Below are 55,510 nucleotides of genomic sequence, written 5' to 3' on the forward strand. Positions count from 1 at the left end.
ACATTCATCTCATACGCCGGGGCATGCTCCCGGCCGAAGCAACCGCTAACAGGAGCACAACATGCCCAGACAATTCAAGGTCACGGTCAACGGACGCGAATACGACGTCAGCGTACTGGAACTCACTGCCGGCCAACCGGCACCATCAGCAGCACCGGCGACCGCGGCTGCCGCCGCACCCCGGGCCGGGGGTAGCGCACCTTCGGCGGCTGCCGCCGCGCCCGCCGCAGCCGCCGGCGCTCCTGCCGGCGACGGCGATGTCGTTGCCGGAATGGGTGGTACCGTCGTCGAAGTCAACGTCAAGGTCGGTCAGGCCGTGGCCGTTGGCGATCGCCTGATAGTCATGGAGGCGATGAAGATGAAAACCCCGGTGATCGCTACCCGCGCCGGCCAGGTTACCCGAGTTCTGGTCGCCGCCGGAGATCCCGTCGAGGGCGGACAGCCCCTGTTGACAATCGCGTGAGCGGATATCAGCCGAAACCCGGCACCCATCAACCAGTCCGCGAGTCGGTTTTCAAGCCGATGCGCCGATGGATGGGTGCTGCGGCCAGGTGCGAGGACTGAAGCGCATGGAAAGCATAAATTTTCTCGATCTGTTCCAGGGTATCGCCACTCTGGTGGCCGCCGAGCCGCAGATCATGATGGGACGCATCTTCCTGATGCTGCTGGGCTTCCTGCTCATCTATCTGGGCTCAAGGAACGTCCTGGAACCACTGCTGATGATCCCGATGGGCATGGGCATGTCCTCGGTAAACGCGGCGGTCATGTTCCTCGAAGGGGGCAAACCGGGAACGCTCTTCGTCGATCCCTTGATCACCGACCCGCTCCAGCTGATCAACATTCTGCAAATCGACTGGCTGCAGCCGATATACACGCTCACCTTCAGCAACGGCCTGATCGCCTGTCTGGTGTTCATGGGTATCGGCGTTCTTCTCGACGTCGGTTACGTCATGGCACGCCCGTTCCAGAGCATGTTCATAGCCCTGTTCGCTGAACTCGGAACCTTCGTTGTCTTCCCGTTTGCCATTGCCCTCGGCCTCACCGAACCCGAAGCGGCTTCCGTCGCCACCATCGGCGGCGCCGACGGACCGATGGTGCTGTTCACCTCGCTGGTTCTTGCCAAGCATCTTTTCGTGTCGATCACCGTCGTTGGCTATCTCTACCTCGGCCTGACCTACGGTGTCTATCCGTACATGATCAAGTGGCTGGTACCGAAGCACATCCGCGGCATCAGCATGATCAGCGACCAGGGACCGAGGATCAGCCGGTCGCAGAAGCTGATCTTTGCGGTCGTCGCCTGCACCCTTCTGTGCCTGCTCTTCCCGGTGGCTGCGCCTTTGTTCTTCTCTCTCTTCGTTGGTGTTGCCGTTCGCGAAAGCGGCCTCGAGAACTTCGCCAAACTGCTCGGCGAAACCTTCCTTTACGGGGCCACCTTCTTCCTCGGCCTGACCCTCGGCGTTCTTTGCGAGGCCAACACGCTGCTCGACCCAACGGTCTTGAAGCTCCTGCTTCTGGGCATGCTGGCTCTCGGGGTCTCTGCGCTTGGTGGCCTGCTGGGCGGTTACATCCTGTACTTCTGGACCGGCGGCAAGTTCAACCCGATCGTCGGAATTGCTGGCGTGAGTTGCGTGCCAACCACCGCCAAGATCGTCCAGAAGGTTGCTACCGCAGCAAACCCGGGAGCTATCGTCATGCCGCAGGCACTGGGAGCCAGTATCAGCGGCGTGATAACCTCGGCGATCATCGCCGCGGTCTTTATCTCGATCTTGCGCTAGCAGAAGCACCCTGCTCACGAAATCGCGCCTGGCTACGGCAACAACAGTAGCCAGGCGCGATTTTTCGTCACCGCCGGTTGCGCGGTGAGCCCTTCCACGACACGAAACGACCCCTTTACTTCTCGGAGTCGTGCGGCTGCTTGGAGGAATCGGCAGGAAAACCGGGCAGCGGGATGCCGTTGAACAGCGTCCGGGTCTGCGTTTTCAGCTGATCCTGCATCTGATGGAGCATCTTTCTGCTTTGCTCCATATAGGTGCTCATCATCGTCTGCATCGCCGGTCCCTGAAAATTCATGAACTGCGACCACATGTCGTTCTGCATCTGGCTATTGGTTTCCCCATAAAGGGATTGCGACTGCTCCTGCAACTTCTTCTGGAAATCGACGAATGACTTGATGTTCGTCTCCAGGTACTTGCCGAGCATGCCCTGCATCGCGTGACCGTAAAAGCGGATCATTTGCGCCAGCAGATCGGCTGTAAACAGCGGCACGCCTGACGCCTCCTCTTCAAGAATGATCTGCAGCAGGATCGCGCGGGAGATGTCTTCGCCGGTCTTGGCGTCCACAACGTTGAAGGTTTCGCGAGCCAGGACAAGATCCTTTACATCAGTCAAGGTGATGTAGGCGCTGGTCTTGGTATCGTAAAGGCGACGGTTCGGGTATTTCTTGATCAGTCGCAGCTGCTCGGGCATGACGACGCTTCCTCCATGTGCAGATGACTCGACAAGCGCTATCCAGCGCTCTGTGGTGCGGTGCAACACAATTATACCCCAGCAAAAAAAAACAGGCCCCTATCGGGGCCTGTCGTGATGGCATGAAACCAGGAAATGTGCTTACTGGTAGTACAGACCACCGCTGATGTTCAGCGTGGAGCCGGTCATGAAGCCAGCAAGTTCCGATGCGAGATAGACGCAGGCGCCGCCAATCTCTTCCGGCTTGCACAGACGTTTCATGGGCACCCCATCGACGATGGTCTGCAGGATCTCCGGCTTGATGGCCATGACCATCTGCGTCGCCACGTAACCCGGGCAGATGACGTTCACGGTCACATTCTTGGCGGCCAGTTCGGCGGCAAGTGCCTTGCTGAAGCCGATCACACCCGCTTTTGCAGCCGAGTAGTTGGTCTGGCCAGCCTGACCGCGCAGCCCGTTGACCGACGAGATGTTGATGATCCGCCCCCAGCCCCGCTCGGCCATCTTGGCCGAAACCTGTTTGGTCATGTTGAACAGGCTATTCAGGTTGGTGGCAATGACCGCATTCCACTGCGCCACTTCCATCCGGGCAAACATCTTGTCGCGGGTAATGCCGGCGTTGTTGACCAGAATGTCGACCGGCCCTGCCTTGGCTTCCGCCTCGGCGACCATGGCTACGCAAGACTCGAAGTCCGAGACGTCACCGGCAACACAGATGAAGTCGGTGAAACCGGCCTCGGCCATGGCCTTGTTCCACTCGTCCGGCTTGTCGAACTCCGGATGGTAGGCAGCAACCACCTTGTGACCGGCCTTGGCCAACTCCTGGCAGATAGCGGTACCAAGTCCACCCATGGCCCCTGTAACCAAAGCAACACGTTGCGTCATAACTCTTCCTTTCCTGTTGACGAATGAAACAACTGGCGGCAATCCACCACCACGATTACAACATCTGCTGACCGACCCAGGCGGGGATTCCACCGCGGTTGGCCGAGAGCCCTTCGATCCGGGGCCGACAACAGCTCGCGAGCGGCCATTTTCCAGACCTTCCCGAGCCGCCGACGCAAACGTCAGCCGGCATTCTCCCACGACGCCCCCTCGTTGACGAGGCCCAGGGCGTTGAAGTTGGTCAATTCGCGCTCAACGCCCGACTGGACCGTACGGAAAACGCACGCACAGAGCGCGCTTGGCGGCGATAACCGACCGGCCCTCGACGCCAACGCTGCGACTCTCGTGCGTCGCCGGCCCGGCAGCGAAATCAGGAAGATGGTCGTGATGCCAACGCCAGCCTCAAGACCGTCGTCGATTCTGCATTGCAGCATCGACGCTGTCAATTGCTCGACCCTTCGCCGTCCTCTTTGCCTCGCAGGCCCCCTATAATGCCGTCATGTACATCATCGTGATCGGCTGGCTCTACGTCACCGTGCTCATGGCACTGACCGAAAGCAGCGTCGTCGCCGGGCTACTGAGCCTGACTTTCTACGGCATTCTGCCGACGGCACTGCTGGTGTGGCTTTTCGGCGGTCCAACGCGCCGTCGCCGCGCCGCTCGAATGGCCAGTGACGCCAGCGAGGCCAGCGGCGGCAGCGCCAAAGGCCCGCCGCACGATCGCTGACTAATCGTCGGCCAGCCAGATCAGTGACGCCATCCGCCCGGTCGCACGGTCTCGCCGATAGGAAAAGTAGCGCTTCGCTTCACGCAGCGTACAGCCGCTGCCGCCGAAGACGGCATTGACGCCCGCGCGCCGCAGACCTTGCCGGGCCAACAGGTAGATGTCGGCCAGCCATTTTCCCGCCGGCTGCCCCCCCCCTAGCTCGCTCGCCGCGGCAACGCCTTCGTCCGGCGAAGGCGACTGAGGCGCCGGCAGGAATGCCGCAGCCGCCTCCTGGTGTACGGCGACGAACGCACTGCGTACCTCGTTGCCGACCTCGAAGGCCTGCGCGCCGATGGCCGGCCCGAGAAAGACCAGAAGCCGCTCTCCGGGCACCGCCATGGCCGCCACCGCACGTTCCAGTATGCCCGCCTGCAGGCCGCGCCAACCCGCATGCACCGCAGCCACCACGCTGCCTGACTGATCGCAGAGCAAGACCGGTAGACAGTCGGCGGTCATTACTGCACAGACGACGCCGGGAACGCGCGAGAACGCCCCGTCGGCCACCGGCACCTCCGCCCGACCAACGCCGGCAGCGTCAACCAGCGTCGTGCCGTGCACCTGCTCCAGCCAGCAAGGCGACGCCGGCAGATGGCCGGCGAGGCGAAGGCGGTTCTCGGCAACGGCGAGCGGATCGTCACCCACGTGGGCAGCAAGGTTGAGACTGTCGTACGGCGCAACGCTCACTCCACCCTCGCGCCCGGTGATCAGGCTGCGCACCCGCGTCGGCGCCGGCCAGTCGGGAAGCTGCCAGTCCCTACTGCTCACCCAGATCCTCGTCGTCGGAATCGTCTTCATTGTCACCGCCGATGACGATGACTTCCGGACCGTCGCCGTCATCATCCCAGTCGTCTTCCAGTTCCTCGTCGTCGCCACCTTCACCCGCGCGTGCAGCGAATGCCTCCAGCCGCACGTTCTCGATCAGAGTCGCCATGTCGTCAGGCAAGGCGGAGCGCCAGAGCATCGCCTTGCCGGTCCCCGGATGACGTAGCGACAAACGACAGGCGTGCAGCGCCTGGCGCGGAAATTCTGCAGCGCGCGGCACACGGCTGGCTCCCCCGCCGTAGGTCGGGTCGCCGACCAGCGGATGTCCAATTGACGTCATATGCACGCGAATCTGGTGCGTTCGGCCCGTTTCCAGCGCGCACTCGACCAGCGTGCAGGCGAGAAACTGCTCGAGAACGCGGTAGTGCGTACGTGCCGGTTTGCCGGTGCGCACGACCGCCATGCTCGTGCGCAGCGTTGGATGCCGGCCGATCGGCGCGTCGACACTGCCCGCACCCTCGACGATGCCCCGCACCAGCGCCTGGTAGCAGCGCTTTACTGACCTTGCCTGCAGCTGCCTGACCAGATCGGTCTGCGCCTCGAGCGTCTTGGCGACCACCATCAGGCCGCTGGTATCCTTGTCCAGCCGATGCACGATACCCGCCCGCGGCACCTTGTCGAGCTGTGGAGCGTGGTGCAACAGGCCATTGAGCAAAGTTCCGCTCCAGTTGCCGTTGCCCGGATGAACCACCAATCCGACCGGTTTGTCGAGGACGATCAGGCACTCGTCCTCGTACACTACCTGCAAGGGGATATCCTCCGGGGCCGACGATTCGGCTCGCTCGTCAGGTGCTGCGGCAACCTCGACGATTTCGCCAGCCCACAGTTTTTGCCGAGGCTCGACGACGCGCATACCGCCAACCGTCACCCTGCCCTCACGTATCCAGTTCTGCAGGCGGCTGCGCGAATGCTGCGCGAGCAGCCGTGCAAGAATCTGGTCGACACGCTGGCCGCTGCAATCACCGGGTACGCTCAGGCCAATTCGCGGGTTTGCGCTATAATCCGCAAGCTCGCCTTTCGGGGTTGACGCCTCCGCCAGTGCTTCTTTCTTCTGTGGGTTTTTCATCATGCGTAGTTTAGCGGTTATCGCAGCGCTTTTCGTCGCCTCTCTGGTCGCTGGCTGCGGGCTCCTTCCGGACACCAAGGATGAGACCGTCGGCTGGTCGGCCAACAAGCTCTATTCGGAAGCGAAGGATGCGCTCAACGAAGGCTCCTACACCAAGGCCATCAAGTACTTCGAGAAGCTCGAGGCGCGTTACCCCTACGGCCGCTATGCTCAGCAGGCGCAGATCGACATTGCCTACGCCTACTGGAAGGATCTCGAACCAGCGTCGGCGATCGCGGCCTGCGACCGCTTCATAAAGCTGCATCCGAACAACCCGAATGTCGACTACGTGTATTACCTGCGCGGCCTGATCAACTTCAACGAAGACCTGGGTCTGCTCGGTTCGATCAGCAATCAGGACATGACCGAGCGCGACCCCAAGGGGGCACGTGAGTCCTTCGATTCCTTCAAAGAACTGGTCACCCGCTTTCCGGCCAGCAAGTACACGCCCGATGCGCTGCTGCGCATGAAGTACCTGGTCAACGCTCTGGCACAGCTCGAACTGCACGTGGGACGCTATTACATGAAACGTGGCGCCTATCTGGCAGCCGCGAATCGAGCGCAGTTCGCGATGATCAACTATCCCGACACGCCGTCGAGCGAAGAAGCGCTGTTCATCATGGTCAAGGCCTACGACGCCCTCGGCCTCAACGATCTGCGCGACGATGCCGAGCGCGTAATGCGCAAGAACTACCCGAACAGCGAATACTACGTGCGCGGCCTCAATCGCCCGGAACCGTGGTGGAAGCTCTGGTAAGCCATGGCCACTCGCAGCACCGCCGCACCCCGTTCAGATTGACTGCTTGATGGCCAGTACGGCCTGATTGCGCAACGTTCGCAGCAAGGACAACTCGGCCTTGGCGATGACAATCTCCCCGGCCCGCTGGCGATCGGCGTAGATCATGGCCACCGCGTTGCCGCGCACGCAGAGCGGGAAGACGACGAAGGTTTCGGCAGTCACCGCCCGGCGAAACCACGCCGGGATACGTGGCGCTATCTTCGCATCACGAGTGTCGCTGATCAGGATATCCGCCCCGTTGGCCAGGGCCGCGTGGAATATGTCGGCGCTGAACACCAGCGAAAACCTGAACCGTCTGGCAATCTCCGGAGCCTCCGGACCAAAACCGAAACGCCCGAGCATGGCGTTGCTGCGCCCGTCGCGGACGCACAGGATGACGTTCTTGAAGCCCTTCGCCCGGTAGATCGTTTCCAGGATGATGCGCAGCACGTCATTGAGCTTGAAGTCACTGATCAGGGCGTTGCTGACGTCCTGAATCCCGGCCATCAGAATGACTTCGCTGCTCACCGGCGCGCCGGTGGCAGTTGACCTGGCGCCGTCGGCCGCCGGCTCATCGCCGGCCAGACCCTCCGCGGCGACATCGGAAAGCACCGTACCCGCGAGACCGTCCTCCTGAGTCGGAAGGTCGACGGCAAGGGCTCGCCCGCCCGCTGCGCCGCCCCAGGCCCTGATCTGCTTGCCGAAATTCGTCTGCTGCAGATTAAGGCGCAAGACGCCGGCAAACTGCGACACGTGCTCGAAGGATTTGCGCAGAGTTCTCTGCAGATCCTGCTCGTCGAGGTCGATCACCTCGCCGAAGCGGGCGACGATCCGACGCAGCTCCTTCGCCTGCTGTTCGACTCCGGCGTCGGCAACCATACTGCACAGGTCGTTGGACAATGCCGCCAGCACGCGCAGGCGATCGTCCATGTTCGCCGGGCGGCGAACACTCCCCGGCGGCAGTTTGCGCATGCTGTTGACGATCAGCCGCGGGAAACCCCAGCTCTGCGCAATGCCCACGCCGAGGTCTTCAAACGACAGACCGAGGACCTGCTGTGCCGCCAGATCGTCGGCGCAGTCTTTCTGCTGCGACAGGCGCCGAATCTCGGCGCTTTCTTCCGGAAAATAGTACTGGCTCAACAGGCGACCCAGGTTGTGAAACAGCGAGCAGATAAAGGCCTGTTCGACGTCGCCGCGCGCCATGCTCTTGCCACCGATGTCCCGGGCGAGAACGCCGGCCAGATTGGCGCGCAGGAATTCTTCCTTGAGTTGGTTGGTGTTGTCCTTGTTCTGCAGGTGCTCGAAGAGCATCACCGTTATGGCAATGCTGCGTACCGCGTCGAGGCCGAGAACGACGATCGCACGTGACACGGTGCTGATGCTGCCGCCACCCGCCTGGTGGTAATGCACCGAGTTCACCATGCGCAGGATCTTGTTGGTCAGCGAGAAATCCTTGAGGATGGTGTTCGACAGCTCGGCGAGGTTCTGATTTTCCGAAGCCGTGATCCGGTTGATCGCCCCGACCGACTCCGACAGCGCCGGGAAGTCGCTCTTGTGGCGCATCCGCCGGAGCAGGAATTCGATCGTGCTCTGCCGCGCATCCGCCCCCGGCACCGGCCTTTCCGGTGCGAGATAGTCGTCAAGGGCCGCACGCATCTGCGCCGCCGTCGCATAGCGGCCCTCCGGGTCGCGAGCCAGCGCGCGGTAGAGCAGCGCCACCAGCCGCTCGTCGAGTGCGCTGTTCAGTTCCGCTGGCAGCGTGATGTCGGTGCTCGTGATCCGCTTCATCACCTCGTCGATGTTGCTGCCCGGTACCGCGCGCTGGCCGCTGAGCAATTCATAGAACACCAACCCGGCCGAGAAAACGTCGGTCCTTTCATTGCTCGTCCGCTGCGCAATGTACTCGGGCGCCATGTACGCTGGCGTGCCCGACAGCGGTGCCCCGTCGCCGGCCAGGCCCTCGGCGCGGCTGGCAATGCCGAAGTCCATGACCCGCGGCACCCCATCGTCGTCGATCAGAATGTTGCTTGGCTTGAGATCACGATGAATGATCCCCGCCGCATGGGCGTGTGCCACGGCATCGAGAACCGCCTGCATGATGGCGATCGCCTTTTCCGCCGGCAGGCGACCACTGAGCTGCAGGTGTTCGGCGAGATTTCGACCGGGAACGTGCTGGAAGACGAGATAGAGATCGCCCTGCTCCTCGGCGGCCTCGAAGATCGGCACGATGCTCGGGTGGCGCAACTGGCTGACCATGCGCGCCTCGGCAAGCAATTGCTGCTTCTGCAGTGGGTCGGAACGGGCGAAGTGCAGCGTCTTGATTGCCACCTGCCGCTGCAGATGTGGATCGCGCGCCAGGTAAACGACGCTTTGTGCGCCTCGACCCAGCTCACGAATCAGCTCGAAACGTCCCACCTGCTTGCTCACCGGCTTCTCTCGCTGGCCAAATAAATCATTCTAGGCGTCGCTCTTTGGCGACCAGTGCCGCAAAAGTCACAGCCGGCACAGAAGTTTCTGCTCAAAGCCACAGCAAGCGCGGTGCCAATCCCGTTTCTCCATAGACGACAGCGAGTTGGCAGAATTCGCGGCCAAGCGCGGCAAGCAGCTGTTCATCGACGGGCAGAACGAGATAGCTTGGTTCCACCGGCCAGTCTGCATCAGCATCGGCAAGGTTGCGGGCCGCGAAGCAAGCGCCGGCCAAAGCGGTGAGTCGCTCGTGCAAGCGGCGCTGACGAATCTCGTTCTGATGGTCCGAGAGCCGCTCGCCGGGGTTATACGCGGTCACGATGCCCCAGCCGATCGCGGTTCGCGCGGGCCCGGCGGCGGCAGGCTTTCCCAGCGACACCGACTGACGGCGCAGAAATTCATCGAAGCCGGCGCTCACCACCCCAATCCGCAAGTCGAAGGTGCTCTCGGGAGTCTCCACCCGATAGGTCGTCGCCAGGAATGCAGCCTCCATCCCGGCTCTGCTCATCCGTCTTCGCCTTCTCCGCCGAGGTCTTCAAGGTCGCCCATCCGCAAGCGCACGTCGCTCGCCGGCAGTGCTTCGACGCCGCGCAGCTTACGTTCGATCTGCCGGGTCCGCACGCCGGCCGCTTCGATGCTCCGGCTGGCCTGTTCGAGTTTCCTGTGCGTCGCCTCGAGGATCTCGCCGAACTTGCCGAACTCGGTCTTGATGGCGCCGAGGACGGCCCAGACCTCCGATGACCGGCGCTCTATGGCCAGCGTTCGGAAACCCATCTGCAGGCTGTTGAGCAGTGCCGCCAGCGTCGTCGGCCCGGCGATGCAGATGCGCAGATCGCGCTGCAGGCTGTCAACCAGGCCCGGTCGCCGCAAGGCTTCGGCATAGAGGCCTTCGGTCGGCAGATAGAGGATGGCGAAGTCGGTGGTGTACGGGGGTTCGACGTACTTGTCGTGAATTTTTCGCGCTTCGTCGCGCAGACGAAGTTCCAGCGCCCGGGTCGCCGTTTCCGACGCCACCGGATCGGCCCGTTCCTGCGCCTCCAGCAAGCGCTGATAATCCTCGAGCGGGAATTTTGCGTCGATCGGCAACCACACCGGCCGTTGCTCGTCATCACCGATCGCGCGACCCGGCAAACGAATGGCAAACTCGACGCGTTCCGACGATTCCGGCCGCGTCGCCACATTCTTGGCGTATTGCTCGCTGCTCAGCAACTGGTCCAGGAGGGCCTCCAGCTGCACCTCACCCCAGCTGCCGCGGGTCTTGATGTTGGTCAGCACCTTCTTCAGATCCCCGACACCGGCCGCCAGGGTCTGCATTTCGCCGAGCCCCTTGTGCACCTGCTCGAGGCGATCGCTGACCAGCTTGAACGATTCGCCAAGGCGTTGCTCAAGGGTCGCGTGCAGTTTTTCATCGACCGTACGGCGCATCTCTTCGAGCTTGCTGGCGTTGTCGGCCTGCATTGCCCCGAGACGGGCTTCCAGTGCCAGGCGCAGCTGCTCGAAGCGCTGCTCGTTACTGTTCGTCAGACGCGCCAGCTGCTGTGCAAAGGATTCGAGCTGCTGCGCCTGCAGCCGGCCGAGCTGGGCCAACTGCCCGACCAGCATTTGTGAGACGCGGTTCAGCGATTGAGACTGCTCCTCGCGATCGCCACGCGCCGTACTGGCCGCCTCCTGCCGCCCCAGCGACAGCTCCTGGCGCAACTCACGTTCGAGTCGCTCCAGGCCGCCTTGCAGGTCGCGAAAACGCACGCCCATCAGCTCGCGCGCGGTTGCCGCACGCAACAGCAGCGCGACCTGCAGAACGATCACCAGAAGGCCCAGCGACGCCGAAGCATACAGCCAGGCGTCGCTCATCTAAGCGCCCCAGGCGAGAGCCGGGCGAGATCGGCCGGCGCAACGCGGCCGCCGCTAGCGCAGGGAAAAGACAACCCGGTTTCCCTCGCCCTGCCCGGGCAAATCGGGCTTTCCATCGGACTTGCCCTCCGCCTTGCCGCTCCGCTTGGCGACTTGCACGGGGCGCAGGAACACCCGGTCCGCCGGTACGTTCTGCGCGAGCAGCGCGTCACGCACGGCTGTTGCCCGTCGATCGGCGAGATCGCGCAGGTCCTGCTCATCGATCACCGTGTTGGCGAGAATCAGCTTCTCCATTTCGTCGACCGGCAGCCCCTTCACCATCCCGACCATGTTGCGCGGCTTCTCGAAATCCTCGGCGCGGTAGACGCGCTCAAGCAACTCGGAATACTCCTTGCTGTCAACGACGACCGTCGCGGGCGCGGCACTGTCGCCGCCGCTGCGCCCTCCGGCTTTCAGAGTCTGCAACTTCTCTTGCAGGCGATAACGTTTCAATCCCTCGGAATCCCCTACCGGATCGGCATGTCCTTCAATGTCGAGCTTGAGTGCCGGCCGATCGAGCAAGGCCTTGGCCAGGGCGTCAAGACGCTGCTGCGCCGACGGGCTGATCGCCGCCATGCCGGAAGCGAACTCGACGTTCGACAACTCCTCACCGCCGCCAAACATCGACCCCAGCAGCGCAAACGGCGAAGTGACGGCCTTGACCAGGAGGCTGCCGACCAACTCGCCAAGCAGGCCGCCAATATTGAACTGCGGGTCGTCAAGCGATCCCGCGACCGGGAGATTGATGTCGATCTCGCCCTTGCGGTTCTTGAGCAGAGCAACGGCGAGGGTCACCGGCAATTTGGTCGCCTCGGCGCTGTCGACCGCTTCGCCGAAAGTCAGCTGATCGAGAAATATGCGGTTCTCGGCAGTCAGCTGGTTCTTCTCGATCTTGTACTTGACGAAGAGCGACATCTTTCCCTTGTCGATGGCATAGCCAGCATACTTGCCGGAGTATGGCGACAGCGCAGTCATCTCGATACCTTTGACGTCGGCCTGGATATCCAGATAGGGCGTGGCGATCAAGGGATTGAGTTGCCCGGCGATCTTGAGCGGGGCGATATCGTCGTAGTTCCCGCGCAGGTCGAGCGTCGCAACGCTGTCGGCAGCCGATGAAAGCCCGCTGATCGCACCGCCGATCTTTTTCAGGTCGGCCGAGTAGTTCGGCTTTATGAAGTGGTCACTGAACTTGATGTCCCCACCCTGCAAGGTGATTTTTCCCACCTTCACCGGAAACCGCGGCTGCTCGCCACTGGCCACCGGCGCCACCGCCTTGCCTTCCGCGGCGCCAGCGCCGGACGTCTGCTCGCCAGTCTTGGGCACCACGGCCTCGGGCGGCGAGGCAGGCCGCCGGACAATCTGCAGCAGATTCAGCTTGCCCTCGGGATTGATGATTATCCGTGCGAAGAAGTCGGCCAGCGCCACCTCGCCGATGGACAGCGAATCCGGATTCAGGGTCAAGTCGAGACGGCCGAAGGAGAGCGACCCCCACTTCAGAAAATCGGCCGCGTTGGTCTTGTCGACTGCCGAAAAGTCGGCGACCGCCAGCTTCCCGGAAAATCCCCCGCCCAACTTGCCGACAGCCGCGCCACCGCTGGCCTCCTGGCGCAGACGTAGATTGCCGTCCAGGGCCACGTGGCCGCGCTTCAGCTCGACATTCAGCTGCTCAGTGAAATAGGGTTGCAACGGCAGGAGCTCGAGATTCCTGACCAGCAGCTTGAGGTCAGTGTCGAGAGGGAGTAGCGTGCCACTGGCGCCGACCTCGACCGCGCCCTTGCCGTTGAGCTTGAAGCGCGTGGCCAGCTTGACCGCCGTGCCCGGCTCGGTCGACAGATTCTCGGCCTCGACGCTCATCTCCTCGACCGTGTGCGTCACCGCTGGCGATACCCCGTGGTCTTCGAAGCGCAGGCCGAGGTTCTCACCGCGGTATCTGGCGACCGTCAGCGTCCACGGCGCCGACGAATCATCCTGCGCTGCCTCGACGGCGCGCAGGGAAGGCGGCTCGACGAACTCGACGCGACCATCTTTGGCGCGCCGAATCAGCAGCCTGGCATCACGCACCGCCACCTCATCGATGAGCACTGCACGCTTAGCCAGATCGAGCCTGCCGCCCTTGACCGCGAAGGCGTCGACCTTCACCCACTGATCGGCGTCGAGGCGAAAGGCCAGGTCGAACTCTGCCGGCACGCGGCTCCTGCTGGCGAGTTTTTTCAGCTCGACCGTCAGCCCGTCGACGCGGGCATTGAACGGCTTGCCGTGCGACTCGTCGAGCCAGCGGAGCGCACCGCCAGTGATGCTCGCCTCGGCGAGCGACCACTCGACAGGCACGGATCCGGCGGCGCCTTTTTCTTCCACCGCAGGCGTGCCGCCGGCCGCCAGCTCCTTGCTGAAGAAGTCGACCCAGTTGATCGTGCCCTGCGGGCTGACCCGTGCATGGAGTTCCGGCTGCTCGAGCGACACACGTTCGATGGCAAACTTACCGTTAAGCGGATCAAGCGCGTCGAGAACCACCTCCAGGCGGCGCAGAGAAAGCAATGGCGAACCGCCCTTGTCTTTCACGACGACATCCTTGAGCGCGACCCTGCCCGCGATGGCCAAGATCGACTGGTCCGCGTCCTGACGCTGGAAGGCCAGCGTCAGCGCGCTGTCAAGGGTGCCGGAAACAACTTCGATCGGCAGGTGCAGCGGCAGGTAATTGACGTACCTGGCCAACGGCACTTCGCTAAGGTCGAGCGTCAGCTGGCTTTCCAGCGACGGGTCGAAGGGCTTGCTCTTGCCCTCGAAAAGCAGCGGCGAACCATCAAGGGAAGCCGAAAAAGTGGGCTCGACAAATATCTCGATCGCCTGTGGCAGGCTGGAGATGAAAGGCAGGCCGACATTGAGGTCGCTGACCAGGTGCTTTTCGGCCAGCATCCGGTCGTCGAATTCTATTCTTCCGCCAGAGATGCGAATGTTGTTCAGCGAGAAACGCGGTAGCGGATCGTCTGATTCGGGCTTCGCCGCCAACTCGTCGATCAGATCGGAGAAATTGAATCTCCCGTCGGGCTGGCGCACGACCCTGAACGCCGGAGCGACCAGATTCAGCTCGCTGATCACCGGTCCACCGTGCCACAACGAACTCCACTCGGCATTCAGATCCAGGCTGTCGAAGCCCGCCACGATCTCGCCACCGCCCTTTTCCTGAACGGCCAATCGGCTCACTTGCAGCGACAGCGTATAGGGGTTTATTCTCACTCCGTCGACGGCCACCGGCCGCTGCAAGACCTGCGCAAGTTGCTCCACGAGGACCGCTTTGACGACCAGCGGCAGAACGAGAAAGCCGAGCACGCTGAAAACCAGCAACGCAAGCGCAGCGCGTAGCCCGTATTTTGTCAGGGCGGTGGAGGCATTCGCCTTCGCAGGATCGGTGTTTTCAGGCATGGCAGCAGGCCGCAAGCTGGCTGGGAGAAGGGCGAATTTAGCACGAAGGCAGGCTTCCCGCACTCGCCACGCGGCCAGCGCCAGAGCGACGGCGACATCTTTCCTGAACGACGCCTGGGCAAGACCTGGGACAAGGGCGTGAGCGCGAGTAACGCAGTGGCGTCAGCAGGCCCGAAAGTACTGATCGTCGACGACCACGAGCTGACGCGAGCATTGCTGCGCAGCATTCTGCGCAGCAATGGCTACGAGGTCGTTGGTGAGGCCCGGGACGGCATCGGCGCGCTCGAACTCGCCGAGCGACTGCGACCCGACATTATCTTCATGGATGTCGTCATGCCCGAGATGGGCGGCCTCGAAGCCTTGCAGGCGATCAAGGCCATGCACCCGCAGATCGTCGTCATCATGGTCAGCGGAACACCGAGTGTCGCCAATGTTCGCGAATCGATTCAGGGCGGCGCCAGCGGCTTCATCATCAAGCCGTACAAGGTTGGCAAGGTACTCGACACGCTCAGGCTGGCCTGGCCGGCAGCGGGAAAAGCCATACCGGACAGGCACAACAGCGACCCGGAAACCCCCTGAAGGAAAACTCAGAAGCCGTTCTTCCACTCGCGCAGCGCGGCAAACACGGCGACCTCATCGACAGCCTCGGGGACGCGGCGCCGCGCCGATGCCGCCACTTCCGGCTCACCACAGCGCAGAAACGGATTGCTTGCCTTTTCCAGCCCAATCGTCGACGGCACCGTCGCCCAGCCCTTGGCCCGCGCCACGGCGACGTCATTGACCCGGCTTTGCAGACGGCGATTGCCTGGCTCTACCGCCAGCGCGAAACGCAGATTCGCCTCTGTATATTCATGTGCGCAGTAGACGGCCGTCTGCTCGGGCAAGCTGGCCAGCCGGGACAGCGAGGCGAACAGTTGCCCTGCGCTGCCCTCGAACAAACGCCCACAACCGCCGGCAAACAGGGTATCGCCACAGAACAGGCAGCCTGCCGCATAATAGGCGATGTGCCCAAGGGTATGCCCGGGAACGGCGATGACCTGAAACTCCTCGTCGCAGAAGGCCGGGCGAATCGTTTCTCCGCCGTGCAAGGGCCTGCTTGTGCCGGCAATCGATTCCGCTGCCGGCGCGAAGACCTCGGCCGGGTAGTGCGCCAGGAGACGCGCCACCCCACCCTGATGATCGGCGTGGTGGTGGGTAACCAGAATGCTCGTCAGCGACAGACCCTCGCGCTCAAGCGCCTCGAGCACCGGGCGCGCATCGCCGGGATCAACCACGGCGGCTGATGCGCCTTTGCGCAACAACCAGATGTAGTTATCCTTGAAGGCTGGAATGCGGATGACGTCGAACATCGCTCAATTTTGGAAGAATTGCGGAAAATGTCAATTGCTGGCCTCGACGCCTGGCTTCAAACGCCGCAGGGACAGTACGTCATGGCCTGGGAGCAGGCCACCCTCGACAAGATGGTGGCCGACGTCTTCGGCTACCATGCGCTTCAGCTGGGACTGCCGCAATTCGATCTGCTCGCGCAAAACCGCATTCCCCTCCGCCAGCTGGCGCACGACTCGGGCCAGGTCGACGTCGTCTGCGACCTGCGCCAACTGCCCTTTGCTGCGCACAGTATCGATCTGGTGGTCATGACCCATGTCCTTGAGTTCCACGACGACCCGCACGGAATTCTGCGCGAGGTGGAACGGGTTCTGATTCCCGAGGGCGAAGTGATCATTGCCGGTTTCAATCCGATCTCGATCTGGGGCCTGCGTCGCCGGCTCCCCAACTGCCCGCAGCATTTTCCCTGGAACGGTCGCTACCTGTCGCTGGCGCGCCTCAAGGACTGGCTGCAGCTGCTCGGCTTCGAGGCCGAGAGCAGCCGTTTCGGTTGCTACGCGCCGCCGTTCCGAAATGAGCGCTGGCTCAAACGCTGGCACTTCCTGGAAGCCAGCGGCCAGCGCTGGTGGAGCTTCGCCGGCGGCGTCTACGTACTGCGCGCGGTCAAGCGGGTGCATAGCATGCGCCTGATCATGCCCAACTGGAAGCAACGGGCCACTCCGCGCAAGGCTCTGTCGGTGGTCACCAAGAAGGAAGCAGCAAGACATGAATGATCAGCAGGTGGTTATCATCCACGCCGACGGCGGCTGCCGTGGCAATCCCGGGCCGGGCGGCTGGGGCGCAGTTCTGCAGACCGGCGTCCGAGAGAAGGAACTGTGGGGTGGCGAGAGCAATACGACCAACAACCGCATGGAACTGACGGCCGCCATTTGCGCCCTTGAGGCGCTTACCAGACCCGCAACGGTGCATCTGCATACGGATTCGCAGTACGTGCAAAAAGGAATCAGCGCCTGGATTCACAACTGGAAGCGCAATGGCTGGCGCACGTCGGACAAGAAACCGGTGAAAAACGCCGACCTCTGGCAACGTCTCGACGAACTCGCCGGCCAGCACGACATCAAGTGGTTCTGGGTCAAGGGACATGCCGGGCATGTCGGCAACGAACGCGCCGACGCGCTCGCCAATCGCGGCATGGACGAACTACGCGCCAGGGCCTCCTGAGCCACCGGCACTGCCCACCCGGGCCCCCGATACCGAAGAATCCGCGACAACGCAAGCTTTCGCCGTCATTGGACAACGCCCATGCGCCAAATCTTTCTCGACACAGAAACCACCGGCCTGGAACACAGGCTTGGCCACCGCATCATCGAAATCGCTGGCGTCGAGATGTACCATCGACGCCTGACCCATCACCATTTCCACCGCTACCTGAATCCCGAGCGGGAAATCGACGCTGGCGCACTGGCAGTGCACGGTATCAGCCGTGAGTTCCTGCTCGACAAGCCGCATTTTGCCGACGTTGCCGGTGAGTTTCTCGATTTCGTGCGCGGTGCCGAACTGGTCATCCACAATGCCGCTTTCGACCTTGGCTTTCTGAACGCCGAACTGGCCCGACTGGACATGGCGCCACTGGACACGGTCTGTCACGCGGTCTGCGACACCCTGCGACTGGCCAAGGATCTGCACCCCGGCAAAAAGAACAACCTCAACGCGCTCTGCGACCGCTACGGCGTCGACAACTCGCACCGTACGCTGCACGGCGCCCTTCTCGACGCCGAGATTCTCGCCGAGGTCTATCTGGCGATGACCCGAGGCCAGGAAAGCCTGATCATGGATCTCGGCGATGACAGCGCCAAACGGATGGAAGCTGCCCGCCCGATGCCCGCCTCGGGTCGGCGTAAAGCCCAGATCGTCAGGCGCGCCAGCGACGAAGAAGTCGCTGAACACCAGCAGGCACTGGCCGACCTTGACGAAGCCAGCAAAGGCAAATGCCTGTGGCTGCATGCGGAGATCGGCAGCTGATTCACCGCCGCCGGCTTCGACGCTTGCCGGCTCTGCCTGCGGGTGTGGGCGCGTCCCTCCCGTCGCGCGGCTGACAGCGCTTCCCGTGCCGCTTCTCGTGCCGCTTCTCAGCCGACATTTTTCGCACTGCGGGCGGCACACGTCGCGCCCGCCTCGGCGCCTCCGCGGCCAGGCAAGCGGTCGCGACAGGTATCAGCCGTCGCTGGGCGCCTCGGGCGGCCGCCTGGGCCGCCGGCCATGTCGCTTGGCGGGCGCCCTGGAGTCGGGCGAGCGCCCGTCAGCCGCCCCCCCATCCGGGGAGGCAGTTTCAGCCCTCGCAGCAGGCTGCCGCTGATCCTGCTGGCGAGGAGGCCCGGCCGGACGTGGGCCGGTCTTGCGTTGATCCGGTCGACGACCAGGCCCGGAGGTGTTCTGACGCTTCTCCGGTTGCCCTGGCATGCGGTCCGAATTCCGATCGGACTCACGGTTACCCGGAGCCAGAGTAATTTCGAGCTCTATGATTTCATCCCATTGCGGGTCGCTGCGATCGCGCTCGGGGATGGAGAGTAGCTCGCGGAGCCGGCGACGCGGATCCTGGGGAGGTGATTCGTTCATTGCAGCATTATGACTCACACTACGGCGATCGTCCAACACCAACCAACGTGTACAGCAGCGCCACATCGGCAGGGCGAACAGGAGGCGAAGAAAACCTGCCACGAGGCGGGTCTTTTCCATCGTCGCACTCGGCTTGCCCGGAGATCATTGGGCAGCCCTAACGGCTTGGGCCGAGGCGAGTTCCTAGCGTCTAGTGGTCGGCCCGAAGGCTCGCAGCAAAGGAGTTCTCCAGCTTTGCCGGGAATTCGAAGCGGGCGAAAGCACGGTGGATGTCGGCATCGCTGACGCCACTACTGGCGTCTTGAAAACGAATCCCCAACTGACGGCCGTTGGCGGCCAGTGTGGCGAAAGCAAAACGCCAGCGCTGAGCTTCTGCCAAGCGCTCCCGCAGTTCGCGCTCGTTGCTGATTTCAACCCCAGCTTCTTTCAGTGAATCCAGGAACTGGTCAAAAGACTCGTTGCTCACGCTACCCATTTTGTTCTCTCCTGTGTCGAAGGTTTGTTCTTGCTTCCCGCCCATGCAGCGCATAACGCTCGCCCGGGGTAGCGGTTGACACGAATCAACAAGAAAGCGGTCACGGCAGGCAGAGGGAGCTTTGGGCAATGGCCAGGACCGCCGCAGCCACTTCTCACGAGAGCTTACCTGGCGGAAAAACGGAAGCGACAGGCAAGCCTCTGACTCCTGAGGGCAGCCTGTACAGCTTCCCGCCGATTAGTAGTGCGGTGGGATTTCGTCGTGCGGACTGCGCTTTTCGACAGCCGGCGAAGGTTCCTGCAGGCACCGGTAAAGGTGGCGCAACTGCTGCTGTAATAGATCAATCTGTTGCTGCTGTCGATAGACAGTCAGGTTCAGCGCCTCGACCAGATCTTCGGTGAGGCTGAGCCGCACTTCCAGTTCGGCTAGGCGATGTTCCAAGCGTGGCTCCCTTGTTTCCATAGGCCCGGATGCTGAATAGGCGGCGGCCCGTTCAGGGCACGAAAGGCCGCCCAAAGCAGCAGGCCGGATGGGCTACGCACCTTGCCGCAACCTTCTGGCAGCTGGCTCCTTCGCTGCCGCTTCTTCCTCCGGCCCGCCAGGACCGGCGGTGGCCTCGGTGGCGTCGGCTGTCCTTCTGAATACCATGGCGTTCAGAATCGGCGTCAACTCGTCCACCGGGTAGGTCAATGGCACCATCGTCTCACCGACGCGGGTGAATACGCCGACCTGACTGGGATTGGCACTGAACAGAACATGGTGATTGTCAATGCCATCGACGTTCAGCCACAGCGTGTCCTCGCGGTCGATTGGCGTATGGCCAACGATAAAGGGAGTCTCCCGGTCAAGGCTCAGGTTCTTGCGGAAGCGCTTGACGTCGCGTCGGCTGTAGCCTTGCGGTCGATTGGCCCGTTGCAGGCGGTTGTTGATCAGTTCGAGGACGAGTTCGGGTCGCTGGTAGATCTGCACGAGCATTTTCTTGCTGACCTTGGTCTTTGGCGCAGCGGCGTGGCAGGCGAGGAAATCGGGAGACATGACCACATAGGGCAGCAGACGGTAAAAGTCACCCATGGCCCTTTGATAGACCGCTCCGCGCAGCTCGCTGAGCTCCCTCGCCCACAGCAGACCCTGCGGAACTCCCTCCTTGGCCAGTTCCTCCGAGAACGAATCATGGTTGCCGCGGATATAAAACACCTGTTCCGGAAAACGCAGCTTGAGGCGAAAGATGAGGTCCATCAGGATCATCGAGCTTTCCATCGCCCGCAGTTGCCCATCGACCTCGCAATGAACAGCGTCGCCGAGAATTATCAGGGCAGCGGTTCCATCCTCCAGCGCTTCGAGGAAGGCGTTCTGGGTCAGAACGGTGAGCAGGTTATCGACCTGCGCATGCATGTCTGCAAGCACAATCGGGATCAACTCGCGCGGCAGCACGAGCAATCCGCCGGGCAGGCCTCGATCGTCCCTGGGCCGATAGACCTCGTTGTGCATCAGCCGATTGACCTTTTCGATAAGCGCCAGCGCTTGGTCCCTGGGCACGAGCCTTATCGGCCCGCCGAAGATCTTGCGCAGCCGCTGCAATCTGTTCATCCGCAGCGCCCTGGCCTTGTCCAGCATGGGCGCTATGGGGATGCCCTGGTCTACCAGCCTGCTACGCTTGCGCAGTCGCCGCAAGCGCTTCAGGCGGATCACCTTGGGCTGTTCGACGATCGGCGCAATGGTCGTACCGGCGTCACTGAGGTTGCGGAACACCAGGCCGTCACGGCCATGGATCAAGGCCAGATGATGCCCATCAACAGCCTCTGGATAGTCGAATATCGCCTGCTGGATGCGGTCGTCGGAACCCAGGACCAGCCAGTTCTTGGGGCTCAACCGCAGAAACCCACCGATCTGGCGGAGATGGGTGGCGGGGTCGACGACGACGAAACTGCCGACCTTGACTGCCTCTCCCAAGTCGTTGATGCGTGTCTCGGGGTAGAGTCGAAGGCGCTTGTCGTCGAGACCAAGGGTAATTTCGATCGGCAAACCGCCGAGCGTCACGCGAACTTTGCTATCCCCCAGGCGATAGGCGCCGTGCAAGCGGAGGTGACGACCGACGCCAAAGCCCAATCGCGCCGAGAAGGCTTTCAGACGAGCAAGGACATTGGCAAAAGTGAATCGGCGGCGGCGGGGAATCGCCGCGGCAGCGACCCCGGAAGGATCGACAAAGCGCTGCGGTGTGCTATCGATCGCCTCGCGCACGTAGACATTGAAGCCCTTCCGATGAAGATGCTCGGCAACTTGGCGAAAGGCCTCGATTTGCGCTGTGCAGATCGCTAGGCTCAGCTGAGCGTCCACCGGATGCGTGTGATGGCGCGCGCGCGCGCTGCGTCTCTCGAATACCAGTTCTGGCGGTGGCAGCAGAAAATCGAAGACATAGCGTCGATACCAGTCGACGGAAAGGAAGAAGAGCTGCCGGGGCGGCAGCGCTATGCGGGCAAGGTCGACCGATGGCAAGGGATCGCAGTCGAGAAACGCTGGATCGTATACCGACACCGCGTCGGCCATGCCGAGCATCGGCAGTCCCAGATGAATCTCACGCGGGCGCACGGAAAGCATTTCCGATCGCCACCAGTACTTCCGACTGATGTCCAGATAGCCCTCTTCGGACCAGCCACCGAGACGTCGAATCATGGTGCTCTTGCCAGCGCCGGGCGGACCGGTCACCAGAATCTGGCGAAAGCGGACATCGCCTGGAAATTCGATTCCTTTCAAGCGCTGCAATGACTCTACGGGCTGGGTAGGCAGATCCGGCATCGATCAGAGCTCGAAAGGCTAGGGTAAGGAGTGGAAGGAGACAAGCTTCCCGATGGACAAACGAACAGGCGGCGCCCCAAAGGAAAGGAAGCGCCGCCTGGAGGGTTGCGTCGTTAGCCTAGCTGAAAACAGCCCTCATGATGTAGAAAATGAGCGCCGCCAGGATCGCCCCGACGGGCACGGTGATGAACCAAGAGAGAATGATGCCGCCGATGACGCGCAGGTCGAGGGCGCCGATTCCACGCGCCAGGCCCACCCCCATCACTGCACCCACCGCGATATGGGTGGTCGACACCGGCAGGCCAAGGCCCGAAGCCAGCACGACCACGAACGAAGCGGCGATGGTCGCGCAATAACCGCGCGTCGGCGTCAGTTCGGTGATCTTGTTGCCGATGGTGGCCATCACCTTGTAGCCGTAGGTCGCCAGGCCGATGACGATGCCGATACCGCCGATGAACAGCATGAACGGCGTCACCGCCGACTTCGCCGATACGGCTTTGGTCTCGATCAGCTGAACCACGGCGGCCATCGGGCCGATACCGTTGGCGACGTCGTTCGAACCGTGGGCGAAGGCCATTGCCGCACCGGTAAACACCATCAGCGGGATGAACAGTTTCTCGACGCTCGCGTAGTGGAAGTCCTTGTCCGCACGTTCGTCGGTCTTGATGCGGTTCATCATGAACTTGGCGATGATGGCCAGTGCAACACCGATGACCAGCGCGAGGATCTGCCCCTCGACGTCAGTGAGATTGATCTTGATGTGCTTGAGGCCTTTGGTGATGGTCACCAGCGAGACCAGCCAGCCAACCAGGAACGCATAGAACGGGCCCCACTTGCGAGCCTGGCTGATCGGGTCGTCGGTGTTGAGGATCAGCTTGCGGATGCTGAGCGTCAGCAGCAGGGCGAAAAAGCCACCGAGCACCGGCGAAACGAACCAGCTGGCGACGATCTCGCCCATTTTGTCCCATTGCACGGCGTCCATGCCAATTGCCGCGACGCCAACGCCGACGACGGCACCGATGATGGTATGCGTGGTGGACACCGGCCAACCACGCATCGTGGCCACCATCAGCCAGATACCGGCGGCCAGCAGGGCCGACAACATGCCCATGACCAGCAATTCCGGCACCGGCTCGAAGGCCTTGCCGTCGATGATTCCCTTCGAAATCGTCGACGCGACTCCGCCCCCGGCCAGATAGGCGCCAGCGAACTCCATGATTGCGGCGACGATGATTGCCTGCTTGACGGTCAGGGCGCCGGAACCGACCGAGGTGCCCATGGCGTTGGCGACGTCGTTGGCGCCGATACCCCAGGTCATGTAGAGGCCGAAACCGAAGGCCATGATTAAGAAGATAGTCTGATGCTGCTCAATAATTTCCATTGAATAACCTTAACTGTAGAGTTTGCTAGTTGACCAGGCGAACCGAATTCCCGCATCGGAAAGGATGGTCTGACTGGACGGCTTGCGCACGCGCTCGGCGTTCGATGATCAGCGAGCGATCAGCAGACGGAGGCGATCACCGACCTTCTCGGCGTTGTCGGCGAGATTGCCAACCCACTGGATCAGCTGGTACCAGAACATCACCGACACCGGTTTGATATTGTCTTCCTGAGCGAAAAGGACACCGCTGAGCGCAATGCCCATCAGATCGGTATCGCTTTCCATCTGGCCCAGCTCGAGAACCATCGCGTTGACCCGGTCGACGTCACGGCCGCGAAAGCCCGTTTCCAGGAGTTCGTCAAGCTCCTCGATGACCTTGTGCGCCTGCTCGCAGGTCTCGACGCAACGGTTCACGAATCGCATCAGCGGCTCGGCCATGTCCGGCGGAACTTCCATATTGCGTTCGACCAGCAGGCCAGCGATATCCTGAGCGGTATCGGCAATCGAATCCTGCATCGCCAGCAGTTCCAGCAGGTCGCGCCGGTCAACCGCCAACAGCATGCTCTTCGGCAGATGGTCGCGAAGGTCGTTCTTCAGCGCGTCTGCCTCACCCTCCTTGACGAAGATCTTGTCCTTCTGCGCTTCGACCTGCGCCGCGTCCTGTGCAATTACGGCGTTGAACATTCCCGGCACTTCCGCCACGCACTCGCAGACGATGCGCATGTGTTGTTGCATGGGCTTGAAAGGCGACTTGCCGAACAAGGCCGCAATCGGATTGGTGGATAACATTTGTCCTCCGGTATGGTTGGTAAAAAAACAAGAAAAACTACAAACCTCTGTTATTTTTTTTCCGCGCGCACAGGCCTTCAAGCCGCCCGTGCAGCGCCTTTTTGCGCATCTCGATCCGGGTCAAATTGTAGTCCTAAAGGCATCAGAAAGGGAGGGTGTCAAGAGATTTTTTGGACGCAAATGCCTGCAATTGCGAAATTTTTTTCGATGCGTAGCGCAGCGCGGCGGCTTGACGGCAGGCCATGTCGACCAGCCAGCAGACAACCACCGAACGCAGCATATTGGCGCTCAGGCGACCATCACGGGAGGGTTAAGCGCCTCTGCCGGCCCGTTCGCGGCCGCTCGCAGCACGCGGGTGGAGCGCGCGCGAAATGGCGGTGTCGCAAGGTCTCGCAGGAGGAGTGCCTTGCCGAAAGTTGGCGAGCGTCCTGAGCCGGCCGCCGCGCCGACTTCGTCAGGACATCTGTTTGCCAGGAAGCGCATCCTGCAGACACTGTGCCAGGCGTGGCAGATCCTGGTAGCCCTCAAGGCGGATTCCGCGGTTGTTCTTGAGGAGCAGCTGAATGTGCCGCAGTTCTCCTCGGCGCCGGAACAAGCGCAGTGCCGTCACCTGCTCGAACTCCAGCTCGGAGCATTTCCCTGCGGTCAGAAATCTAAGCTTGCCAGGCAGCACTTCCAGGCAGTGATCGCCGATCGCGCGCAGATAACGCAAGAGGAAGATCAGGTTGGCCAGATTCAGCGTCGTCACGATTGAGGCAACCGACCAGAAGAGAAAACTGCTGTAACGTTCGGGATCTTGCTGGTGACCGACAAGGACCGCCACGACCATGGCAGCGCTGAACAACGCACCCCACCCGGCATTGGTCCAACGCCGACGCTTTTCATCTTTACCGACTACGAAACGTTCCATCATCGTCCTGCCACTCGCTCATGAATTGTCAAACCGTCGCCGCCCTACGACGGCTGCGCGCCTGACATCGACAAAAAAAAGCGGTGAGCACTCACCGCTTTTTCTTGCAAGTCAGCGCGTCTCTTTCAGCGCTTCTTTTTCTTCTTGTCCTTCTTGTCCTTCTTGTCCTTCTTGCCAGCTTTCACCGGTGTAGCCAGTGACCCGAGCAAGGCCTGCATTTGCTCCAGCTTCTGCTCCGCGAAGACCTGAATGCCGGCGCGCAGAATATCAGACTTGGTCGCCGCCCAACCGGCAACCCTGGACAACTCGTCGCGCAAGGTTTCGATCGCGGCTTCCTCACTCTTCAATAGCTTGACCGAGTAGCTGACCAGCTTGTCGCGCTTCTGCTTGGCCACCTTCTCGAGCATCTCGACGGTCCCCGCCACCGGCTTGGCAGCCTTCGTTCGTGGCTCGGCGCCAGTAGCGGCGGCTTTCCTGCTCGCCGGTCTTGCCTTTGGTGCTGCGGCTGGCTCGACCTCTGGCGCCTGCACAGGCGCTTTTCTGGTCGTCGCAGCCGTCCTGGCAGCAGGCGCTTTCGCCGCCGCCGGCCGTGCCGATGCCCGCCGCGCCGGTGCTGCGCTGGGAGCAGTGATGGCAGCGGCGCCCGTGGCCAGTTCGGACTCGGCTGCAGTGGCCGGAATCGTGGCCTCCAGGGGAGCATCAGCCCCCGCCAGGCGACCGGCCAGGGAATCGTCTTCCTTCTTCAGGCTGGCGCGCAAAGCGCTTTTGTTGCTGCTGGTGCGTGAGGATGTTGTCATCAATTTTCTCCCAATTGTTTAAGAACGGCGGCAATCAGCTTGCGCACTTCTTCCTGCGCGGCGTCAGCTCCAGATCCCAGCTGAAAAACGGATGCACCGATCACCGCACTTTGCGCATAGGCATTACGCTGGCAGAGCATAGCATCGAGAATCGGCAAGGTAAATTCGTGCAAAAGTTCAAGCACATCCGTCGCCAGCGCGGTGTTCTGCACGCGGTTCGGCACGATGCATCCGTGCAGACGATGGCTCTGCTCCATGCGTGTCAGGATCAGTCGCTCGACGGCCAGCGTAGACCATAGATCGGTCGGGCTGGGCACCGCCGGGATCACCGCCAGATGCGCCACCGCCAGCGCCGCCAGCGTCGAGGGATGGTAGATCGACGGCGGCGTGTCGAGGATCACGTAATCGGCCTCCCGCTGCAACTCGCCGACGTGCTTGATCAGTTCGAGCCCGGACATCTTGCGCACATCGAGTTGCAGATCCGAGTCCAGCAAGGGGGCGGATTCCGCCCAGCGAAACGCACTCTCCTGAGGATCGAGGTCAACCAGCAACACTGAAGCGCCGAGCGCATGAAAGCCGCCGCCCAGTTGCATGGCAACCGTCGTCTTTCCGGCACCGCCTTTCTGCGAAACAACGGCGATTACCCGGCCTAGTGACATGGACATAAAACCTGCCTTCTAAACAGCTTGATGAGAGGAATGGGCATTGCCCGGCAATTATGCCATCACTTGCCTGGCAGGCAAGGCACAAAGCACCGGCAAGGGGCGACCAAACGAACTATTTCCTGCTTGTGCCGGCGCTACCTGACGGCGCCTGCTAGCAGGGCACTTGTTTGGCAGTGCCTTGACCGCCTCGCTCGCTGGCAACAGGCAAGCGCTCGGCAACGGCTCAACGCGATCGCTTCGCCAGCAGCGCGTCGATCTGCGCATCCTTCTCCCGCCAGATTTGCTGTAGCCACTGCTGGAACGCCTCACGCACCGCCGGGTCACTGGCGTAATCGGCTTTCGCCAGATGCCTTGGCACCGGCAGGCGACGCACCCGCACACGCACGCAACCCACGCGCCCGCACAGAAACGCCCAGAAATCCGGCGCCCCGTCGGGATAAACAATGGTCACGTCGAGGATGGCCTGGAACTTGTCGCCCATCACGTTCAGGGCCAGCGCGATGCCACCGGCCTTCGGTCGCAGCAGGTGACGGTACGGCGACTGCTGCCGCCGCCGCTTGGCCGGGGTGAAGCGCGTCCCCTCGCAGAAATTCATGACACTGGTCGGAATCAGCGCAAACCTGGCGCACGCCCTGCGCGTCGCCTCCTGGTCCCGGCCACGCAACTCCGGATGCTTCTCCAGTGACTGCTCACTGTGCCGGCGCATGAACGGAAAATCGAGAGCCCACCATGCCAGACCGATCACCGGCACCCATAGCAACTGCCGCTTGAGAAAGAACTTGAGCAGTGGAATACGCCCGGTCAGCAGGTGCTGCAGCACGAGAATATCGACCCATGACTGATGATTGCAATTGACCAGATACTAGCCGCGCCGGTCGAGTCCGTCGCCCCCCTCGACGTCCCAGACCGTTTTCTGCGTGAGGCGCATCCAGCCGCTGTTGCCGGCGATCCACGCCTCTGCAATGTGCACCAGAAGCGGATCCAGGCGCAGACGCAGCACCTTGAACGGCAGGAGCAATTTGACGACCGCCAAGGAGACCAGGATCGGCACCCAGACGAGGGTGTTGAGTCCGAGTAGCAAGGAAGCGATCAGGCCAAGCAGTGGGGCGGGAAGAAAATGCAACATGGATGGTGAGCGCCGACAGCGACGATCGCGCTGAAGAGGATGTCGCGCGAGGCCTACGGCGCAGTGTCGCCAGGCGGGCTCGACGGCGAATTTTCCTGGCGCAGGGGAGCGGACACCGGCTCCTCCGCGGCCGCCGGCCGGGAAGCATCCAGCGGCGCTTGACTGGCCAGCATCAGCCGCCGCGTTGCCGGCGTCTCCAGGCTCACCCGCCCCAGTATGCCGTCGCGATAATCCTGCAGCAACACCTTCGCCGCTTTTTCGAGATCGGCGCCACCGCCGCGCAGGCGCAGACCGCGCCGCACGGCAATCCGCTCGATCACGTCCGCCGCATCGAGCATGGCGAGTTCAGCGCTCGGCAAACCGTAGCGCCTGGCCAGCAGCGCCGGGTAGCGCGCCAGCAGCAGGCCGGCGAGGAAGCTCGCCACTTCTTCATCGATCATTGCATTGCGACCGATCGCATTGCCGGCAGCGAGCATCAGACCATCGCTCGGATAGTCGATCTTCGCCCACATCAGCCCCGGCATATCGGTAATCGAGTGACGAACGTCCAGCTGCGAGGTCTGTTGCTGGCGAGTGACCGCGGGTTCGTCACCGACCTTGGCAATCTTGCGCTTGAAGAGAACATTCATCAGTGTCGACTTGCCGACGTTGGGAATGCCCATGATCAACATCCGCAGCGGCTTGACGTTGTCGTTGCGATGCGGTGCCAGCGTCTGGCACAGCGTCGGCAGGCGCGTTGCGTCTCCGGGCTTGCGGCACGACAGCGCGACGGCGCGCACACCCTCCTGCCGGTTGTAATGGTCGATCCACGCCCCGGTCACCGCCGGATCAGCGAGGTCGGCCTTGTTGAGCACCTTCAGACAGGGACGCTGACGGTGCACGCGAAGTTCACGGACCAGCGGATTGGTGCTCGCCTCTGGCATACGTGCATCAAGCAGCTCGATGACCACGTCGATTGACGCCATCGTCTCCGCCGCCTTCTTGCGCGCCGAGTTCATGTGTCCGGGAAACCACTGGATGGCCATGCAAGATCCAAAGACTGACTGAAAGAGCGGCCATTATCCCACCGCTTGACCGTTCCTGCCGCGCTTCGGCCACCGTTCTGCCGCCCTCCTGCCATTTGTGCGGCTGCCACGCCAGCAGCCAAGGGCGCTAGAATGCTGGTTTCTCGTCAACCCAGCTCAGGACAAACTTGCCGCCGCCCCCCGAAATCAGGCCCGGGCAGTCGATCGAACTGCTCAAGAAACTGCACCTGCTGACCCGCGACGGCAAGCTGAACCAGGACAGCCGCCGCAAGCTCAAGCAGGTCCACCACCTGTTCCACTTCATCGAGCCACTGCTCGCCGAACTCGTCGCCTCCGACAGCAGCCTGACCCTTGCCGACCACGGCGCCGGCAAGTCGTACCTCGGATTCATCCTCTACGACCTGTTCTTCAAGGCCCGGCACGACGGCCACATCTACGGCGTCGAAGCGCGACCGGAACTGGTCGATCGCTCACGCCAGCTGGCCCAGCGACTCGGCTTCACGCGCATGTCTTTCCTCAACCTGTGCGTCGAAAACGCCATCGATTCCCCAGCCCTGCCCGAGAGAATCGACATCGTCACCGCGCTACACGCCTGCGACACCGCCACCGATGACGCCATTCGCTTCGCTTTCGAGAAACAGGCGCGGTTCATTGTTCTTGTCCCCTGCTGTCAGGCGGAAGTCGCCGCACAGCTGCGCGGCAAGAAGAACGAGTCCTTCGCCAAGACACCGCTGTCGGAAATCTGGCGTCATCCGATACACACGCGAGAATTCGGCAGCCAGCTGACCAACGCCCTGCGCTGCCTGCAACTCGAAGCGCGCGGCTACCAGTTAACGGTCACCGAACTCGTCGGCTGGGAACACTCGCTGAAGAACGAGCTGATCATCGCCAGGCATACCGGCCAGGCACGCGGCAACGCCGGCACGCGACTTGAAGAGATCCTGCACGAGCTGAATCTCGACGACCTGCGCGACCGCTTCATCTATTGACCGTCAAGCCAATGCGCAGTCCTGATGAAACCGTGATCCGGCGTTGCGACGACCCCGCTTTCGCGGACCGAAACGCCGGCAGCACGGCAAATGACCCGCAAGGAACCCGAATGGAAAATTGGATCACCCGCAGCGTCGCGCTACTCTGCGCCACGGGCAGCCTTGCGCTGTTCTGGACTTTCGGCATGTTTCTCGCGGTGCCGTGGCGAGAGAGCCGCATGCTCTCGCTGAACAGCGTCGAGTGGCAGGTTCTTGGCATCCCGCTGCTCGTTGGCCTGGCGGTCACCTGGGGCGCCCTGCACATCCTGGCGATAGCCGACCGCGAAACTCGCCCGAGGCTCTACTTCGCGACTTGCGTGCTGCTCGTGATTGTTTCGGCAATGGCCATAATCGGTGGCATGGCGTGGACCGCCGATCGGGCCGCCGTTTTCGGAAGCTGACCCAGGTAGCGAGGGCTTTGTCGATCAAGCCAGGGGACGGTTGCTCCTCGCCGAGGATAAAATCACACCTGATCGAAGCCATGATCGGCACAATTGGCGTATCGTCGACGGGTTGAGAGCTGCCGGCAAGGACGGCGCAAAGACCGGGAAAACAGCATTACGGCGCAACGGCCCAGCCAAACCACTCAATCTGGAAACCCCGATGACTCCCAAGAACAACAACTTACTGGTTCAGAAAGCAGTCTTCCCGGTCGCCGGGCTGGGCACTCGCTTCCTGCCAGCGACCAAGGCCAGCCCCAAGGAAATGCTCGCGGTGGTGGACAAACCGCTGATCCAGTACGCGGTGGAAGAAGCCTACGCCGCCGGGATTCGCGAGATGATCTTCGTCACCGGTCGCAACAAGCGGGCCATCGAGGACCACTTCGACACTGCCTACGAGCTGGAAGCAGAACTCGCCAGCGGCGGCAAGGACGAGCTGATGGCGCTGGTGCACTCGATCAAACCCGACGACATGGACTGCGTCTACGTGCGCCAGCCGCGGGCGCTGGGTCTCGGCCATGCGGTGCTGTGCGCCGAGCGTCTGGTTCGCGGCGAACCCTTTGCCGTCCTGCTCGCCGACGACCTGATGATCGGCGAACCCCCGATCATGCAACAGATGACCGAACTGTTCGCCGTGCACCAGTGCAGCATCCTGGCCGTGCAGGAGGTACCGAGAAACCAGACGCACCGCTACGGGATCGTCAAGGGCCAGGCAATGGGAGCAGATCTGGTGGAAATCAGTGGTCTGGTCGAGAAGCCCCAGCCAAACGTCGCCCCCTCGAATCTGGCGGTAGCCGGGCGCTACGTCCTGACGCCGGCGGTCTTTGACCTGATTCGCCAGCAGCCGCGCGGCGCTGGCGGCGAAATTCAGCTCACCGATGGCATCGCCGCGCTGCTCAACACCGAGCAGGTGCTCGCTTATCGCTACCACGGCACGCGTTACGACTGCGGCAGCAAGCTCGGCCTGATGCAAGCCAGCGTCGTGCTCGGCGAAACACACCCCGAACTTGGCGCTGACTTCTCTGCCTGGCTAAGTAGCCGACACGCCGCCGAGGCAAAGAGCTCCTGACGCACGCCGACCGGCAAGTAGAAGACGCTCGAGCGCGACGGATCGGGAAGGTTCAGGGAAGGTTCACACTCGGGAAAGGACGTTTCCCGTGGGTTGGATGACCGCTCGCCCGCCGCGCCTGCTCACTCCCGGTCGATCACCCTTGTCCCGGGGCTGGCGCGCCACAGTCGATAACGGACTTCGACGCCTTCCGGCGCATAAACGACGATCGGCAGGCGACTGTTGTAGCGCATGAGATAGGGCTCGCCACCGAGTGCGACGAAGCGCCTGACTTTCGGCGTATCGGCATCGATGGCCATCAAGGTGCCCGCCAGTGGCCCCAACGGACTGACGATGAAGCGCGGAAATCCCCAGCCGCTGATGGTTTCTTTGGCGATCTGGCCACTGAAGAAGTAGCGATTGTGCGCATCGACCTCAAGCGTTCTGCCGACGACCAGTTCGATCTTCAGATCGGCCTCCTCTTCCTCTCCCTGCGGCGGGAGCTGCAGGACATGGCGAACCATCCCCTGCTCCGCCGCGGGAAACGCCTTCAGGTCGTCGGCAGCCTGAACCGCTGGCAAAACAAACAGGCCGCACAGAGCAACCAGTAGACGAAGCGTGTTCATAGTCTGTCCTTGTGGTAAGGCAGCCCCGCGGCAGGCCCGGCCGCCGCCGGTTCCCGCCACTCGGGAATTCGGAGCCAGGCGCACTGTGCTCGCCCACTATAATTGCATCGGTGACGGCCGGTGTGAAAGCACCCGTTCCGACGTGCGCAAAGGTGGTCAGGCACAACGTGTCGATTTCATACTGCAGAACCCTGCTCCTGACGGCCCGTTCACTGGTCGTCGCATTGCTGCTCTCCGTGCTCGGCTGCGCAACTCCCGAACCGCCGCCCGAGCGGGCTCCTGCGCTCCATGTATCCGCAAGCACCTGGCAGCAGGTTGATGACGACATTGCCGCCGCGTCGCTGGCGGCCTGGGAGTCGGCCGAGAACTATGCGCGCGGCTTGATGGACGGATGGATGCGCCGAGTGCGCGAGCTCGGCGAAGAGGACTTTATTCCCTGGTACACGGGCTATTGGACCCAGCAATGGCTGTCGATCAAAGTCGCCTGGTACAAAATGGGGGACGGGGGCAGCGATGGCGATGGCAACGATGCAAGTGTACGACGCCTGGCCGCGTATTTGCAGGAGGAATACGCCGAGCGGGTCCTCGAGCCGGCGTCCGAGGAGATCGACCCCGACGTGGTCACCGAACAGGCGACCAACCTGTACGTCAAGCTCCTCGCCGAGCAACTGCAGGGTATGCCGCGGCGCCATGGCGTACCAAGGGCCCAATTCGAGCGCAGACTGCAGGGCATTCCGGCCATTGCTGCCGCGACACCCGCCGCGCCGGACGCTTCGCTCTATGAGCTGCTGCATAGCCAGCCAGCTGACCGGCTGCCGGCCTATGCAAGCTTGCTGGAGCGCCTGCACGAGGCGCGTTCCCGCCTCGCCGCCGGGCCCGTGGCGGCGCGGATATCGCCAATCGCCGAACGCGCCGCAAGAAAGCTCATTGACCAGATGGCGATCAGCGGTGGCGCCAGCGCTGCCGCGGCGGCCGTCGGCGGTGTCGCCGGGATGGTCATCTCGCTGGGCGCCGCCGGCGTTGGCGCTATCGCCCACGCGCAGGAGAAGCCGGTGCTGGAAGCACAACTGCGCGAGACTCTGGATGCGGCACAGGCGGAGATGTGGCAGCAGCTGGTCGACGATCCGGAAACGGGAGTGCTAGCCGGCATCAAGCAACTCGCTGATCAGATCGAGCTCGGTCTCGGCGCAGCGACGGCCGAGCCGCAACCATTCGAGCCGGCAGTTCTGGCGCCCGAATTCCCTGACGAGGAACCTTTCAACCGCCACGACCAAGACCCGACGCAAGGGTGGCCGGCCGATTTTCCAGGCGAGGGCTGATCCAGGCACACCGCGACGACGCCGGGACGGGAGCAAGGCGTCGCCTCGAGCCCGGCCTCACTTTGCCGCTGGCAAGCGCCAGTCCGGGAAGGCGGCGCGAAAGGTGCTGCCGGCCCCGACTTCCGAGTCGATGCTCAAGCTCGCCTGATGGCGCAAGAGGATATGCTTGACGATCGCCAGGCCCAGACCCGTGCCGCCGGTGTCGCGCGAGCGACCTCTATCGACGCGGTAAAAGCGCTCCGTCAGACGTGGCAGGTGTTCGGCCGCCACACCGACACCGGAATCGCGAACCGAAAAAACGCCCACCCCCTCGTGCATGGCCCATTCGATAGCGATCTCGCCACCCGCCGGCGTATAGCGAATGGCATTGGAAACCAGGTTGCCAAAAGCGCTGTGCAGCTCCTTGCGGTTGCCGCGCAAGGCCGGTCCCCGGCAAGTCACGTCCAGACGATGGCGACCGTCACTGAGACTTTTCCCTTCGGCTTGCAGTTGCGCGAGAAGATTCGCCATATCGACATCCTCTTCGCTCGCCGGCGCGTCCTCCGCTTCCAGCCGTGAGAGGGTCAACAGGTCGTCGACCAGTGTCAACATGCGTGCGGTCTGATCACTCATCAGGCGCGCGAACTGCTGGCGCTGCTCACTATCTACCACCCCGTCGTCGGTAAAATACTCGAGAAAACCACGGACCACGGTCAATGGCGTGCGCAATTCGTGAGAAACGTTGGCCACGAAGGTGCTGCGCATCGATTCGACGCGCCGGGCATCGGTCACGTCCAGGCTGACCAGCAGCTTGTTGGCATCACCGAGGGGAACGACCCGGATGGTGTAGATGCGCGTCCGGGCCGCCGGCGCCTGCAGGACAAAGGGGCCGTGCACCTCCGGACTGGCCAGGTACTCGGCGAAGCCCGGCGTACGGACCAGGTGCTCGATGATCACGCCGCTATCGCGCGGCCAGTGAATTCCCAGATGCGCGCCGGCGGCGCGATTGCTCCAGTGGATGCGATGGCTGGCGTCGAGAATCACCAGACCGTCGGGGACGGCGTCCATGGCACCGCGGAATGAGTGCAACGTCGCCTCGATTTCCTGGCGACCGCGCGTATCGTCACGCAGCCTTTCCGAGAGCTTGCGCAGGACTTCGCCCCAGGCGCCAGCGGCCTGCGGAAACGCGCGCTTCCCGGGAGCGTCCAGCCACGCGAGTAGCGCCACCAACTGCCTGGCGTGCACGAAAGCCAGCACGGCGAAGCCGAGCGCTGCAACCGCCCAGGCCCACGCTGCACCCTGGCTGATCCAGGCCAGCAAGGCGAGGCAAAGAATCGGCAGGAGAGCGGTGAGTAGAAACCTCGCAAACCACGACCCACGCCGGGTCATGAGGCCATCGGGTTCGACCCGGACCGAGAGCCGAGTTTATAACCGGCACCGCGAACGGTTTCCACCATCGACTCGGCCGCAGCTCCAAGCGCAACGCGCAGGCGGCGAATGTGAATGTCCACCGTACGGTCTTCGATATAGACGTGATCGCCCCAGACGTTGTCGAGCAACTGCTGACGCGTGTAAACACGGCCAGGGTTGGCCATCAGAAAGCGCAGCAGCCGGAACTCGGTCGGCGTCAGGCTGATTCGCTGGCCATCGACACTTGCCGCGTGACTGACGGTATCGAGCTCAATCGGACCGGCTTGCAGGGTCCCCTTGACGAACTCCGGAGCGCAACGCCGCAGCACTGCCTGCACGCGAGCCAGAAGCTCTTTCGGACTGAAGGGCTTGACGATGTAATCGTCGGCACCGCCTTCGAGCCCGGCAACGCGGTCCGGTTCCTCACCACGCGCGGTGAGCAGGATGACCGGCAGGCCGCGCGTGCGAGCCTCGCCGCGCAGCCGGCCAATCAGCGCCAGACCCGACTTCCCGGGCAGCATCCAGTCGATCAGCGCGAGCGCCGGCAGCGTCTCGCGCAACAAGGTCTCGGCTTGCTCGGCGCTGTCTGCGCAGAGCGGCTCATAGCCACCGCGCAGCAGCGTAAAGCGCAGCAATTCCTGAATTCCCTTGTCGTCCTCGACGACAAGAACCTGCGGCAAACTGGGCTTCGTGCGCATCATCACTCGCTCGCCACCTTGCGCGCTGCCCCGCTATGCCGAACGTCTACACCGCTGACGATGTAGATCACGTTTTCGGCGATGTTCGCCGCGTGATCGCCGACCCGTTCGATGGCCTTGGCAATCCAGATGATGTCAAGTGCCTCGCTGATCGTCCGCGGGTCCTCCATCATGTAAGTGATCAACTGCCTCAGGATCGCGTTGAACGCGGCATCGATCGCCTTGTCCGCACCGATGACCTGCTGTGCCGCGGCGATATCCATCCGCGCCAGCGAATCGAGGGCGCTCTGCAACATGTCGGTGGCCAGGCGGCCGCAATGCCGGATATCGGACAGGCGCGGGATACGCTGGTTACCGACCTGATGCAACTTGCGCGACATGTTGGCGATTTTCGCTGCCTTGTCGCCGACCCGCTCGAGGTCGGTGACAATTCGTGAGACGGCCATCACCAGGCGCAGATCGCGTGCCGTCGGCTGCCGGCGAGCAATCAACAGCGTACAGTCCTCGTCGATGCCAACCTCGTTGGCGTCCACTTCGCGGTCCCTGTCGATCACCTGCTGCATCGCCTCCAGGTTGCCGCTACTGAAGGCATCGATCGCCGCCTGCACCTGATTTTCGACCAGGCCACCCATCTGCAGGATGCGCGTGCGAATGTGTTCAAGTTCCAGATCGAACTGTTTGCTGAGGTGATCGCTCATTGGCTTGGGCTCGTGTGGGCAGTGAGAAGGACAGCCGGCAGACTACGCCGCCAATGTTTCGGCGCGATGACGCAGCCCACCTGCCCGGAGCGGCCGCTGACGTCGCGTCTGCCACCAGATTCAGCAGACGGCTATAATCCGGCGCAGCGACACCGCTGTTGTGCTCCGCCAAGACCTGCCATGCTGGCGAGCAGAACACTCCCCGCGATGAAGCCAGCGGACAACTCCAGTTTCTGTAATAGTCGCATCTTCAGCACCCCCGAGTCACCCCCGAGTCACCCCCGGACAATTCACTCCTGGATCGGCCTTTGTGAATTCGAACCTGCTGCTCCTGGCAATTCCCGGCATGGCCTTTGCCGCGTTCCTGCTACCGCTGCTGCTGCAGCGCTTCGGACGCGTCGCCGCAACCGTGGCCGCGGCAGCGGTGATTGGCACCTGCCTCGCGCTGGTGCTGCAGCTGGCCCCCGCCGTCTTCGCCGGCGAGACGCAAGTCGCACGCGTGCACTGGCTACCCGCCTACGGACTGGACCTCAGCCTGCGCATGGATGGTCTCGGGCTGCTCTTCAGCCTGCTGATTTGCGGCATCGGCCTGCTCGTCGTGCTCTATGCTTTCTACTACCTGCCGGGCAGCGACCGCATGGGGCGCTTCTATTCGATACTGCTCCTCTTCATGGCCGCGATGCTCGGCGTCGTGCTTTCCGAAAACCTGCTCCTGCTCCTCGTTTTCTGGGAGATCACCAGCCTCTCGTCGTTCCTGCTCGTCGCCTACAGCCACGACAAGTACGAGTCGCGCATTGGCGCCCGCATGGCCCTGGCAGTCACTGGCGGCGGCGGCCTGGCACTGCTCGCCGGCATCCTCCTGCTCGGCCATGTCGCTGGCAGCTACGAGCTCTCGGTGATTCTCGCGGCCGGCGATCAGATTCGCGCGCACGCACTCTACGCGCCGACGCTGATCCTCATCCTGCTCGGCGCGTTCACCAAGTCGGCGCAGTTCCCCTTCCACTTCTGGTTGCCGAACGCGATGTCGGCACCGACGCCGGTATCGGCCTACCTGCATTCGGCGACCATGGTCAAGGCGGGCGTCTTCCTGCTCGCCCGCCTGCACCCGGCGCTCGGCGGTACCGACGCCTGGTTCTGGCTGGTCAGTGGCACCGGCGCGGTGACCCTCGTCTACTCCGCGGCGACGGCGCTTTTTAGGCACGATATCAAGGGCCTGCTCGCCTACTCGACGATCAGTCACCTGGGTCTGATCACCCTGCTGTTCGGCCTCGACACGCCGCTGTCCATCGTCGCCGGCGTCTTTCACATCATCAACCACGCGATTTTCAAGGCCTCGCTGTTCATGGCCGCCGGGGTCATCGACCACGAATGCGGCACACGCGACATGCGCCGCGTCAATGGCATGTTCAAGCGCATGCCGATCACTGCCGCGCTGGCCATCATTGCCGCCGGCTCGATGGCCGGCGTACCGCTGCTGAACGGCTTCCTGAGCAAGGAGATGTTCTTCGCCGAAACGGTCGGTCACCCGCAGTTCGAAGCCGTCTCCTGGCTGCTGCCGCTGGTCGCCACGATCGCCGGCATGCTCGCCGTCGCCTACTCCCTGCGCTTCGTGCACGACGTCTTCTTCAATGGCGAGCCGATCGACCTGCCGCGCCAGCCGCACGAGCCACCCCGCTGGATGCGTGCGCCGATAGAACTGCTGGTGCTCCTTTGTCTGCTGGTCGGCGTCTTTCCCGGATGGACCGTCGCGCCGCTGCTTGACGTCGCCGCCGCCGCCGCGTTGCAGGCGCCACTGCCGGAATTCGAACTGGCGCTGTGGCACGGCTTCAATCGGCCCTTGATGATGAGCCTGCTGGCGCTGGCCGGCGGCGTTTTCATCTACGCAATGCGCGGTCCGCTCTTCGCGTGGCAGGAACAGCTGCCGCCCCTACGCCCGCGCACGGCCTTCGAGCGCGGCTACCGGGTGCTCGCCGGCGCTGCGCGACGCCTCGTCGCGGTGCTCGACAATGGTTCTCTGCAGCGCTACAACGCGCTGTTGTTCAGTTTCATCCTGGTGCTCGGCGGTTGGGCGTTCTTCTCGGGGCCAGCCGCCACTGTCCGGCTACCCACCCAGCCCGCTGGCGAAGCCGCTTACCTCGCCCTGTTCGCGCTGCTGGTGGGCAGCATGGGTGGCACGCTGCTGTATCGGAAACGCTTGCTGGCGGTGATTCTCGTCGGCATCGTCGGCCTGGTCGTGGCGCTGATCTTCGTCCGCCTGTCGGCACCCGACCTGGCGCTGACCCAGTTGGCGGTCGAGACAGGAACCATCATTCTGATGCTGCTGGTGCTCTACTTTCTTCCTGCACGCGAGGCGCCGAGAAGCAGTGCCAGTCGCCTGACACGCGACCTGCTGCTGGCCATGTTTGCCGGCGGCGGCATGGCGCTGATTACCCTGCAGATGCTCGCCGCACCGTTCGCGACGATTTCCGGTTTCTATCTTCGCGAATCGGTTCCCGGCGGCGGCGGTACGAACGTCGTCAATGTGATCCTGGTGGACTTCCGAGGTTTCGATACGCTCGGCGAAATCACCGTCCTGGCCCTCGTCGCCCTGGCTTCACACGCGCTGCTCGACCGGCTGATCCTGAGCGCACCACGACTCGATAGCGATGGACGCCCATGGTCGAGCGAAGCCCACCCGCTATTTCTATCGATGATGATGCGCCCCTTGCTGCCCTTGTCGCTGACCATTTCGGTCTACATCTTCCTGCGCGGACACAACGTGCCCGGCGGTGGTTTCGTCGCCGGCCTGATCACCAGCGTCGCGCTGGTCGTGCAATACCTGGCCAATGGCAACGTCTTTGCGCAGCGACGCATGCCACGCAATTCGGCCGGGCTGCTCTCGCTGGGGCTGCTGCTGGCAAGCGGAGTGGGAATGGCGAGCTGGGTCTTCGATCGGCCTTTTCTGACCACCGCGCACGGCCATGTCTCGCTGCCGCTGATCGGCGAGTTCGAACTGGCTTCGGCGATGATCTTCGATCTCGGTGTATACGTAGTGGTGGTCACCGTCGTGGTGACGGTACTTTCCGGCCTGGGCCGACTGTCGGCACGCGCACACAGCCAGGAGGCGGTGAACTGATGGAAGTCTTGCTGTCGATTGCCATCGGCGTGCTCACCGCTTGCGGCGTGTTCCTCATCCTGCGCTCGCGCACTTTCCCGGTCCTGCTCGGTCTGACCCTGCTGTCCTACGCGGTGAACCTCTTTCTCTTTGCCAGCGGCCGCCTGCGCATCGATGCCCCGCCGCTGATTCGCGCCGGCGCGAGCTATGCCGACCCCTTGCCGCAGGCACTGGTGCTCACTGCCATCGTTATCGGTTTCGGGATGACCGCCTATCTGGCCATTCTGGCCTTGCGCGCCATATCCGAATCGGGAGCCGACCACGTCGACGCCCATAAGGGACCATGAACGCCAACGCGCCGATTCTGCCGCTTCTGATTCCCCTGGCTGCAGCGCTGCTGCAGATGGCGTCCGGCCGCCTCTCGTTCCAGCGCGCGGTCGGACTGCTGGCCTCTGCGCTGCTCGTGCTCGTCGCCAGCTGGCTGACGCTGCTCGCCGACGACGGTGTGCTGCGCGTCTATGCCCTTGGCGACTGGCCGGCGCCCTTTGGCATTGTCCTCGTCGTCGACCGCCTGGCCGCCGCAATGACCCTGCTCACCGCCGTGCTCGGCTTCGTGGTCCTGCTCTACGCCAGCGCCGGCTTCGACGAAGAGGGGATTCACTTCCACCCCTTGTTCCAGTTTCAACTGCTCGGCCTGCTCGGCGCGTTTCTCACCGGCGACCTGTTCAACCTCTTCGTCTTCTTCGAAATCATGCTGCTCGCCTCCTACGTGCTGCTCGCGCACGGCGGCGGCCTGGCCCGCACGCGCGCCGGGATCACCTACGTGGTGCTCAATCTGGTCGGATCGGCGCTTTTCCTGATCGCGCTGGGCTTGATCTACGGCACGCTGGGAACGCTGAACCTGGCCGATGTGGCGCGTGTTCTGACCCTGCCCGGCCATGATCGGGCACTCGCCAGACTGGCCTTCGCACTGCTGATCGCGGTCTTCGCCCTGAAGGCCGGGCTGTTGCCGCTATCGTTCTGGCTGCCACACACCTATAGCGCTGCCGGCGCACCGGTGGCGGCGCTCTTTGCGATCATGACCAAGGTCGGCATCGTCGCCATCCTGCGCGTACAGGCCATCGCCCTCGAACCGGTGATGCCCGACCTTCTCGACAACTGGTTGACCCCCCTGGCGCTGGCCACTGTCGCCTTCGCCGCCCTCGGCGCGCTGGCGGCCGCCCGCCTGCAGGCGCTCGTCGCGTGGCTGGTCCTGCTGTCGGCCGGCACCCTGCTGGTGACGCCCGCGCAGGCAAGCCCCGAAGTCAGCGCCGCAGCGCTCTACTACCTGCTGCAATCGACCCTTGCCGGCGCCGCTTTCTTCCTGCTCGCCGGCCTGATCGCCGAGCAGCGCGGCAAGGTCGCCGACCAGTTCATGGCCGGCCCGCCACTGCGCGCCACCTGGCTGAAGATCGCCTTCCTGATCGTGGCCACGACGGCCGCCGCCCTGCCACCATTTTCCGGCTTCGTCGGCAAGCTGATGCTGTTGACCAGCACGCGCGACGTCGAAGCGGGAAGCGCAATCTGGGTAGTGATACTGATCTCGGGTTTCATCGTCATGGCCGCACTGGCCCGTGACGGCTGCTATCTGATCTGGAAACACAAGGCGGCGGCGAGATCCCTGCCGGGCGAGCCCGTCGGCTGGCAACGGGCGACGGCGACCCTGCTGCTGGTCGCTGCGGGGCCGCTGCTGGCGATCGGTGCGCGCCCGGTAGCCGACTACGCCGCGCGCACAGCCGCGCAACTGCATGCACCTGGCGCCTACGTGACGGGCGTTCTCGGAGCAGGCGCAACGACCACCGGCCACGGGACAAGACAATGATGCGCGCCATCCTGCCACACCCGCGCCTGTCGCTGATGGTCTTTGTGCTCTGGGCGGTGATCACCAACGCCGCATCGTTGGGCCTGCTCGTCCTCGGCGCCGTGTTGGCAATCGTCATCCCCTTGCTGACCCACGAGTTCTGGCCCGACCCCCCGCCACTCGTCCGTCCCTGGCGGGCATTGCGCTTCATGGGCCTCTTCGGGCTCGACATCGTCACCGCCAACTGGCGCGTTGCACGCCAGATCATCGGGCCGCTACACCGGCTGTCACCGGCTTTCGTCGAGGTACCCCTCGATCTGCGCGACCCGTTTATCGCCACGCTACTGGGGAGTATCGTGTCCTTGACCCCGGGAACGGTATCGATCGACGTCGACCAGCAGCGCTGGGTGCTGCTGGTACACGCCCTCGACGCGCCAAATCCGGAGGCGCTGATAGACGAGATCAAGGAGCGCTACGAACGGGCCCTCAAGGAGATGTTTGCATGCTGAATGCCGCCGTCGAAATCGCTTTCGTCATGATTGCCACCGCACTGGCGCTGAACATCTATCGCCTGCTCGTCGGCCCGGATACGACCGATCGCATCCTGGCTTTCGACACCCTGGGAATCAACAGCATCGCCCTGCTCGTACTCTACGGAATCAGCACCAACAGCACCGCCTACTTCGAGGTCGCACTGCTGCTCGCGCTGCTTGGCTTCGTTGGCACCATCGCGCTGTGCAAGTTCCTCTTGCGTGGAGATATCAGCGAATGAGCACGGCCACCGAAGCCATCATCGCGGCGCTGATCATTGTCGGCGCGCTGTTCGCACTGCTCGGCTCCGTCGGTCTCGCCCGTCTCCCGGACTTTCTCATGCGTCTGCACGGCCCGACCAAAGCCACGACCATGGGCGTCGGCGCAACGTTGCTCGCGTCGGCGATTTTCTTTTCGGTACAGGACAGCGAGGGAATCAGCCTGCACGAGCTGGCCCCCTTGTTCTTCCTGTTCATCACCGCGCCGGTGACGGCACACCTGCTGGCCAAAGCGGCGCTCCACCGGCAATCGAGCGGGCGCAATTCCGGGCAGCCAGCGCAGGCAGGCGAGCACGAGCCGGGACCGCACTGAGAAGAAACCCCGTCAGGGCCGACTTTTCAACCTCGCTGCGGATCCTGCTGCGCCGTCGTGTTCACCGGGCCTTGGGGCGGCGGCGTGAACACTCCGCTGCGCGCATTCTCGCTGACCGCCCGCGCCGCGGGATGGGTCAACCGCCGCTCGGCCGAAATCAGGAAAAATCGCTCGCGAAGCTCCTCCGTTTCGCCCAGCTTGACGACCTGGTAATGCGCCGTCACGTCCGGGACGCTGGCCGCTGGCGTCGGGAAAACCCCGGCACCGGCTTCGCCGAAAGCCTTCATCAAGGCGCTGTCGTCGAACTCGCCGACGATGCGCACACGCTTCCCCTGGCGGTCCAGCCAGCGCGGCAGGGCGCCGTGAAGGGCGCTATCACGCCCGGGCAGGAGCAAGGGCGCACCATCCAGGCAGTCGGGGAAGTCGCCCGTCAGTCGCTCAGCCAACGCGGGCGCAGCCATGAAAGCCACGCCCGATTCACCTAGCGGATGGCTGTAGCCCTTGATCTCCGTACCCGGCGGCATCGGGCGGGCGGCCAGCACCATGTCGAGACGATGGATCGCCAGATCCGCCAGCAGACGTTCCAGCCGGTCCTCCTGACAGATCAGGCGCACGGCCGCGGGAAGTCCCAGTACCGGCGCAAGCAGACGATGGGCGATGAATTTCGGCACGACGTCGGCGATGCCGACGCGGAAGGTGATGAACCGCTCCTCGGCGCCATTCTTCAGCAGGTCTTCCAGCTCGGCCCCTGTCTGGAAGATCTCCTCGGCGTAGGAGAGCGCAAGCTTTCCCGTTTCGGTGAGTTCCAATCGGCGCCCGACGCGCCGGAACAGCGCCACGCCGAGCCGTTCCTCGAACTGGGAAACTTGCCCGGAAAGCGTCTGCGGCGTCAGATGCAGGCGCTCCGCCGCGCGGGTGACACCGCCCGAACGGGCGACACTGACGAAGTAATGCAAATGCTTGTAGTTGAGCATGCCGCCCTCCATATGTTCGTATTTTTCGATCATAACCCATAGTTATATCTATTTGTGTCGAACCTGCTCAATGCCCATAATCCAGCTGTCGTCGCCCCGTCCAGCCAGAGGAATGCCATGAACCTGAAAATCCAAGCTCAAGACATCCCTCTGACCGACGGGCTGCGCCAGCACCTCGCCTCGCGTCTCGCGCACGCCCTGAACCATGGCCGGGACGTCGTCACGCGCATCGTCGTCCGCCTTTCCGAGGTCAACGGCCCGCGCGGCGGCAAGGACAAGTGTTGCGGCATCGAAGTGCGCCTCAAGGGCGCTCCTGCCCTGATCGTCGAGGATATCCAGAGCGATCTTTACCTGGCCATCGACCGCGCCAGCGAACGCATCGGCCGTGCACTCGATCGCCACCTGGCGCGGCGACGCGATTTCCCGTCAGCCACTCGGCAACAACCGTTCACCGAGGAAACGCCGTGCAGCCCCCTGCCTACCGACCGCTGACAGGCATCGCCATGGGCGCGGGTTCACCTGCGGAGCGGCAGCAGGCCGCAACACGGGACGCCGGCCAGGTCATGGCGCTGACCTGCGGCAAGACGGGAAGCCTTCCTTGACCGCCAGCATCGACAGTTTCGCCACCGGCCCGATGTGGGTCGGCTTCATTGCCTTTGTGCTGGGCATGCTGGCACTCGACCTGTTCGTCTTCGGTGGGCGCAAGGCGCACCGCGTCCCGGTCAGGGAGGCGCTGGCCTGGGTGATCGCCTGGGCCTGCCTGGCACTGGCCTTTGCCGGCCTGCTGTGGTGGTATCTGAATGATACGCAGGGCGCCGAGGTGGCCCAGCGCAAGACACTTGAATTCCTTGCCGGCTACCTGATCGAACAGTCGCTGTCGGTGGACAACATGTTCGTCTTCGTCATGATCTTCAGCTCCTTCGCGGTGCCGCCGGAACTGCAGCGCCGCGTGCTGCTCTATGGCGTGCTCGGCGCCATTGTCATGCGCGCTGGCATGATCCTGGCCGGGGTCTGGCTGGTATCGGAGTTCGCCTGGGTGTTGTATGTCTTCGGCGCCTTCCTGGTGATCACCGGCATCAAGATGCTGATTTTCACCGAGCACGAGCCCGATCTGGAGAAGAACCGACTGCTGCGCTGGCTGCGCGGGCATCTGCGCATCACGCCGTGCTTCCACGGCGAATTCTTCTTCGTCCGCCAGAACGGCGTCCTGTGGGCGACGCCGATGTTCCTCGTGCTGCTACTGATCGAGGCCAGCGACGTTCTCTTCGCGGTGGACAGCATCCCGGCCATCTTCGCTGTGACCACCGATCCCTTCATCGTGTTTACCTCGAACATCTTCGCCATCATGGGACTGCGTGCCCTGTACTTCCTACTCGCCGACATGGCGGATCGATTCCATCTGCTCAAGTACGGCCTGGCCATCGTGCTGCTCTTCATTGGCGGCAAGCTGCTCGCCATGCCGTGGTTCCATATGCCGATCGCGTGGTCGCTGGCGATCGTCGCCGGCACCATTCTGGTGTCGGTCGTGGCCAGCCTGGCCCTGTCGAAACCCAAGGCCCTCGCCACAGGAGAAGAAACATGAGCCATTTGATCGTTCTTCCCGCTCCCGCGAGTTGCCAGCGCGACAGCGATGGCCGTCTGGTCGGCCTGGCGTTCGACAGCTCGCCGCCGCTTCCGGCGCCGGCAACGAATCCCTGGCTGGTCGCCGTCGACGGTTCGGAGCAGGCGTTGCGCGCCGTCGCCGCAGCCGCGCAACGGGCCGGCGAGATGACCGCCTGTGCCTTGCATCTCGTCAATGTGCAACCCTGGCTCGGCAAGGAAGCGGCAGAAGAGGCGCTGGCGAGCCGGGCGTGGCTGGCTACCGGGTCGGCGCGCGCGCTGCTCGACGCGAAAGGCCAGCCGTGGCGACTGCACGTGGCCATGGGCGAGGCCGTCGATCAAATCATTGCGCTGGCCGGGCACCTCGGCTGTTCGGGAATAGTGATCGGCAGCCGCGGCCTGGGCGTAACCAAGAGCCTGCTGCTCGGTTCGGTGGTCCACAAGCTCATGCATCTGAGTCCGCACCCCGTGATGGTGGTGCGTTGACGCTCGCCGTCCCGCCGGCCTGGCCGCGATTTTCCTCGCGATTCCGGCACTTTCGCCGACGCTTGCGCAGCCTACATGCTGCTGATGTCGGATCTCATCCTCCTTCGCCCCAGCAACATCAGCCACAGCGGCGAAACCAAGCAGGTGCCGGCGACCGTGACGCTATTCGTTTCCCTCTTCAACCCGTTCACCAGATTGCTGCACTACCGGGTTTCATGAACAGCAATGAGTAGCCGCGGTTTCCGCGGCGATCGTCGTGCGGCGAATACCGCACATCAGCAACAAGGGACCACAGAATGATCGATATCCTCAACAACATGACCGGCGGGCTGGGCATTCTCATGGCGATGGTCGCGGGGCTGGCCCTGCTTCTTTATCTGGTGCCCATTCCGCTGTGGATTTCCGCGTGGGCTTCCGGGGCCTATCTGGGCCTATTCACGCTGATCGCCATGCGCCTGCGCCGGGTCCCGCCGGCCACGGTGGTGACGGCGCGGATCAGCGCGGTGAAGGCCGGCCTGGACATTTCCATCAACGATCTCGAAGCCCACTTCCTTGCCGGCGGCAATGTCGTGCGCGTGGTCAACGCCATGATCTCGGCGGACAAGGCCAACATTCCCCTGCCCTTCAAGCAGGCGGCAGCCATCGATCTGGCCGGACGCAATGTCCTGGAAGCCGTACAGATGTCGGTACTGCCCAAGGTGATCCAGACACCGAAAATCGCCGCCGTGGCCAAGGACGGCATCCAGCTGATCGCCGTTTGCCTGGTCACGGTGCGCACCAACATCAACCGCCTGGTGGGCGGCGCCGGCGAGGAGACGATCATCGCGCGCGTCGGCGAAGGCATGGTCAGCACCATCGGTTCTTCAGCGAGCCACAAGAGCGTGCTGGAGAGTCCGGATCACATCTCCAAGCATGTTCTCTCCAAGGGACTGGACGCGGGTACGGCGTACGAGATTCTGTCGATCGACGTCGCCGATGTGACGGTGGGCGAGAACATCGGTGCCAAGTTGCAGATCGACCAGGCCAATGCCGACAAGCAGATCGCCCAGGCCAAGGCCGAGGAACGCCGGGCCATGGCCGTCGCACTGGAGCAGGAGATGCGCGCGCGCGTCGTGGAATCCGAGGCCGAGGTGCCGCGCGCCATGGCCGAGGCGTTCCGCCGCGGCAATCTCGGCGTCATGGACTATTATCGGATGAAGAACCTGCAGGCCGATACGAGCATGCGCGAAGAAATCGCCGGCGCCGATAACGCGCCGCTTGCCCCGCAGGCAAACTAGGACGCCCGCCCATGAAAGACATCCCGATGGAACTGCTCTATGTCCTGATGTTATTGGCCATCTTGGGGTTCCAGTACCTGATGAAGCGGTTCGCACCGCAAGCGCCGGACGAGCCCGCCTGGGACGAGAGTCTTTCCCGGATCCCCGAGGAGGCGGAGGACGCCCCGGCGGCATCCGCGGCTTTCGGCGCAGTCTCCGGCGCAGCTTCCGACGCGGTCGCCGACCTTCCCCGCCGAAGCGCTGCGCCCGTGATCGCGGTTGCGCCCGCACGACGGCGTTTTTCCAGAACTTGGCTGATCGGCAGCCGGCACGCGGTACAGAATGCGGTCGTCGTGGCGACCGTACTCGGACCCTGCCGGACTTTCGAACCCCACGAGATCCGCCAATGAAACTGTTTTCATCACTCTATCGCCGGGCCATGATCTGGTCGCGGCATCCGCACGCCCCCTGGTATCTGGGTGGCATGAGTTTTGCCGAGTCCTCGTTCTTCCCGATCCCGCCGGACGTGATGCTCGCGCCGATGTGCCTCGCACAACCGCGGCAGGCCTGGCGTCTCGCCCTCCTGACCACGCTGGCCTCGGTCGCCGGCGGGCTCTTCGGCTATGCCATCGGCCACTTCGCCATCGACGCCGTACTGCCCTGGCTGCAGGACAGCCGTTACTGGCCAGCCTATCAGACGGCGGTCGATTGGTTCGAACGCTGGGGCTTCTGGGCGGTGTTCATCGCCGGCTTCTCGCCGATTCCCTACAAGGTGTTCACTATCGCCGCCGGCGCCCTGTCGCTGGCCCTGTTGCCTTTCGTCGCCGCTTCGCTGATCGGGCGCGGTGCGCGTTTTTTCCTCGTCGCCGGGCTGATGGCCTGGGGCGGTGAGCGCATGGAAGCGGCCCTGCACCGCCATATGGACCGCCTGGGCTGGGCAACGGTGGCGCTGCTGGCGCTGGCCTATCTCGTAGTTCGCTGAAACGCCCATGAGCACGAACCTCAATGACCCTCGGGCAAGCGACTCACGCCAGCGGATACGCGCCTGGATCGAGCGGCCGCGCGTGCAGAACGCCATCATCGCTCTGATCCTGCTCAATGCCGCCTTGCTGGGGCTGGAAACCTCGGCCAGCGCGATGGCGGCAGCCGGCGGGCTGATCGTCCTGCTGGACAGCGCCATCCTGGGGGTGTTCGTCGTCGAAATCGCCTTGCGCCTTTACGCCCACCGCGCGGCCTTCTGGCGCGACCCGTGGAGCGTATTCGATTTCGCCGTGGTCGCCATCGCGCTGGTCCCGGCGACCGGGCCGCTGGCCGTACTGCGGGCGCTGCGGGTGCTGCGCGTGTTGCGTCTGATGACCATGGTGCCGTCGATGCGCCGCGTGGTCGGCGCCTTGCTGGCGGCGATTCCGGGCCTGGGCTCGATCGCCCTGGTGCTGCTCATCGTCTATTACGTGTTCGCGGTAATTGCCACCAAGCTGTTCGCCGCGACCCACCCGGAATGGTTCGGCGACCTCGGCCGCTCGCTGTATACCCTGTTCCAGATCATGACCCTGGAGAGCTGGTCGATGGGCATCGCCCGCCCGGTGATGGAGAGCTTCCCCTACGCATGGGCTTTCTTCGTCACCTTCATCCTGGTGGCCACCTTCACCATGCTCAACCTGTTCATCGCCATTATCGTCAACGCCATGCAAAGCTACACCGACGCCGAGCAGCACGACACGCGACTGGCCGTGAAAGCGGCCCGCGAGCACATCGAGGCCGACCTGCACGCCGAAATGCGCAGCCTGCGCGATGAAATCCGCGCACTCCAATCCATGCTCTCGGTCGGCGCAACGGCCCCGTCCGGCTTTCTCCAAACCCCGTCGCCAGACCCCACCGCCAAGGAGAACCCATGAAACGCGTCTTCCTCTTCCTCGCCACCAACATGGCCATCGTGCTGGTGTTGTCGGTCAGCATGCGCCTCCTCGGCGTCGAGCCCTATCTCAACGCCAATGGCCTGAATCTCACTTCGCTGCTGATCTTCGCTGCCGTCATGGGCTTCGGCGGTTCCTTCATCTCGCTGGCCATCTCCAAGTGGTCGGCGAAGCGGGCGATGGGGGTGCAGGTGATCGAAACGCCGACCAACTCGACCGAATCCTGGCTGCTGGAAACGGTGCGCACGTACTCGGCCAAAGCCGGCATCAAGATGCCCGAGGTGGGCATTTTCGACACCCCAGAGGTCAACGCCTTCGCCACCGGCATGAGCAGGAACAGTTCCCTGGTCGCCGTTTCCAGCGGCCTCTTGCAGCAGATGTCGAAGCGAGAAGCCGAAGCCGTCATCGGTCACGAAATCGCCCACGTCGCCAACGGCGACATGGTCACGCTGGCGCTGATCCAGGGCGTGGTGAACACCTTCGTCATGTTCCTCTCGCGCGTCATCGGCCACCTGGTCGATCGCGTCGTGTTCAAGACCGAGCGCGGCCACGGGCCGGCCTTCTTCGTCACCATGATCGTCGCCGAACTGGTGCTGGGCGTTCTCGCTTCGATCATCGTCATGTGGTTCTCGCGCCAGCGCGAATTCCACGCCGACCGGGGCGGCGCCGCGCTCGCCGGGCGGCAGCACATGATCGCCGCGCTGGAGCGGCTGAATTCGCTGCATCCCGCGCCCCTGCCGGAGAAAATGGCGGCCTTCGGCATCAGCGGCGGTGGTGGCGGCGGCATCAAGCGCCTGTTCATGACCCACCCGCCGCTGGCAGAACGCATCGCGGCGCTGCGCAACGGTGCGGGGCATGGATGAAGCCACTCGTGAACACCGTACTTCCTTCGTTTGCGTTGTGGTTATACCCCGGCTCTCTCGGAAGACAAGTTTCCGCAGGAAACTCACCGCGTGAGTTGAGCTTGAAATCCGAACCATGTTGGGAATCCGGCGCTTTTCGCTTGAGGTGACCTATGCCCATACCGCGTGCAGCATCCGACAACTCTCCAGCCTGGCACTCGCTGCCTGTCGCCGATGCCTTGCACAGGTTGTCGGTCGCTGCTGCCAGTGGTCTCAGCCAGCAAGGCGCCGCCGAGCGTCTCGAACAACACGGGCGCAACAGTCTGCCACCGCCCAAGCGGCGCGGGCCCTGCCTGCGCTTTGCCCTGCAGTTCCACAATCCGTTGATCTATGTGCTGCTGGTTGCCGGCACCGTCACCTTCGCACTCGGAGACTACATCGATGCCGGAGTAATCGTCGGCGTCGTGCTGATCAACGCCGTTATCGGTTTCATTCAGGAAGGCAAGGCGGAAAAAGCGCTGGAAGCGGTGAGCGCGATGCTGGCCAGTCGCGCCACCGTCCTGCGCGCGGGCGAGCGGCACGAAATCGACGCCTCGCTGCTGGTTCCCGGGGATATCGTCTTTCTCGAATCCGGGGCACGCGTTCCGGCCGACCTGCGCCTGCTGCGGGTGAAGAACCTGCGTGTCAATGAAGCCGCCTTGACCGGTGAATCGGTACCCGCGGAGAAGCGCACGCAAGCGGTGACAGCCGACGCCGCGATCGGTGATCGCCTGTGCCTGGCGTTTTCCGGAACGGTGGTCAGTTTTGGCCAGGGACAGGGCCTTGTCGTCGGCACCGGACAGGCGACCGAGATCGGACGCATCGGGCTCCTCGTCGGGGCTACGCGCACCCTGGCGACACCGCTCACCCGCCGGCTCGACCAGTTCGCCCGCCAGATCACCTTATTCATCCTGGTCGTCGGACTGCTCACTTTCCTGTACGGCCATCTGGTCCACGACATGCCCGTGCTGGAGATCTTTCTCGCCGTCGTCGGTCTGGCGGTGGCGGCCATCCCCGAAGGTCTGCCGGCGATCGTCACCATCGTCCTGGCCATCGGCACCCGCGTCATGGCCCGCCAGCACGCCATCGTCCGGCGACTGCCGGCGGTCGAGACCCTCGGTTCGGTCACCGTCATCTGCTCGGACAAGACCGGCACGCTGACCAGGAACGAAATGACCGCCGTGTGCGTCATGCTGCCCACACATACCCTGGACGTGAGCGGCGCCGGCTACGCGCCCGAGGGAGGTTTCAGCCGCGACGGCGCGACCGTCGACGCGCAGCGCGACGAGGCCCTGCAGGAGCTGGCCCGCTGTGCCTTGCTGTGCAACGACGCCCATCTCAAGCACAGCGCCGGTAGCGGCTGGCAACTCGTTGGCGATCCGACCGAAGGCGCACTGCTGACGCTCGCGCGCAAGGCCGGGCTCGACCCCGCGCAGTTCGCTACAACGCACCCTCGGGTCGACGAGATCCCGTTCGAGTCGGAACACCGCTTCATGGCCACGCTGCACCACGACCACGCCGGACACACCGCCGTGTTGCTCAAGGGCGCACCGGAGCGGGTGCTCGACCTGTGCACCCAGGAGGGCAGCGGTCAGCCGCTTGACCGTGACGCCTGGGAAACGCGTATGCATCGTGCGGCCGGCGCGGGACAGCGCGTGCTCGCGCTGGCGCGCCGCCAAATGCCGGCCGCCACGACGGCGCTGGCGATGGACGACATCGCTCCGCGCTTCACCTTGCTCGGCCTGATCGGCCTGATCGACCCCCCGCGCGAGGAAGCGATCGCCGCCGTCGCCGAATGCCAGCGCGCCGGCCTGCGCGTCAAGATGATCACCGGTGACCACGCGGTCACCGCGGCGGCCATCGGCCGGCAGCTGGGGTTGAACGCGGATCATGCCCTGACCGGTGACATGCTCGGCGCGCTCGACGACGAGGCGCTGCGGCGCCACGCCCTCGACACCGACGTCTTTGCCCGTGCCAGCCCGGAGCACAAGCTGCGCCTGGTAGGCGCGCTGCAGGCCCAGGGCGAACTGGTGGCGATGACCGGCGACGGGGTCAACGACGCGCCGGCGCTGAAAGCCGCCGACATCGGCGTGGCGATGGGCTACAAGGGGACCGATGCCGCACGCGAAGCGGCCGACCTGGTACTCACCGACGACAATTTTGCGACTATCGCGCGCGCCGTGCGCGAAGGACGCGTGGTCTTCGACAACGTCAAGAAATCGCTGTTGTTCATCCTGCCGACCAACGGCGGCGAAGCAGGCGTGATTCTGCTGGCGGTCTTTCTCGGGCTGGCGCTGCCGGTCACCGCCGGCCAGATTCTGTGGGTGAACATGATCACCGCGGTCACCCTGGCGCTGGCCCTGGCCTTCGAGCCAGCCGAGCCTGGCGTCATGCTCCGGCCACCGCGACGACCCGGCGAGCCGCTGATTACCCGCGTACTGGCGGCGCGCATCGCCTACGTGAGCGTGCTGATGATCGCGGTCACCTTCACCGTCTTCGAATGGGAACTGGCACGCGGCAGCAGCATCGAGGTGGCGCGTACGGCGGCGGTGAACATGCTGGTCATCGGCGAGTTGGTATACCTTTTCAACGTCCGCCACTTCACGGCCCCGGCTCTCAACCGCGAGATCCTCACCGGCAATCCGGTTGCCCTCTGGGTCAGCGCGATCCTGATCGTTTTCCAGCTGCTGTTCACCTACGCCCCGCCCCTGCAACAGGTGTTCCACACCGCCGCGCTGGATGTGGTGTCCTGGCTGGTCATCCTCGCTCTCGGTGCAGGCAAGTTCCTCGCCGTCGAAGCGGAGAAAGCGGTCTTGCGGCGCTTGCAGGTGCGCAGCATGTGATTCGCGGTGCGACTGCGCCAGCCGGTAGTGATCGCTTACATCGTGGCCGGCATCGCTGTCGGTCCGGGCCGGCGGGTCTTCACCATCACCGGCATCACCGGCATCATTGGCACAAAGGAGAAACCACCATGAAACCCATCACCCGGATACTCGCCGCCACCGACCTGTCGGCACCCGCCCGCCATGCAGTAGATCGTGGCTTTCGTGTCGCCGCCGACACCAACGCACGCTATACCGTGCTGCATGCAACGGAACTCGACGCTCTTGACAGCCTGGCGGATCTGCTTGGCGCCGACACCCCCAGGATCAAGCAGCGACTGGCCGACGATGCGCGCGAGACGCTGCGTCGGCTGCTGGCCGACCCGGCGCACAACCGCGGCGTGGCGGCCGATGCACGCATCGTTTCCGGAGCGCCCCTGAAGGTCATCGCCGATGAGGCCGATGCGCTCGATGCCGACCTGCTGGTCGTCGGTGCACGCGGCGAGTCTTTCCTGCGCCATGCCCTGCTCGGATCCACCGCCTCGCGCCTGCTGCGCAAGTCGGTCCGACGACCGGTGCTGGTAGTCAAGCAGGCGCCGCACGAATCCTACCGCTGCCTGCTGATTCCGGTGGACTTCTCGCCGGCGTCCGCACAGGCCATCCGCCTCGGCCGGCAACTGGCGCCGACGGCCGAGATCGTGCTGCTGCATGCCTTCGAGCTGCCTTATGAGGGCAAGCTGCGCTTTGCCGGCGTCGAGGATGGCGTCATCCACGGCTACATAGAGACTGCGCGCCGGGAGCGGCGACGACAACTCCATCAACTGGCCGCCAGCGCGGGGCTGGCATCCGGCGACTATGCACCGCTGGTCCGCCATGGCGACCCCGCGCAATTGATCGCTGCCGTGGAACAGGAGCAGGCCTGCGACCTGGTCATTGTCGGCAAGCACGGCCGGTTCACGGCCGAAGAGCTGTTGCTGGGGAGCGTCATTAAACACGTGCTGGCCGAATCGCAATGCGATGTTCTGGTGATCAGCGATTTCCGAGCGCCTCAGGATCCGGACAGCGATGCTTGAACGCTGGCGGGCCCTGATTCCGACCCGCGAGCAGATTGGCAACAATCGTTGGCTGCGCTGGCTGTCGCCCTACCTCGGCCACCCCAAGCTCTGGCACTGGTCCCGCCGCGGGGTGGCGCTGGGGGTCGGGATCGGCGTCTTTTTCGGCCTGCTGATCCCGATTGCACAGATCCCGTTCGCTGCCGCCGCCGCCGTGATAATGCGCGCCAACCTGCCGGCTGCCGCGGCGAGTACTCTGGTCACCAACCCGATCACCTTTGCACCGGTCTACTTCGCCGCCTACAAGATCGGCGCCTGGGTCACGGGCGAAAAACTCGACCCGCCCACACCAAGCGCGGGCACCGCCCCGCCAGCAAAAGATGCGGGCATCTGGCAGCGCATCACCGCCCTTGGCACACCGCTTGTCGTCGGCCTGGCCATCACCGCCAGCCTGATCGGCCTCGCCAGTTACCTGCTGACCAGCATCGGCTGGTACTGGTACGTCAGGCACAAGCGTCGGCGGCTGCGGCGATCCTGAGCGAGCACATGGCACAGCGCCGCGATGCGCGGGCACGAGCCGACTGCTGCGCTGACGCCAGCACGCCGCTGATGGCAGCAGCAGCGTGTCGGCTGGGCAGCGCGGGAACCGGGTGCACGACCGGGCGTTAGCAGACTCGCGCCCGTCGCCAGTGGTAGAATCGCGCCTCGAACTTTCCCGTCCGGTGTTCGCTTCGCTCGCGCACGTCGCACGCCGCCGGGCCAAACAAAAAGCCGACAACAAGGAACAGCACACGATGGCTGAGGAAGGTCAGTTTTTTCGCCCGGTAAAGGACTTCTGCCAGCGTGCGGTGGTCACCTGCAGGCCGGATGACGCACTGGTAGACGTGGTCCGCATCATGCGCGACAAGAACATTTCCAGCGTCGTGGTCTGCGACCAGAAACTGCCGAGCGGAATCATCACCGACCGCGACCTGCGCAACAAGGTGGTCGCCTCGGGTATCGACCCGTCGACGCTCACCGTCAGCACCATCATGAACAGTCCGCTGGCGGTGATCGGCGAGAATGACCTGCTCTACGAGGCGCTCTACCGGATGTCGCGCAGGAAGATCCATCGGCTGGCGGTCGTCGATGGCAAGGGCCGACTCTCGGGAATCATCACCGACAGCGACATCATCCGCCTGCAGTCGCACTCGCCGCATCAACTGGTCCTGGACATCGAAGCGACCAAGGACCTCGACGAAGTGAAAGCGGTGTACGGCAGGATCCAGAGCCTGGTTCTGCACCTCAGCGGCAGCGGCACCAGCACTCGCGACATGGTGCGACTGATTGCCCACCTCAACGACCAGATTCTCTTGCGGCTGATCGCGCTGATGCGCGCCGACCGCTTTGCCGACTTGCCTGCGCGCTTTGCCTTCGTCGTCCTCGGCAGCGAGGGGCGCGGCGAGCAGACACTGCTCACCGACCAGGACAACGCAATTGTCTACGGCGACGAACTGGGCCCCGAGGAGATCGCGCGGATCGAGGACTTTTCGGAAGAACTGGTCGCTTCGCTGATCGCCATCGGCATCCCGCCGTGCCCCGGCGGGATCATGGCCAAGAACAAGGAGTGGCGACGCAGCATCGGCAAGTGGCGCGAACAACTCGACCGCTGGCTACGCACGCCGACGCCGAAACACGTGCTCAGCTGTGGCACTTTTGTCGACATCCGCACGATCTACGGCGACCCGTCCTTCGAACAGGAACTCAAGAAGCAACTCTACGAGCACGTCCAGCGCGACAAACTGTTCCTGATGCGCATGGTCGAGAGCACCTTGCGCTTTGCGCCCCCCCTGGGCTGGTTTGGCAAGATCAAGGGCGAGAGCGGCGGCGAGCATTCCGGAATGCTGGAAATAAAGAAGGCCGGTATCTTTGCCATTTCAGAGGGCGTCAAGGCCTTGGCCATCCTCGCCGGCAAGCTCGAAGGGAGCACCCACCAGCGCCTGGAAGCGCTGGTCAAGGACAAGGTGATCGATCCGAAAATGGCCGACAACGTCGCCGAGACCTTCGACTTTCTGGTTCTGATGCGCCTCCGCGGTCAGGTAGAAGCCGTGCGGGAAGGGCGCATACCGGACAACTACATTCCCCTCAAACGCCTGAACATGATGGAGCTCGGCCGCCTGCAACTCGCCCTGAAGGGGGTCGAGAAATTTCAGGAATTCACCAAGGCCCACTTCAACCTGAATCTGCTCAGGTAGAAATCGGGCGTGCTCTGAGCGCGCCGCCCGATGCTGACTGTTTTTGTCGACTGCGATGACGGCGGCAGGCTGGCGCCACCGTGCCCCGGTCGGCGCCGGGCACGACAGGGCTGCTCAATAATTGCTCGTTTCGTTACTGTCGTCGGTCTTCTTCACACCCGGCTTGCGTCCACGCGCCGGGGTCGGCGGATCGCACGACAACCGGCAGCTGGTACCCTCAATCTTCCGGCCGTCGACGAAACGGGTTACCCGGCAACAGATCAGGTCCCCCGATGAAGCGAGCCGCGCGACTTCGTCGCGCAGTTCGGCGATCGGAATATCGAGCGATGCGGCTATGTCGACATCGAGCTGCTCGCCGTTGGCTCTCAGGAACCCAAGGATCGAATCGGTCATCTGAACCCCCAAATAAATGCCATTGCCAGTCGGCAAAGTGTCTCAGTGTGCGCCGCGGACGCCGTTCTGGCAAATCGCACCCAACCACAACCCGCTT

Annotated in this window: 56 protein-coding genes and 3 pseudogenes (1 of these 59 running past the window's edge); 33 read left to right on the forward strand and 26 right to left on the reverse strand. The window is 63.5% G+C overall.

Features of this window, described 5'->3' with window-relative positions; translation table 11 throughout:
- The 3 genes from QZ634_RS07910 to QZ634_RS07920 all read left to right on the forward strand — a co-directional run.
- Positions 1–49: the final stretch of a hypothetical protein gene (locus QZ634_RS07910; RefSeq protein ID WP_291987045.1), read on the forward strand. The gene continues 287 nt to the left of window position 1, outside the view; 49 of the gene's 336 nt are visible here — the last part of the coding sequence; the start codon falls outside the window, past its left edge; the stop codon is at positions 47–49.
- 12 nt (positions 50–61) lie between these two features.
- Positions 62–463, forward strand: a complete 402-nt coding sequence (locus QZ634_RS07915) for a biotin/lipoyl-containing protein (protein ID WP_291987047.1) — start codon at positions 62–64, stop codon at positions 461–463.
- Between the two features lie 106 nt (positions 464–569).
- Positions 570–1,775, forward strand: coding sequence for a sodium ion-translocating decarboxylase subunit beta (locus QZ634_RS07920; RefSeq protein ID WP_291987049.1), 1,206 nt, complete (start codon positions 570–572; stop codon positions 1,773–1,775).
- 115 nt (positions 1,776–1,890) lie between these two features.
- On the opposite strand, the gene phaR is transcribed toward QZ634_RS07920, so the two are convergent.
- Both phaR and phbB read right to left on the reverse strand, forming a co-directional pair.
- Positions 1,891–2,466: a polyhydroxyalkanoate synthesis repressor PhaR gene (phaR, locus tag QZ634_RS07925; RefSeq protein WP_291987050.1), complete on the reverse strand. Its 576-nt coding sequence runs from the start codon at positions 2,464–2,466 to the stop codon at positions 1,891–1,893.
- 141 nt (positions 2,467–2,607) lie between these two features.
- A complete protein-coding gene (gene phbB / locus QZ634_RS07930) occupies positions 2,608–3,351 on the reverse strand; it encodes an acetoacetyl-CoA reductase (protein WP_291987052.1) in 744 nt (247 codons plus the stop codon).
- Positions 3,352–3,850: 499 nt separating this feature from the next.
- Here phbB and QZ634_RS07935 point away from each other — a divergent pair, with 499 nt between their 5' ends.
- Positions 3,851–4,078, forward strand: coding sequence for a hypothetical protein (locus tag QZ634_RS07935; protein ID WP_291987055.1), 228 nt, complete (start codon positions 3,851–3,853; stop codon positions 4,076–4,078).
- Here the strand turns inward: QZ634_RS07935 and pgeF are convergent, their stop codons facing one another.
- The gene (gene pgeF, locus QZ634_RS07940; RefSeq protein ID WP_291987057.1) at positions 4,079–4,912 is read right to left on the reverse strand and encodes a peptidoglycan editing factor PgeF; all 834 of its coding nucleotides are present in this window, start codon (positions 4,910–4,912) and stop codon (positions 4,079–4,081) included. It abuts the gene before it with no gap.
- A complete protein-coding gene (gene rluD / locus QZ634_RS07945; RefSeq protein ID WP_291988084.1) occupies positions 4,872–6,005 on the reverse strand; it encodes a 23S rRNA pseudouridine(1911/1915/1917) synthase RluD in 1,134 nt (377 codons plus the stop codon). The genes pgeF and rluD overlap by 41 nt, the downstream gene beginning before the upstream one ends.
- 1 nt (position 6,006) lies before the next feature.
- Between rluD and QZ634_RS07950 the strand changes: the two genes are divergently transcribed.
- Positions 6,007–6,801: an outer membrane protein assembly factor BamD gene (locus QZ634_RS07950; protein ID WP_291987059.1), complete on the forward strand. Its 795-nt coding sequence runs from the start codon at positions 6,007–6,009 to the stop codon at positions 6,799–6,801.
- 33 nt (positions 6,802–6,834) lie between these two features.
- Here QZ634_RS07950 and QZ634_RS07955 read toward each other — a convergent pair whose 3' ends face one another.
- The 4 genes from QZ634_RS07955 to QZ634_RS07970 all read right to left on the reverse strand — a co-directional run bounded on the left by QZ634_RS07955 (position 6,835) and on the right by QZ634_RS07970 (position 14,598).
- Positions 6,835–9,249 carry a serine/threonine protein kinase gene (locus QZ634_RS07955; protein ID WP_291987060.1) on the reverse strand — a complete coding sequence of 805 codons (2,415 nt, stop codon included), beginning with the start codon at positions 9,247–9,249 and terminating at the stop codon, positions 6,835–6,837.
- A 91-nt stretch (positions 9,250–9,340) separates the two neighbouring features.
- Complete coding sequence (locus QZ634_RS07960) at positions 9,341–9,796, reverse strand: DUF3293 domain-containing protein (protein ID WP_291987061.1); 456 nt, start codon at positions 9,794–9,796, stop codon at positions 9,341–9,343.
- A complete protein-coding gene (gene rmuC, locus QZ634_RS07965; protein ID WP_291987062.1) occupies positions 9,793–11,139 on the reverse strand; it encodes a DNA recombination protein RmuC in 1,347 nt (448 codons plus the stop codon). Before rmuC ends, QZ634_RS07960 begins: the two co-directional genes overlap by 4 nt.
- Before the next feature lie 54 nt (positions 11,140–11,193).
- Positions 11,194–14,598 carry a DUF748 domain-containing protein gene (locus QZ634_RS07970; RefSeq protein WP_291987063.1) on the reverse strand — a complete coding sequence of 1,135 codons (3,405 nt, stop codon included), beginning with the start codon at positions 14,596–14,598 and terminating at the stop codon, positions 11,194–11,196.
- A gap of 138 nt (positions 14,599–14,736) precedes the next feature.
- Here QZ634_RS07970 and QZ634_RS07975 point away from each other — a divergent pair, with 138 nt between their 5' ends.
- The gene (locus QZ634_RS07975; protein WP_291987064.1) at positions 14,737–15,177 is read left to right on the forward strand and encodes a response regulator; all 441 of its coding nucleotides are present in this window, start codon (positions 14,737–14,739) and stop codon (positions 15,175–15,177) included.
- 8 nt (positions 15,178–15,185) lie between these two features.
- Here the strand turns inward: QZ634_RS07975 and gloB are convergent, their stop codons facing one another.
- Positions 15,186–15,947 (reverse strand): hydroxyacylglutathione hydrolase, encoded by a 762-nt coding sequence (gene gloB, locus QZ634_RS07980; RefSeq protein WP_291987065.1) that lies wholly within the window; start codon positions 15,945–15,947, stop codon positions 15,186–15,188.
- Between the two features lie 27 nt (positions 15,948–15,974).
- Here gloB and QZ634_RS07985 point away from each other — a divergent pair, with 27 nt between their 5' ends.
- The 3 genes from QZ634_RS07985 to dnaQ all read left to right on the forward strand — a co-directional run bounded on the left by QZ634_RS07985 (position 15,975) and on the right by dnaQ (position 17,946).
- A complete protein-coding gene (locus QZ634_RS07985) occupies positions 15,975–16,697 on the forward strand; it encodes a class I SAM-dependent methyltransferase (RefSeq protein WP_291987066.1) in 723 nt (240 codons plus the stop codon).
- Positions 16,690–17,145, forward strand: a complete 456-nt coding sequence (gene rnhA, locus QZ634_RS07990; RefSeq protein ID WP_291987067.1) for a ribonuclease HI — start codon at positions 16,690–16,692, stop codon at positions 17,143–17,145. Before QZ634_RS07985 ends, rnhA begins: the two co-directional genes overlap by 8 nt.
- An 81-nt stretch (positions 17,146–17,226) precedes the next feature.
- Positions 17,227–17,946, forward strand: coding sequence for a DNA polymerase III subunit epsilon (gene dnaQ / locus QZ634_RS07995; RefSeq protein WP_291987068.1), 720 nt, complete (start codon positions 17,227–17,229; stop codon positions 17,944–17,946).
- A gap of 784 nt (positions 17,947–18,730) precedes the next feature.
- Here the strand turns inward: dnaQ and QZ634_RS08000 are convergent.
- The 10 genes and pseudogenes from QZ634_RS08000 to ylqF all read right to left on the reverse strand — a co-directional run bounded on the left by QZ634_RS08000 (position 18,731) and on the right by ylqF (position 28,501).
- Positions 18,731–19,015 carry a hypothetical protein gene (locus QZ634_RS08000; protein WP_291987069.1) on the reverse strand — a complete coding sequence of 95 codons (285 nt, stop codon included), beginning with the start codon at positions 19,013–19,015 and terminating at the stop codon, positions 18,731–18,733.
- 237 nt (positions 19,016–19,252) lie between these two features.
- Positions 19,253–19,456, reverse strand: a complete 204-nt coding sequence (locus QZ634_RS08005; protein ID WP_291987070.1) for a SlyX family protein — start codon at positions 19,454–19,456, stop codon at positions 19,253–19,255.
- A gap of 93 nt (positions 19,457–19,549) precedes the next feature.
- Complete coding sequence (locus tag QZ634_RS08010) at positions 19,550–21,766, reverse strand: metallophosphoesterase (RefSeq protein ID WP_291987071.1); 2,217 nt, start codon at positions 21,764–21,766, stop codon at positions 19,550–19,552.
- A 160-nt stretch (positions 21,767–21,926) separates the two neighbouring features.
- Positions 21,927–23,189, reverse strand: a complete 1,263-nt coding sequence (locus QZ634_RS08015; RefSeq protein ID WP_291987072.1) for an inorganic phosphate transporter — start codon at positions 23,187–23,189, stop codon at positions 21,927–21,929.
- A gap of 108 nt (positions 23,190–23,297) precedes the next feature.
- Complete coding sequence (locus tag QZ634_RS08020; RefSeq protein ID WP_043563556.1) at positions 23,298–23,978, reverse strand: TIGR00153 family protein; 681 nt, start codon at positions 23,976–23,978, stop codon at positions 23,298–23,300.
- 454 nt (positions 23,979–24,432) lie between these two features.
- The gene (locus QZ634_RS08025) at positions 24,433–24,891 is read right to left on the reverse strand and encodes a hypothetical protein (protein WP_291987073.1); all 459 of its coding nucleotides are present in this window, start codon (positions 24,889–24,891) and stop codon (positions 24,433–24,435) included.
- A gap of 122 nt (positions 24,892–25,013) precedes the next feature.
- Complete coding sequence (locus tag QZ634_RS08030; RefSeq protein ID WP_291987074.1) at positions 25,014–25,685, reverse strand: hypothetical protein; 672 nt, start codon at positions 25,683–25,685, stop codon at positions 25,014–25,016.
- Positions 25,685–26,350 (reverse strand): AAA family ATPase, encoded by a 666-nt coding sequence (locus QZ634_RS08035; RefSeq protein ID WP_366145366.1) that lies wholly within the window; start codon positions 26,348–26,350, stop codon positions 25,685–25,687. The genes QZ634_RS08030 and QZ634_RS08035 overlap by 1 nt, the downstream gene beginning before the upstream one ends.
- A 223-nt stretch (positions 26,351–26,573) precedes the next feature.
- Positions 26,574–27,476, reverse strand: a pseudogene (locus QZ634_RS08040) (acyltransferase).
- Between the two features lie 53 nt (positions 27,477–27,529).
- Positions 27,530–28,501, reverse strand: coding sequence for a ribosome biogenesis GTPase YlqF (gene ylqF, locus QZ634_RS08045; RefSeq protein ID WP_291987075.1), 972 nt, complete (start codon positions 28,499–28,501; stop codon positions 27,530–27,532).
- A 167-nt stretch (positions 28,502–28,668) separates the two neighbouring features.
- Here ylqF and QZ634_RS08050 point away from each other — a divergent pair, with 167 nt between their 5' ends.
- The 3 genes from QZ634_RS08050 (at position 28,669) to galU (ending at position 31,038) form a co-directional block, all read left to right on the forward strand.
- Entirely contained in the window at positions 28,669–29,490 is an 822-nt protein-coding gene (locus QZ634_RS08050) for an SAM-dependent methyltransferase (protein ID WP_291987076.1), read from the forward strand.
- Between the two features lie 110 nt (positions 29,491–29,600).
- Complete coding sequence (locus tag QZ634_RS08055; protein WP_291987077.1) at positions 29,601–29,930, forward strand: hypothetical protein; 330 nt, start codon at positions 29,601–29,603, stop codon at positions 29,928–29,930.
- Positions 29,931–30,132: 202 nt separating this feature from the next.
- Complete coding sequence (gene galU / locus QZ634_RS08060) at positions 30,133–31,038, forward strand: UTP--glucose-1-phosphate uridylyltransferase GalU (RefSeq protein ID WP_291987078.1); 906 nt, start codon at positions 30,133–30,135, stop codon at positions 31,036–31,038.
- 122 nt (positions 31,039–31,160) lie between these two features.
- Here the strand turns inward: galU and QZ634_RS08065 are convergent, their stop codons facing one another.
- Positions 31,161–31,643, reverse strand: a complete 483-nt coding sequence (locus QZ634_RS08065) for an ecotin family protein (RefSeq protein WP_291987079.1) — start codon at positions 31,641–31,643, stop codon at positions 31,161–31,163.
- A gap of 122 nt (positions 31,644–31,765) precedes the next feature.
- Between QZ634_RS08065 and QZ634_RS08070 the strand changes: the two genes are divergently transcribed.
- Complete coding sequence (locus QZ634_RS08070) at positions 31,766–32,962, forward strand: hypothetical protein (RefSeq protein ID WP_291987080.1); 1,197 nt, start codon at positions 31,766–31,768, stop codon at positions 32,960–32,962.
- 57 nt (positions 32,963–33,019) lie between these two features.
- Here the strand turns inward: QZ634_RS08070 and phoR are convergent, their stop codons facing one another.
- The 3 genes from phoR to phoU are packed head-to-tail and all read right to left on the reverse strand — an operon-like array spanning position 33,020 to position 35,747.
- Positions 33,020–34,330: a phosphate regulon sensor histidine kinase PhoR gene (gene phoR, locus QZ634_RS08075; RefSeq protein WP_291987081.1), complete on the reverse strand. Its 1,311-nt coding sequence runs from the start codon at positions 34,328–34,330 to the stop codon at positions 33,020–33,022.
- Positions 34,327–35,049, reverse strand: a complete 723-nt coding sequence (phoB, locus tag QZ634_RS08080) for a phosphate regulon transcriptional regulator PhoB (RefSeq protein ID WP_291988086.1) — start codon at positions 35,047–35,049, stop codon at positions 34,327–34,329. The genes phoR and phoB overlap by 4 nt, the downstream gene beginning before the upstream one ends.
- 2 nt (positions 35,050–35,051) lie before the next feature.
- Positions 35,052–35,747 carry a phosphate signaling complex protein PhoU gene (gene phoU / locus QZ634_RS08085; protein ID WP_291987082.1) on the reverse strand — a complete coding sequence of 232 codons (696 nt, stop codon included), beginning with the start codon at positions 35,745–35,747 and terminating at the stop codon, positions 35,052–35,054.
- A 310-nt stretch (positions 35,748–36,057) separates the two neighbouring features.
- Here phoU and QZ634_RS08090 point away from each other — a divergent pair, with 310 nt between their 5' ends.
- The 6 genes from QZ634_RS08090 to QZ634_RS08115 are packed head-to-tail and all read left to right on the forward strand — an operon-like array spanning position 36,058 to position 41,803.
- Entirely contained in the window at positions 36,058–38,862 is a 2,805-nt protein-coding gene (locus QZ634_RS08090) for a monovalent cation/H+ antiporter subunit A (protein WP_291987083.1), read from the forward strand.
- Positions 38,862–39,188: a Na+/H+ antiporter subunit C gene (locus QZ634_RS08095; RefSeq protein WP_291987085.1), complete on the forward strand. Its 327-nt coding sequence runs from the start codon at positions 38,862–38,864 to the stop codon at positions 39,186–39,188. The genes QZ634_RS08090 and QZ634_RS08095 overlap by 1 nt, the downstream gene beginning before the upstream one ends.
- Positions 39,185–40,702 carry a monovalent cation/H+ antiporter subunit D gene (locus tag QZ634_RS08100; RefSeq protein WP_291987087.1) on the forward strand — a complete coding sequence of 506 codons (1,518 nt, stop codon included), beginning with the start codon at positions 39,185–39,187 and terminating at the stop codon, positions 40,700–40,702. The genes QZ634_RS08095 and QZ634_RS08100 overlap by 4 nt, the downstream gene beginning before the upstream one ends.
- Entirely contained in the window at positions 40,699–41,190 is a 492-nt protein-coding gene (locus QZ634_RS08105; RefSeq protein ID WP_291987089.1) for a Na+/H+ antiporter subunit E, read from the forward strand. The genes QZ634_RS08100 and QZ634_RS08105 overlap by 4 nt, the downstream gene beginning before the upstream one ends.
- Positions 41,184–41,453 carry a K+/H+ antiporter subunit F gene (locus QZ634_RS08110; protein WP_291987091.1) on the forward strand — a complete coding sequence of 90 codons (270 nt, stop codon included), beginning with the start codon at positions 41,184–41,186 and terminating at the stop codon, positions 41,451–41,453. The genes QZ634_RS08105 and QZ634_RS08110 overlap by 7 nt, the downstream gene beginning before the upstream one ends.
- Positions 41,450–41,803: a Na+/H+ antiporter subunit G gene (locus tag QZ634_RS08115; RefSeq protein WP_291987093.1), complete on the forward strand. Its 354-nt coding sequence runs from the start codon at positions 41,450–41,452 to the stop codon at positions 41,801–41,803. The genes QZ634_RS08110 and QZ634_RS08115 overlap by 4 nt, the downstream gene beginning before the upstream one ends.
- A gap of 26 nt (positions 41,804–41,829) precedes the next feature.
- Here the strand turns inward: QZ634_RS08115 and nhaR are convergent, their stop codons facing one another.
- Positions 41,830–42,777 carry a transcriptional activator NhaR gene (nhaR, locus tag QZ634_RS08120; RefSeq protein ID WP_291987095.1) on the reverse strand — a complete coding sequence of 316 codons (948 nt, stop codon included), beginning with the start codon at positions 42,775–42,777 and terminating at the stop codon, positions 41,830–41,832.
- A 117-nt stretch (positions 42,778–42,894) separates the two neighbouring features.
- On the opposite strand from nhaR, the gene raiA reads away from it, so the two are divergent.
- The 13 genes and pseudogenes from raiA to QZ634_RS21525 form a co-directional block, all read left to right on the forward strand.
- Positions 42,895–43,269 (forward strand): ribosome-associated translation inhibitor RaiA, encoded by a 375-nt coding sequence (gene raiA, locus QZ634_RS08125; RefSeq protein ID WP_291987097.1) that lies wholly within the window; start codon positions 42,895–42,897, stop codon positions 43,267–43,269.
- Between the two features lie 142 nt (positions 43,270–43,411).
- Positions 43,412–44,359 (forward strand): TerC family protein, encoded by a 948-nt coding sequence (locus tag QZ634_RS08130; RefSeq protein WP_291988088.1) that lies wholly within the window; start codon positions 43,412–43,414, stop codon positions 44,357–44,359.
- On the forward strand, positions 44,356–44,862 hold the full coding sequence (locus QZ634_RS08135) for a universal stress protein (protein WP_291987099.1): 507 nt from the start codon (positions 44,356–44,358) through the stop codon (positions 44,860–44,862). The genes QZ634_RS08130 and QZ634_RS08135 overlap by 4 nt, the downstream gene beginning before the upstream one ends.
- Before the next feature lie 75 nt (positions 44,863–44,937).
- Positions 44,938–45,081 carry a hypothetical protein gene (locus QZ634_RS08140; RefSeq protein WP_366145367.1) on the forward strand — a complete coding sequence of 48 codons (144 nt, stop codon included), beginning with the start codon at positions 44,938–44,940 and terminating at the stop codon, positions 45,079–45,081.
- A gap of 98 nt (positions 45,082–45,179) precedes the next feature.
- Positions 45,180–46,139 carry a flotillin-like protein FloA gene (gene floA / locus QZ634_RS08145; protein WP_291987101.1) on the forward strand — a complete coding sequence of 320 codons (960 nt, stop codon included), beginning with the start codon at positions 45,180–45,182 and terminating at the stop codon, positions 46,137–46,139.
- Positions 46,140–46,150: 11 nt separating this feature from the next.
- Entirely contained in the window at positions 46,151–46,528 is a 378-nt protein-coding gene (locus QZ634_RS08150; protein ID WP_291987103.1) for a hypothetical protein, read from the forward strand.
- The gene (locus QZ634_RS08155) at positions 46,525–47,100 is read left to right on the forward strand and encodes a YqaA family protein (protein ID WP_291987105.1); all 576 of its coding nucleotides are present in this window, start codon (positions 46,525–46,527) and stop codon (positions 47,098–47,100) included. The genes QZ634_RS08150 and QZ634_RS08155 overlap by 4 nt, the downstream gene beginning before the upstream one ends.
- A gap of 7 nt (positions 47,101–47,107) precedes the next feature.
- Positions 47,108–48,013 (forward strand): ion transporter, encoded by a 906-nt coding sequence (locus QZ634_RS08160; RefSeq protein ID WP_291987107.1) that lies wholly within the window; start codon positions 47,108–47,110, stop codon positions 48,011–48,013.
- Positions 48,010–48,894: a protease HtpX gene (gene htpX, locus QZ634_RS08165; RefSeq protein ID WP_291987110.1), complete on the forward strand. Its 885-nt coding sequence runs from the start codon at positions 48,010–48,012 to the stop codon at positions 48,892–48,894. The genes QZ634_RS08160 and htpX overlap by 4 nt, the downstream gene beginning before the upstream one ends.
- Before the next feature lie 152 nt (positions 48,895–49,046).
- Positions 49,047–51,755, forward strand: coding sequence for a cation-transporting P-type ATPase (locus QZ634_RS08170; RefSeq protein ID WP_291987112.1), 2,709 nt, complete (start codon positions 49,047–49,049; stop codon positions 51,753–51,755).
- A gap of 128 nt (positions 51,756–51,883) precedes the next feature.
- Positions 51,884–52,807: a universal stress protein gene (locus tag QZ634_RS08175; RefSeq protein ID WP_291987114.1), complete on the forward strand. Its 924-nt coding sequence runs from the start codon at positions 51,884–51,886 to the stop codon at positions 52,805–52,807.
- On the forward strand, positions 52,800–53,324 hold the full coding sequence (locus tag QZ634_RS08180) for a DUF2062 domain-containing protein (RefSeq protein WP_291987116.1): 525 nt from the start codon (positions 52,800–52,802) through the stop codon (positions 53,322–53,324). Before QZ634_RS08175 ends, QZ634_RS08180 begins: the two co-directional genes overlap by 8 nt.
- A 256-nt stretch (positions 53,325–53,580) precedes the next feature.
- Positions 53,581–53,955 (forward strand): annotated as a pseudogene (locus QZ634_RS21525) (CBS domain-containing protein); the annotation flags it as partial.
- A gap of 1 nt (position 53,956) precedes the next feature.
- Here the strand turns inward: QZ634_RS21525 and QZ634_RS21530 are convergent.
- Positions 53,957–54,028, reverse strand: a pseudogene (locus QZ634_RS21530) (hypothetical protein); the annotation flags it as partial.
- An 8-nt stretch (positions 54,029–54,036) separates the two neighbouring features.
- Between QZ634_RS21530 and QZ634_RS08185 the strand changes: the two are divergent.
- Positions 54,037–55,020, forward strand: coding sequence for a DUF294 nucleotidyltransferase-like domain-containing protein (locus tag QZ634_RS08185; protein ID WP_366145382.1), 984 nt, complete (start codon positions 54,037–54,039; stop codon positions 55,018–55,020).
- A gap of 114 nt (positions 55,021–55,134) precedes the next feature.
- Here the strand turns inward: QZ634_RS08185 and QZ634_RS08190 are convergent, their stop codons facing one another.
- Positions 55,135–55,413 carry an ArsR family transcriptional regulator gene (locus QZ634_RS08190; RefSeq protein ID WP_291987120.1) on the reverse strand — a complete coding sequence of 93 codons (279 nt, stop codon included), beginning with the start codon at positions 55,411–55,413 and terminating at the stop codon, positions 55,135–55,137.
- Positions 55,414–55,510 lie beyond the last annotated feature (97 nt).

Source organism: Candidatus Accumulibacter sp. ACC007, assembly GCF_907163205.1.
GTDB lineage: Bacteria > Pseudomonadota > Gammaproteobacteria > Burkholderiales > Rhodocyclaceae > Accumulibacter > Accumulibacter regalis.

Bases quoted from the DNA above. Each gene is read 5' to 3' on its own strand.
- QZ634_RS07915 (WP_291987047.1), top strand. From the start codon at position 62: ATGCCCAGACAATTCAAGGTCACGGTCAACGGACGCGAATACGACGTC.
- QZ634_RS07920 (WP_291987049.1), top strand. From the start codon at position 570: ATGGAAAGCATAAATTTTCTCGATCTGTTCCAGGGTATCGCCACTCTG.
- phaR (WP_291987050.1), bottom strand. From the start codon at position 2,466: ATGCCCGAGCAGCTGCGACTGATCAAGAAATACCCGAACCGTCGCCTT.
- phbB (WP_291987052.1), bottom strand. From the start codon at position 3,351: ATGACGCAACGTGTTGCTTTGGTTACAGGGGCCATGGGTGGACTTGGT.
- QZ634_RS07935 (WP_291987055.1), top strand. From the start codon at position 3,851: ATGTACATCATCGTGATCGGCTGGCTCTACGTCACCGTGCTCATGGCA.
- pgeF (WP_291987057.1), bottom strand. From the start codon at position 4,912: ATGAAGACGATTCCGACGACGAGGATCTGGGTGAGCAGTAGGGACTGG.
- rluD (WP_291988084.1), bottom strand. From the start codon at position 6,005: ATGAAAAACCCACAGAAGAAAGAAGCACTGGCGGAGGCGTCAACCCCG.
- QZ634_RS07950 (WP_291987059.1), top strand. From the start codon at position 6,007: ATGCGTAGTTTAGCGGTTATCGCAGCGCTTTTCGTCGCCTCTCTGGTC.
- QZ634_RS07960 (WP_291987061.1), bottom strand. From the start codon at position 9,796: ATGAGCAGAGCCGGGATGGAGGCTGCATTCCTGGCGACGACCTATCGG.
- rmuC (WP_291987062.1), bottom strand. From the start codon at position 11,139: ATGAGCGACGCCTGGCTGTATGCTTCGGCGTCGCTGGGCCTTCTGGTG.
- QZ634_RS07970 (WP_291987063.1), bottom strand. From the start codon at position 14,598: ATGCCTGAAAACACCGATCCTGCGAAGGCGAATGCCTCCACCGCCCTG.
- gloB (WP_291987065.1), bottom strand. From the start codon at position 15,947: ATGTTCGACGTCATCCGCATTCCAGCCTTCAAGGATAACTACATCTGG.
- QZ634_RS07985 (WP_291987066.1), top strand. From the start codon at position 15,975: ATGTCAATTGCTGGCCTCGACGCCTGGCTTCAAACGCCGCAGGGACAG.
- rnhA (WP_291987067.1), top strand. From the start codon at position 16,690: ATGAATGATCAGCAGGTGGTTATCATCCACGCCGACGGCGGCTGCCGT.
- dnaQ (WP_291987068.1), top strand. From the start codon at position 17,227: ATGCGCCAAATCTTTCTCGACACAGAAACCACCGGCCTGGAACACAGG.
- QZ634_RS08000 (WP_291987069.1), bottom strand. From the start codon at position 19,015: ATGGGTAGCGTGAGCAACGAGTCTTTTGACCAGTTCCTGGATTCACTG.
- QZ634_RS08015 (WP_291987072.1), bottom strand. From the start codon at position 23,189: ATGGAAATTATTGAGCAGCATCAGACTATCTTCTTAATCATGGCCTTC.
- QZ634_RS08020 (WP_043563556.1), bottom strand. From the start codon at position 23,978: ATGTTATCCACCAATCCGATTGCGGCCTTGTTCGGCAAGTCGCCTTTC.
- QZ634_RS08025 (WP_291987073.1), bottom strand. From the start codon at position 24,891: ATGATGGAACGTTTCGTAGTCGGTAAAGATGAAAAGCGTCGGCGTTGG.
- QZ634_RS08030 (WP_291987074.1), bottom strand. From the start codon at position 25,685: ATGACAACATCCTCACGCACCAGCAGCAACAAAAGCGCTTTGCGCGCC.
- QZ634_RS08035 (WP_366145366.1), bottom strand. From the start codon at position 26,350: ATGTCCATGTCACTAGGCCGGGTAATCGCCGTTGTTTCGCAGAAAGGC.
- ylqF (WP_291987075.1), bottom strand. From the start codon at position 28,501: ATGGCCATCCAGTGGTTTCCCGGACACATGAACTCGGCGCGCAAGAAG.
- QZ634_RS08055 (WP_291987077.1), top strand. From the start codon at position 29,601: ATGGAAAATTGGATCACCCGCAGCGTCGCGCTACTCTGCGCCACGGGC.
- galU (WP_291987078.1), top strand. From the start codon at position 30,133: ATGACTCCCAAGAACAACAACTTACTGGTTCAGAAAGCAGTCTTCCCG.
- QZ634_RS08065 (WP_291987079.1), bottom strand. From the start codon at position 31,643: ATGAACACGCTTCGTCTACTGGTTGCTCTGTGCGGCCTGTTTGTTTTG.
- phoR (WP_291987081.1), bottom strand. From the start codon at position 34,330: ATGACCCGGCGTGGGTCGTGGTTTGCGAGGTTTCTACTCACCGCTCTC.
- phoB (WP_291988086.1), bottom strand. From the start codon at position 35,049: ATGCGCACGAAGCCCAGTTTGCCGCAGGTTCTTGTCGTCGAGGACGAC.
- phoU (WP_291987082.1), bottom strand. From the start codon at position 35,747: ATGAGCGATCACCTCAGCAAACAGTTCGATCTGGAACTTGAACACATT.
- QZ634_RS08095 (WP_291987085.1), top strand. From the start codon at position 38,862: ATGGAAGTCTTGCTGTCGATTGCCATCGGCGTGCTCACCGCTTGCGGC.
- QZ634_RS08100 (WP_291987087.1), top strand. From the start codon at position 39,185: ATGAACGCCAACGCGCCGATTCTGCCGCTTCTGATTCCCCTGGCTGCA.
- QZ634_RS08105 (WP_291987089.1), top strand. From the start codon at position 40,699: ATGATGCGCGCCATCCTGCCACACCCGCGCCTGTCGCTGATGGTCTTT.
- QZ634_RS08110 (WP_291987091.1), top strand. From the start codon at position 41,184: ATGCTGAATGCCGCCGTCGAAATCGCTTTCGTCATGATTGCCACCGCA.
- QZ634_RS08115 (WP_291987093.1), top strand. From the start codon at position 41,450: ATGAGCACGGCCACCGAAGCCATCATCGCGGCGCTGATCATTGTCGGC.
- nhaR (WP_291987095.1), bottom strand. From the start codon at position 42,777: ATGCTCAACTACAAGCATTTGCATTACTTCGTCAGTGTCGCCCGTTCG.
- raiA (WP_291987097.1), top strand. From the start codon at position 42,895: ATGAACCTGAAAATCCAAGCTCAAGACATCCCTCTGACCGACGGGCTG.
- QZ634_RS08130 (WP_291988088.1), top strand. From the start codon at position 43,412: ATGTGGGTCGGCTTCATTGCCTTTGTGCTGGGCATGCTGGCACTCGAC.
- QZ634_RS08135 (WP_291987099.1), top strand. From the start codon at position 44,356: ATGAGCCATTTGATCGTTCTTCCCGCTCCCGCGAGTTGCCAGCGCGAC.
- QZ634_RS08140 (WP_366145367.1), top strand. From the start codon at position 44,938: ATGCTGCTGATGTCGGATCTCATCCTCCTTCGCCCCAGCAACATCAGC.
- floA (WP_291987101.1), top strand. From the start codon at position 45,180: ATGACCGGCGGGCTGGGCATTCTCATGGCGATGGTCGCGGGGCTGGCC.
- QZ634_RS08150 (WP_291987103.1), top strand. From the start codon at position 46,151: ATGAAAGACATCCCGATGGAACTGCTCTATGTCCTGATGTTATTGGCC.
- QZ634_RS08155 (WP_291987105.1), top strand. From the start codon at position 46,525: ATGAAACTGTTTTCATCACTCTATCGCCGGGCCATGATCTGGTCGCGG.
- QZ634_RS08160 (WP_291987107.1), top strand. From the start codon at position 47,108: ATGAGCACGAACCTCAATGACCCTCGGGCAAGCGACTCACGCCAGCGG.
- htpX (WP_291987110.1), top strand. From the start codon at position 48,010: ATGAAACGCGTCTTCCTCTTCCTCGCCACCAACATGGCCATCGTGCTG.
- QZ634_RS08170 (WP_291987112.1), top strand. From the start codon at position 49,047: ATGCCCATACCGCGTGCAGCATCCGACAACTCTCCAGCCTGGCACTCG.
- QZ634_RS08175 (WP_291987114.1), top strand. From the start codon at position 51,884: ATGAAACCCATCACCCGGATACTCGCCGCCACCGACCTGTCGGCACCC.
- QZ634_RS08180 (WP_291987116.1), top strand. From the start codon at position 52,800: ATGCTTGAACGCTGGCGGGCCCTGATTCCGACCCGCGAGCAGATTGGC.
- QZ634_RS08190 (WP_291987120.1), bottom strand. From the start codon at position 55,413: ATGACCGATTCGATCCTTGGGTTCCTGAGAGCCAACGGCGAGCAGCTC.